This is a genomic window from Haloglomus halophilum (assembly GCF_024298885.1).
Lineage (GTDB): Archaea > Halobacteriota > Halobacteria > Halobacteriales > Haloarculaceae > Haloglomus > Haloglomus halophilum.
Genome location: NZ_CP101166.1, coordinates 113644 through 171314, shown reverse-complemented (window position 1 = coordinate 171314; position 57671 = coordinate 113644). Strand labels below are relative to the sequence as shown.

Sequence of the window (57671 nt, the reverse complement as noted above, 5' to 3'; positions counted from 1 at the left end):
ACGCGGGCGATCTCCATCGTCGAAATCGCCGAGACGATTGCAGAGGTTGCGCAGGAGCATGGACTTGATACGGAGGTCACGCACGTCGAGAACCCCCGCGACGAGGACGAGACCCACGAGATGGAGATCGAGAACGAGCGGTACATGGACCTGATCGGGAACCAGCGGGTGGACTTCGAGGGCGGCGTTCGAGACGCGATTTCGTCGCTCGTTGAGTATCAGGATGTCGTGAAGGCCCACGAGGACCGGTTCCTGCCGGACGCGCTGCAGGAGGACATGGAGTAGCGGCGCACCAACGACGCGTTCCTGGCAGTACGTCCACGCCAGGCGTTACCAACGTTTTTGTTCCGGGACGGAATGGGACTGAACAGAGACTGCAATGAATGATTCGGGGGGCGGTAGCGGGGGGTGGAACAGGCAGGCCGAGGTTTCCGACCGGGCATCGACAGGTGTCGACTGGCAGAATCCAGCATCGATCGATGTCTGTGTCATCGGGGCGGGCGCGATGGGAGGACTCCTCGGCGGTCGACTGGCGGCGGCAGGGACGGACGTGACCCTGGTCGATGTCGGCGCACACCGCCGGACGATATCGGACCGAGGCCTCACGCTGGTCGATCCCGATGGAACGCGCCGTCGCATCGAGGATGTCGATGTCACCTCGAGCGTGTCGGCACGCGAGGCCCGGGACATCGTCGTGCTGGGCGTGAAGGCCTACGACCTGCCCACAGTCGCACCGATGGTTCCGCGCGTCGTGGGCCCGGAGACGGTCGTCCTCCCGATACTGAACGGCATCCCGTGGTGGTACTTCCACGGGTTCGGTGGCGACCTGGACGGCCGCCGCATCGAGGCTGTGGATCCGGAGGGTGTCATCGAGCGCCACGTCGATACCGAGCAGGTCGTGGGCTGTGTCCCCTTCGCCGCGGGGACCATCGCCGAACCGGGTGTCGTCCGGCACACGGAGGGTCGGTGGTTCCCCGTCGGCGAGCTCGACGGTGCGACGACTCCTCGGGTCAGAGGCGTCACCGACCTGCTCGGGCAGATCGGTTTTCGTTCCCGGGTCCTCGACGATGTCCGGTCGGAGCTATGGCTCAAAGCACTGGGTAACCTCTCGTTCAATCCGGTCAGCGCGCTGACGCGGGCGACGCTCGCGGAGATCTGTCGCAACCCGGAGACACGGGCGCTGGTGCGGGCGATGATGGAGGAGGCGAAGACGGTCGCCGAAGCGCTCGGCGTCTCGTTTCGCCGCTCTATCGACGACCGTATCGAGGGGGCCGAGGCGGTCGGTGACCACCGAACATCGATGCTACAGGATGTGGAGCGCGGAAACCGCCTCGAACTCGAGGCTCTGGTGGGGGCTGTCATCGAGCTGGCCGAACTCACTGATCGGTCCGTCCCCACCATCCGGACCGTATACCGTCTGACGCGACTGCTCGACGAGACCAGGAGATCACCATGACCGACACCGATGAGACCGACGACACCGACACCGCCGTCCGCATCCGGAAGATGCGCGAGGAGGAGGTCCCGGCCGCGATGGAGATCCTCGACGAGTACGACATGGCACCGGAGACGGATCGGGACGGCGCCGAGCGGAGCGAGATCCGCGTCGAGAACTCGTTCGTCGCCGCGGACGGGGACGACATCGTCGGCACCGCCAGCTACATCGTCCACAGCGACACGCTGGCCGAGACGGCCAGCATGGCCGTCAGTTCCGAGTATCGGGGCGAGGGGCTCGGCTATCGGCTCCAGACGGCTCGTCTCGAGGAGATGTACTCCCGCGGCATCGAGACCGTTCGCACGGAGACCGACCGCCCCGAGACCATCGAGTGGTACATCGAGCACTTCGGCTACGAGCGGGTCGGGACGAACCCGAAGAAGCACGACTTCAGCCTCCCGGATGTCGACGAGTGGACGGTCCTCGAGCTCGATCTGGAGGCGTGGGCCGAACGGGTCGACCGGTGATGACGACCGGACTGCTCCGGAAGGCGCTCGACTACTGGTCCGGCCGTGGCTTCATCCGGACGGTCGGAGCCACGGCGCGGTACTGCGGGGAACGATTCGAGGAGCGCTGCGAGACGGTTGCGCGGATGCTCGAAAGGGACCGCGGACGGGGGTATCCCCTCGAGACGCGATTGCAGGCGGCCCGCCTGGGCCTCAGCGCCCACTCGTTCCTCTGGCTGGGGCTCGACGACTCGGGGGCGAATCCGGACCGGTATCTGAAATCGGTCGACCCTATCCGGCGACTCAACCACCGCCACATCGTCCCCCTCCACAACAAGTACACCTTCCAGTTGCTGACCGAGCCGCACCTCCCGGCCCTGCCGGCGCTGTACGGCATCGTGGACGAGGGGGTGTTCAGACCGCAGACGACGACCGAGGACGACCTCCTGGCGGTGCTGGAGCAGGTCGGGCAGCTGGTTCTGAAGCCAGCCCGGGGTGGGAAGGGGACCGGCGTCGATTTCCTCGAGTGGGCCGAGGGGGAGATCGTGCTGAACGGCGACCGCGTGGCACCGTCGGCGCTCCGGGACCGGCTCGTCGGCCTGGACGAGTACCTCGTCACCGAATTCATCCAGCAGCACGACTACGCGGCGGCCATCTTCCCCGACGCGACCAACACGCTCCGCGTCTACAGCGTGTTCGACCGGCGAACCGACGAGGCCGAAGTGTTCCGTGCGGTCCACCGGTTCGGGTCCACGTCGTCGGCCCCGACCGACAACTGGTCCCGGGGCGGCTACTGCGTCCCGGTCGACGTGGAGACGGGTCGACTGAAACGGCTACTGCTGGTGGACGGCCCGACCCGGTCGGCGCTGGAACGACATCCCGCGACGGGAGCCACCGTCGAGGGAGTCACCGTTCCCCACTGGGATGCGGTCCGCGAGCTTGTCCACGAGGCGGCGACCCTCCACCGATACGCCCCGCTCGTCGCCTGGGACATCGTCGTCACGGCCGACGGCCCGGTCCTCATCGAGGCGAACGCGCGGCCGGGGAAAGAACTTCTCCAGCTGGAGCAGGGGGTGCTGGACGACCCGACCTTCCAGGCCCTCTTCGACCGCGAGTGGCCGTCGACGGCCGGTGGTCCCACCGCCGGGGTCGAGGCGGCGTCCGATACTGATTACTGACCTCCCGTTCAGACCCGCTCAATGGCCGGACTCTGCGGGGTGGTCGGGGAGGGGACCCAGCATCTGCACCGTGTCGCATCCGACCTGGAGTGGACTGGCGAGGAGACGACGGCGACGTACGAGGACGGCGATGTGGGTGTCTTCGGAGCCTTCACGGCCGAGTCGGAGGCCGACCAGCCCGTACGAGTCGGGGGCGATACGCACCTCTGGGTGTGGGGGTCCGTCTTCGGGGTCGAGCGCGAGAACGGCTACCACCCGAGGGACCGGACAGCCGAGTCCACCGCGGCCTACTGTGCCCGACTCTACCGCGAACTCGGGGAGGGATTCGTCACCGGGCTGAACGGGGATTTCGTCGTCGTCCTCCACGACCGCGACGGTGGGACACTCTCGGTCTTCACCGACCGACTCGGCCTGCGGGACACCTACTACTGTCAGCCCGACGACGAGACGTTCGTCTTCTCGACGGCGGCCCAGTCGCTCTCGCGGCATCCGGCCGTCGAACCGGCCTTCGACCCCGAGCTCGCCGCCGAGTTCCTCGCCTGCGGCTGCCGGACCTTCGGCACCCGGACGCCGCTGGCGGACACGCACCGCTTCCATCCCGGCGCGGTCACGACGGTCGACACCGGGATGCTCGACCTGGCGATGGAGCCGTACTGGGTCCCCCGCTACCACCCGGAGGACCGGTCGTTCTCGTACTTCGTCGACGAGTTCACGGAGCGGTTCCGTGCCGCCGTCTCCGAGCGCCTGCATCCGGACCGGGAGTACGGACTGCTGCTGAGCGGTGGGGCCGACTCCCGACTGGTCCTGGCGGCGATGGACGAGACGGAGCGCCAGCATGTCGCGGCGTACACGCTCGGCGACTGGCGGAACCGGGAGGTCCGCACCGCCGAAGCGGTCGCTGGGACGGCCGGCGTCGACTTCACGTTGCTCGAACGGGACCGCGAGTACCACGAGCGGTCGCTGCAGCGCACTCCCCGACTGTCGAACTTCGTCGGCCGCTTCGACCAAGCCCACGCCGAGGGGATGATGGACCGCATCCGGCCCGAGGTCGACGAGATGATCACTGCGAGTTTCGCGGACACGAACTGCAACGGCTACAGCTTCCCCCGTCGCTCCGTCCGTCTCGGGCCCGTCGGCACGGTCTTCTTCCCGTGGTTCGAGCCGATGGACAGCATCGACGCCTACATCGACTACTGGCTGGACGACCCTCCCGAGTTCCTGGCCGATTCCGTCGATGTGGAGGCAACGCTCCACGAGGAGATTCAATCCACCCACGGCGGCATCAACCATCACGGCGTCCGGTACGGCTCGCCCGAGGAGCTGTTCGTCTGTGGCGCACTCATGCCGCGGACGAACGGGAGCGTGCTGTTCCTGCTGCAGAGCCTCCGCCAGCACTGCCCCGCGTGGAGTCCGTTCGTCGACAACCGGCTGGTCGACCTCTACCTCTCGATGCCGACCCGGTACTTCGCACGGCGGAACGTCATCCATCGAGCGATGGAACGGCTCGACCCGGGCCTGGCGGCCATCCGGTACGCGGACACTGGTGTTCCAATCGACTGGCCGTTCGCAGCACACTTCCTCGGCGACCTCGCCGTCCGCTTCCACGATGCGTACCTCCCGGTGAACGAACCTCCCGAACCGTACCTCTCGCACGGCTCCTGGCCGGACATCCCGGAACTGGTCCGTGAGACATCGTTCGTCTGGGAGGCGCTTCAGCGTCACGAGGAGACGATTCGGACGCTGCCGTTCCTCGACTGGGAAGGGGCACTGGCGTGCTATCGGGACCACATGGACGGTGGGGACCGGTACAAGGAGCTGTACGGGCTGTTGACGCTGCTGGAGCTACCGGTCACCGGTCGGATTGTCGAACATGCCGGGTGAGTAGGATACTCACAGACGTGGACGCGCTGGATACGCTACCCCAATCGAGCGGGTCCCAGCCCATCCGTGGCCTGACCGCACCCGTTTTATGTACGAACGAGGAAACCCCCGTTAAGCTTTGATGCAAGTCACTCGCAATATCCATGACTGAAGGAATCACCACACGCGAGAAGCTCTCCGCTCTCCGTCAGGTCGCGGGCTATCGTCCTGCCCTGACCGCCGGGATAATCTGCCTGAGCTTCTTCGCGGCGGTTCTGGAGGGAATCGGTCTGAGTTTCCTCCTCCCAATCATCGAAACGGCACAGTCCAGCGGCCAGCCTCCACAGGGGGGTATCGTTGGTGTCTTTGTGACAGTCTACGACTTCCTTGGAATCCCGTTCACGCTAGAATTCATCATTTTCGGGGTCGCAGGAGTGATGACCGCCCGATATACATCGAGTTTTCTGGTCGACTGGCTTAGGGCGAAGCTCCAGACTGAGTACATTCGTCACCTCCAGACGGAGTCGTTCGACCGGGCGCTTGATGCGCAGATTGCGTACTTCGACGTTCAGGGGTCGGACGCCATCCTGAATACCATCGTGACACAGTCACGGTACGCGGGCCGGGTCATCGAACGCGTTGTGAAGGTCGTTGAACAGGGCCTGCTGAGTGGGATATATCTCGGAATCGCGCTTCTTCTGGCGCCGGTGTTCACAATCGTCTCGGGAGCAATCCTCGGCAGCGTCTTATACGGACTCAGATGGCTGGTCGAATCGGGATACGATGTCGGAGATCGGGTGGCGACCGCGAACGAGCAGGTCCAGAACGCGGTCCAGGCCGGAATGCAGGGAATCCGCGACGTGAAGCTCTTCGGGTTGCGAGAGGAACTGTTTGGGGACTTCAAGCAGTCCGTCGACCAGTTCGAAAATTCCTCGATCAAGCTGCGGCGGAATCAGGCCGCGCTCGATAATTTTTATCAGCTCGCAACCGCAATCACCGTATTCGGCCTCATTTACGGTGCGTTCCGATTCTCGTCGCTCTCGCTCGCCGGGCTCGGGGTGTTCCTGTTCGCGATGTTCCGGCTATCACCACGGATCAGCACATTGAATAACACGATCTATCAACTGGAGGGTGAACTCCCGCATCTGGTTCGGACCCAGAAGTTCATCTGCGAACTCGAGAGCGCCCAGGAGCCCAACAAGGGGGACCGACCGGTACCGGAACCGATCGAAGAGACCCGGTTTGAGGACGTGCAATTCGCGTACGACTCCACCGAGCAGGTGCTGGACGGGGTTTCGTTTGCGGTCGAACGGGGCGAGTTCGTGGCGTTCGTCGGCCCTTCGGGTGCGGGAAAGTCGACAATCGTCTCCCTGTTGACCCGGATGTACGACCCCGACGAGGGTACTATCACTGCAAACGGGACCGACATCTCCGAATTCCCTATCGAAGCGTGGCGAGATCGCATTTCCGTCGTTCGGCAGAACCCCTACGTGTTCAACGACACCCTCCGCTACAACATCACAATCGGTGCCCGGGATGTCTCCGCCTCGGAGTTGGAGCGAGTCTGCGAAATTGCGCAGGTGACGGAGTTCCTCGACGAGTTGCCCGAGGGATATAATACCGTACTTGGAGACGAAGGGGTGAAGCTCTCGGGCGGGCAGCGACAGCGGGTCTCTGTCGCGCGGGCGCTATTGAAAGATGCTGATTTCCTTGTGCTGGACGAGGCGACGAGTGATCTGGACTCGAACATCGAGGAGAGCATGCATCAGGCGATCGAATCGATGGACAGAGATTACGCGATGCTGGTCATCGCACACCGACTGTCGACAATCGTGAGCGCCGACAGGATCTACACGATGGAGGGCGGGGTTATCGTCGAGAGTGGCCAGCACGGAGAACTCATCGAGCAGGACGGTACTTACGCGAACCTCTACGCAACCCAGACGGGCTGAGGGCCCAGTCCCGAGCACCAGTTCAACTTCACTCCAACCCGGACGCCCCATTCCCGAGTATCCAAATTCGGTGGTCCCCGTACCACTCGACATTCCGTTCCAGTCCCTATCGGAGTGGGGCAGACGCTTCCCATCCGAAGCACTCTTTCGTACGGGTGCTGTCAAGCTTATGTCGGGGCTGACCGCCCGTTGATGCTGTCCAACCGTATTCCTAAATCGAAACCGGCGATATCAGTAATAAGTCTAACCGGTTCCTGAATTGAGACTTCCCTTCTACGGCAAGATCTACGTGGTCGTGACCGGTGTATCACTCGGACCAGCGATTATAGAAGCTTATATTTATGATTTGTCTAAACAAAACCTCTGTCTGAGCATGGACGATACTATTGCAACCGCTTCGAAAGACTATTTTTCGATTAAATATAGAAAATTCAAAAATGAATTTATAAGTAGATTGCAATACGTATTTGAAGAGGACAATCAGCCGGTTGAGTCGGTATTGTGTTGGCCACAAATCGAAAATCAGGAACAGTTATACGACCTTGCTAACCGTTTGGGGTGGTATCTCCCAAGAGATTCTTTCAAAAACTGTGAAATTCATATAGTGGCTTCTCCGGAAACACCCAAACAAATTAGTCCACCCCAACCACAAGCTCAGTTTGATACGGACCACCTGTCCTTCGTTTTCCATCCACCTAGTGAGGATATTCAATTCGATGGTGTGTCTGACCGAATTTTGCTCTGGGACTCCTCACGGCTCTGGCGTCCCCCTATTCTCAGAAATATTGGTAAAACGAAAATAGTGGACCAAGAGTATTTTTCAACCGTGGAATCCACCTCCTGGGCAAACGTCACCAACGAAATTCGGAACCCAGTGGATGATGCTTCTGAACAGAACTATCGGGGCTTAAGTTCCTCGGAAGAATATCCCGCATCCTACGTATTTGCCACTGGACCAAGTTTGGACAAGGTTTTTGATATTGAGATCCCGGAGGATGCACTCTCAATAATTTGTAATAGCATTGTTCGTAACGACGAACTCCTCCAACATCTCCAGCCTGATGTATTGGTATTCGCCGATCCCGTTTTTCATTTTGGCCCTAGTAGATACGCACACAAGTTCAGGCAGGATGCCATTAAAGTATTGAGACAATATGATTGCAAAGCTGTCATACCAAGCCACTATCACAGTCTTCTTGCCGGCCACTTTCCTGAACTAAGCAACCAATTCATCGGCTTCAACAGCGTTCCTGCAGAGGAACCCATCTATCCAACCCCGGATCAACTTGAGGTAATGAGCACAGCCAACATAATGACGTTGTTCATGCTACCTATTGCGATGTCCCTAACGGACGATGTTCGAATCGTCGGTGCAGATGGGAGAGAAAAGAACGAGTCGTACTTCTGGGAACACAGCGGCACAGCTCAGTACGACGATGAACTCATGGAAACGGTGGCCAAGACCCACCCTTCGTTTTTTCGTGACCGGATATATGAAGACTACTATGACCAGCACGTCGAGACTCTCACCGAGATGATTGAGTATGGGGAACGAGATGGTATTCAGTTTCGCAACCTCACTCACTCGTACATTCCCTGTCTCTCCGAACGGAGAGTTGATCCAACCGCCCTCAAGACGTAATTAAACCGTCTGTTATCAGTAACGGAACTCTCTGGCTAACTGGACTCGACGTGTCTGCTGGGCGCAATCACCCAAAACGGTGACAACTTATTCTCCCAATTCACCAAGTCCATCATAGCCGACCACGCTGAACATTTTATTTCCTCGTCAAGCGAAGAGTTCGAAGACGACTTCCTGGTGGTGCTGGATGGAACGCCTTATTTCAATTCATCGGCCATCAAGGACCTAGCGGCCCGTTACGACATTGCCTTCGTAACATTTCCGGCGTATTTGCCGGAGCCTAATGCTGTAGATGAATGCTGAAGACAACTTAAAACAGCTCTTAGCAAACGCTTTTTTGACTCACTGCACAAGCTGACAGCAGCTATCAACACCCCACTCAGGCAATCTTCTTTTCACAATAAAATGGTGGATTTTATTGAGTTCTATGGTCGGCGAGCACGGTCTTTATACTTACATAGTAACACTGATACTCATCAGATGACAGGACCGACGGTCTCAGTTGTCACACCGACCTATAACAGTTCACGGTTTCTTGAAGACACCCTTCAGAGTCTTCGGAATCAACGGTATAAAGACTTTGAGCATATCGTAATCGACGGGGAATCTGATGACGGCACGCATGACATTCTCCGGGAATACGAAGACACGTACCCCATGCGCTGGATCTCGGAACCGGACGAGGGTATGTACAGTGCTATCGAGAAGGGATTCAAACGAGCTCAAGGGGAAATCCTGTGTTGGCTGAACTCCGACGACTTGTATATGCCGTGGACGCTGGAAATTGTGGCGGAGCGTCTCAACCGGAAAGAAAAAGACTGGATTACCGGACATCCAGCACACCTCGACGAAAGTGGTCGCGTCACGAACGTCTCACCAATCAGGCCGTATTATAACAGAAAGTGGCTCGTACGAGGATGGTATCACCGGAGAGGTCTAGGGTTCGTTCAGCAGGAGTCAACGTTCTGGACATCTGATCTATGGAACAGAGCAGGCGGATTCCCTGATGATGTACGCCTTGCCGGTGACTACTACCTCTGGAGGCAGTTCGCCGAAGAGACCCAACTCCGAACAGTCGATACAGTACTCGCTGCTCACAGACAGCACAAAAATCAGATGAGTCATGATATCTCACAATATTATGAAGAAATTGAGGATGCTGTTAGTCCCAGCCACAGATTACTGAACCTGATGAGAGTTAATAGACTCTACAATATTTATAATATATTCAGGAATTAAGAATGGTAAAATGAAAATGTATTAATATACTATAAAATTTAACAATTATTGATTTAGAATTTGAGACTAACTGAGATTATAGTGGTATGTGATAGTAATTTGGCCGGCGGATATCCGGATAAGATGAGGGAAGATGGAGGGATTCAGCACTATCAATGGTGATCGACTTCCTCTACTATGCTGAGCATTACTGTTAACTGATCAAACTAGCGTTTAGATGAGTACCCCGACGGGCCCGCTAGCAATGGGTTCGCCCGCAGGAATCCTGCCAGTCTCCACTATCTTCGGGTCAAAGATGTCCGGAGCTGACGTGGAACGCAGAAATGATAAGTATATTATTAAAATAGATTACTCGGTAGGCTCAAATCGGAACGGCCCCTGGTACTATAGCACCGTCTACAAGTCGTTCGACCAGCTGTAAATGTAGGTGTGGTAGGCGTTGCTACGCGTTTCAGCGCTGTAACAGCCACAGCCTGCCCAAGCTACATTCGAATTATGTGGGTAGCATTAGATGACGCCAAGACTTCCCCTTCGGCCAACAAGCGTCAATTCGACCCAGGTGGAAAGCCGAAGTTTATCTCTGAGAGTTAATTAATGGTACCATCGAAATACGGCGCAGCTACCACAATTGATAGAAATTACAGCAAATTTAGTTATATTTCACCCATAGTTTCCATTCATAAATTTTCAATTGACTGACCATTTTATCTGGTAGTTACTGACTTCGAAGGGAATGTTGCGTACTACCAAGAGCGAGGGCGAGCTTGATAATAACGGCTCCAAGAGAGCGAAGGCAATGATACAAGAACACGAGATATCCGACTGCACGTGGTGGCCCGGTGAATCGGAGATCTCGATAGTAGTTCATTCGAAGGGTATAGGACGAATGGGCCCCAGGATTGAACGTATTGAGAAAGACCGTCTCGAAACTTACCTCAGATGAAAGGCGAGGAGTTGCTGGTTCAAACGCTATATCCTCCGCTGATGCCGGTGAATATACCCCCACCTCAAATCCATTTTCAGCGGCACGAAGAGTGTATTCATAATCGCATATATGGTGTGGGAAGGCATCTGTATCCGGTAAACCGATTTTCTCAATCACCTCTCGCGGTATTGCAACGAATTTTCCCGGAGTCAAGTCACAACTTTGGATCTCCTCATCACGTTTGTACTCCATTGATTCAACTCCCCAACGGGTCCGCGCGAGTCGTGTCGTATAGTCTGAATCAACTCCGTTTGAAACTACGCCAGCGAGGACAGCGGTATTCTCAAAAGCGCACTGCGCCAAGGCAGTTACAGCACCCTCGTCGGGTCGAACATCATCATTTAGCCAAACGATGGTCTTGGCGCCCTTCTGAAAGGCATACTTCATGCCTGCCCGGATTGCCCCACCCCACCAAAGCGAACCGTCACCCCTGAGGAGACTCACCTCTGGGTATCCTTTTTGAACTGCTTTTGCGGTTCCATCGGTTGACCCATCGTCGATTACAACGACGTTTAATCGCTTAAAATCCTCAAACTCAGAGAGATGGTCGAGACAGGTTAATGTTATTTCCTTCCGGTTATGAACGGGAACCAAGACCCATACGTCGTCATTCGTTAAGGTCGCATCTTCCTGACTCAAGGCAAATTTCAAATTAGCGTGATTGATTAAGACTCTTGTGCAGTGAGCGTGGGCGCTGTTCAAATCTGGATTGAAAGGTGAGGCCGGACGGTTTTCTCGTGTCCTATGCCAGAAAACGCCCGCCTCAACGGTTGTTTGGACGAGATTCAGTTAGATTTCTTGTAGCGTTAAGCAACACCGCAACCGTTGATGAAGCTCGGTATTCAGATCCATCTTGCTGGACTATCACTTTCGAATACCGTTTCGATACTTGAGGTATTGGATGTTTAACTGGCACGCTCCACCGTCCACAACTGGGTTCAGAAGGCCGAGTTACAGCCCGAGTCTGGTCGCTCGCCAGATCACGCCGCGGTCGACGAGACGGTGATCTGGCTAGATGGCGAAAAATGCTGGCTGTACGCCGCTGTCGATCCTGAGACAAACGATTTTCTCCTTGCGAAGCTGAGATCCGTCACCAACGGCGGTCTCGCGTGGTTGTTCCTCCGCGAGTTACGTGGAAAACAAGACGTAAAAACCGCCACCTTCCTCGTCGACAACAGCGATTCACTCCAACTCGGCTGCCGACGCCACCAGCTCGATTTCAGATACGAGCCCGATGGAAATCGGATCAGCATCGAACGTGTCTACAGAGAAGTAAAACGACGAACTGTTTTGTTTTCGAATAGTTTCAGCCACGCTCACGCAACAAGGTCGACGAGTGGTTGCGCTCGTTCGCCTTCGCATGGAATTAGCTTATCTGAACACCGTCGACATCCAACCCCAACTATTTATCAAGTTCTTGTGGAAGACAGTGGTGTGACTGGAACTTCGTTAATCGTCGGTGGGGCTGGATTCCTCGGTTCTCACCTCTCGGAAAAACTCCTCGATAACGGCCACGAGGTGATCTGCGTCGATAACCTGGGAAGTGGTCGGCTGGAGAATATCGACGCCCTCCAGTCCCATCCCCAGTACCGGCTCATCGAGGCGGACATCCGCGAGGAACCGGAACTCCCACCGGCGGACGAGGTGTATCATCTCGCCTCCCGTGCCTCGCCCAAAGATTTCACCGAGTTCCCCGTTCGAATCGCCCTCACGAACACCCAGGGCACTCGCTACCTCCTCGAATACGCCGTCGAACATGACGCCAGGCTTCTTTACGCGAGTACCAGCGAGGTGTACGGCGACCCCGAGGTCCATCCCCAGCCGGAGAGCTACAACGGGAACGTCAACATCAGGGGCCCTCGCGGGTGCTACGACGAGGCCAAGCGGTTCGGTGAGACGCTCACCGTCGCCTACCGTGACCGATACGAGGTCGACGTGCGGACCGCTCGCATCTTCAACACCTACGGTCCCCGGATGCGGATGGATGACGGGCGGGTCGTTCCGAACTTCGTCACGCAGGCGCTCCAGGGCCAGGACCTGACAGTGTACGGTGACGGGTCCCAGACCCGCTCGTTCTGCTACGTGGCCGACCTGGTGGACGGGCTCCAGGAGCTGATGGAGACCGATGGCCTCGGCGGCGAGGTGGTCAATCTCGGCCGCCCCGAGGAAGCGACGATTCTCCAGCTGGCCGAGCTGACACAGGAGATCTGCGACACGGACAGCGAGATCACACACGAACCGCTCCCGCAGGACGACCCCAGTCGACGGAAACCAGATATCTCCAGGGCGATCGATCTCCTTGATTGGGAACCGGAGATCACGCTCCGCGATGGGCTCCGACGAACCATCGACAGCTTCGACGAGCGGCTGGGCGACGCCTGAATCGACCGCCCCCGGGAGCGTGTTGGGCCTGTCGGAGTTCCGGCGACGGTTCCTCGAGTCGCCCCGGGTGAGCATCGGCGTCCACCAACGCTATCACGCCCCCCATCCTCCATCCGCCGATGGATCCGGCGTGGTGGCGTCGAAACGTTCGGGACGTGTGGATCAAACTCCGGAACGATGGCGTGAGAGGACTCCTGTCCCGGGTCCCCGCTGCTCTGGCCGGGACGGGCTACAACCTGCTTCTCGACCGGATTACGGAGGACGGTGACTTCCTCGGTCCGGAGGCGGTCCGAGAACGGGGGTCCGAGGTAATCGATGTCTTCGAGGAGCGGACGGTGACCGTCGACCCCCCGGTGAACACGACCTCGAACCCGTTCTCCGGGGCGAGCGGCGAGCGGCGGTTCGACCCCGCGTTCGTCTGCACGCTCCCGGACGTTCGGCTGGTCGGCCCCGATGCCATCAAGCTCAATCACGAGGGGCTCGTCCTCTGTGAGGACCGTCCCGACGTGATGGGGAAGGAACGGTTCCACACGGCCATCTACCGGTACGTTCGTGACCAGGGGCCGACGGCGCCACTCCCGGTCGTCGCGGAACTCGGGTCGGAGCGGTTCGGACTCGGGACCTGCGAGCGACACGAGCGGGCATTCCCGATGGTCGGATTCCCGACCTCGTTCCACCACTGGGTCGTCGAGTTCCTCCCTCGAATCCGGCAGCTGGAACGGCACGAGTCCCGGACGGGCGACAGTCCCACGGTTCTGATTCCATCCGACCCGCCGGCGTACATCACCGAATCGCTCTCCCTCCTCGGGTATCCGGACTCCGAGTACCGCGAATGGGCTGGTGGGCGAGCCCACGTCGACCAGTACGTGTATCCCTCGCCGCTCCGGGACGGAGCCGTTCCGAATCCGGCGGCCTGCGAATGGCTTCGCGACCGGATGACCAGTGCGGTCTCCGGTCGGGAGACGGACAGCATGCCGGACCGCCTGTTCGTCTCCCGGGAGGACGCCAGGATGCGTCGAATCGAGAACCGTCCGGAAATCGAACCCCTACTCCAGCAGCGGGGGTTCGAACCCGTCAGGCTCTCGCATTATCCCGTCGCGGATCAGGTAGCACTGTTCGCCCAGGCAGACTGCGTCGTTGGGGCCCACGGTGCCGGGCTGACGAATATCCTCTACGGAACGGATCTGGATGTCGTGGAGATATTCCCGTCGGGCGATCTCCGGGGACACTACCACGCACTCGCCAACGTGATGGACCACGACTACTACTGCCTCACCGGGTGCTCCGATGGCAATGACATCCGGATAGATCCGGTCGCTCTCGAATCCGTGCTCGACGAATGGTGTCACCGATGAACGGACCGTACGTCACCTATCCCGGAGCCACGGTGACGACGGTCGAGATGCCGAATCCGGACCGATGACACCGACAGCCCCCACCGACGACACCGTCTGCTTCGTCTCACTCCCGGCCTACGGCTACTTCGTTCCGGAGTCGGATATCGCGCCGGGGGGTGCGGAACGGCAGCTCTACCTCCTGAGTCAGGAGCTGCGGTCGGTGTTCGACGTCCACTTCGTCGTCGGTGATTACGGGCAGCCTCGGACGATGTACCGCGACGGCGTCACCCTCCATCGTGCGTACACCCCGTCGGAGGATCCGGTCTGGCAGCAGACGGCGGCCCTCTTCCGGGCGATGCGCCGCGCCGACGCCGACCTGTACGTCTATCGTGGGTTCCCGAGGAAGGCGGCCGTGACGTACGGCATGGCCCGGCTACTCGGAACGCGATGGGTGTACAATCTGGCCGCGGACCGGAACGTCGATTCGCATCCGGACCAGCTCTCGTTGCCGCTGTCGGTACTGTTCCGGCGGTCACTCGCGGACGCGGACGGAATCATCGCACAGACCCCGTATCAGCGGACCCGACTCCGGGAACGGTTCGGGGTCGACGCCACGGTCGTCCCGAACGGGTACCCTCCCGCAGAGGAGCATACGCCATACGGGGAGCGGGAGCACTTCCTCTGGGTCGGCCGGCTGGAGCGGGCACAGAAGCGCCCGCACCTCTTCTTGCAGCTGGCCGAAGCGCTTCCCGACTGTGAGTTCGTCCTCGCCGGCCCGGACGGGTCGTCGGAGGAGTACAACGAACGGATCGCCCGTCGGGCATCACAACTCGACAACGTCACGAACCTCGGCCGGGTCGACCCGGACCGAATCCATGAGCGGTATCGGCGCGCCACGGCGCTCGTCAGTACCTCCGCCCACGAGGGGTTCCCGAACACGTTCCTCGAGGCGTGGCGATACGGGACGCCAGTCCTGAGTCTGGATATCGACCCCGCCCGCTTCCTCCGGGGTCAGGAGGCCGGCTTCGCCGACGGCGAGTTCGACACACTAGAAGGGCTCGTCCGGATGCTCGATGACTCCGTCGCCTGTCGCCGTGAGTTCGGCCGACACGTTCGGGAAGAGTTCGAGGCGACGCTGACCATCTCCGAGACGGCCGCCCAGTACGCCGATGCCCTGCGAGCTGCGCTCCGGTAGCCGGTGCGGTGGCGGCTGTATCGCGAGGACCGAAGCTTGGATATCCCTGCTCGCGCTCCGGTGGACCAATGTGCGGCATCGGCGGCAAACTCTCGTTCACCGTCCGTCCGGATCCGGACCTCGGCGATGCGATGACGGCCTGCATGGACCACCGCGGCCCGGACGCGGAGGGCGTCTACGCGGACGGGCCGGCCCTCCTCGCACACACCCGACTCTCCATCCTCGACCTCTCCGAGGCGGGCCACCAGCCGATGGCAAACGCCGACGGAAGTGTCCACATCGTCTTCAACGGGGAGATCTACAACTACCGCGAACTCCGCGACCGGGTCGACCACTACCCCTTCCGGTCAGAGACAGACACGGAGGTCCTGCTCCACCTGTACGAGGAGCACGGTATCGACTGCCTGCAGTACCTCCGCGGGATGTTCGCCTTCGCCATCTGGGACGAGGACGAGGAGCGGCTGTTCCTCGCCCGGGACCGCCTGGGGCAGAAACCGCTCTTCGTCCGGAACACGGACGAGGCGTTCTGGTTCGGCTCGACCATCAAGACGCTCCTCGCCGATCCCGAAGTCCCGGCCGCCCCCGACCTCTCGGCCATCCGGGAGTACCTCACCTACCAGTACACGCCGCATCCGAAGACGGGCTTCGAGGGCATCGAGCAGCTCGGCCCTGCCGAGTACGCTGTCGTCGACGAGGACGGGATGGACCGCGAGCAGTACTGGTCACTCTCCTTCGCCGACCAGTTCGACGCCGGGCCACACGCCCTCGCGGCACGACTGCGCGAGGAACTCCGGGAGGCCACCCGGCTGCGGATGCGCAGCGACGTGCCTGTGGGTGTCTTCCTCTCGGGCGGCATCGACTCCTCGATCGTCACCGCCCTGATGAGCGACCTGGCCGACGAGCCGGTCAACACCTACTCCATCGGCTTCGACAGGGCGGCCTACGACGAACTCGGGTTCGCCCGCGAAGTCGCCAGCGAGTACGACACGAACCACACGGAGTACACCGTCCAGCCCGATGCGATGGAAGTGTTCCCCGACCTGATCGAGCAGTACGAGATGCCCTTCGGCGACCCGTCGGCGCTCCCGACCTACTACGTCTCCCGGGCTGCCGCTCGGGACACGACGGTCGCGCTGGGTGGCGATGCGGGAGACGAGACGTTCGCGGGCTACGACCGGTACACGTACGACTGGTTGACGCGCCGGGCGGGGCGGTTCCCCGGCTGGCTCCGGACTGCCGCGGAGACGGGTGGGCCACGGGTCGCTTCTGCGGTCGGTCGAGGGGAGCTGGCGCGGGACATGGAGCGGTTCCTCGACGCCGCTGCCGGTGACGACATCGAGCAGTATGCTGCGTACATCTGCCACGCGCTGGGCGACCAGGCCGAGGAGGTCTGGAACGGGCCGGCCCCGGACGACGAACTCCAGAACCTCCGGGAGGCGTTCGCCCGCGCGGACGGTCCAACCCGGATGGACGAGATCACCCATGTCGACATCCAGACCTACCTCCCGGACGACCTGCTCGTCAAGGTCGACCGTGCGAGCATGGCCCACTCGCTGGAGGTCCGCTCGCCGTTCCTCGACCACCAGTTCATGGAATTCGCGGCCCGCATCCCCGCCGAGTACAAGTGGCGCCGGGGGAAGAAGAAGTGGCTCCTCAAGCGGGCGTTCGAGGACCTCCTCCCCGACCCCGTCCTGACCCGGGAGAAGCAGGGCTTCGGCGTCCCAATCGACGAGTGGTTCCGTGGCGACCTCCGCGCGTTCGGTCGCGAGAAACTGAATCGGCTCGGCGCACGCGAGCCGTTCGACGCGGCGGGGGTCACCGGGATGTTCACGGAACACCTCGACGGCGAGGTGGACCACGGCTACCGTATCTGGGACCTCGTCATGCTCGAGGGGTGGTACGAGCGGTTCATCGATGACGAATGATATTTCTCCCCCGTGTCGCTGAGTACGGCCAGTGACAGCGCGTTTCGCGTTCGGCGAGAACTGGGAATCGTTCCTCCGGGAGCTAGACGACGACAGGATCGAGGAGGCCAAACGGGAACTCCGGGACGTGTTCGGCGAGAACGGATTGCGCGACCGGACGTTCCTCGATGCGGGATGCGGGAGTGGCCTGTTCTCGCTCGCTGCCCACCGGCTGGGCGCTTCGCGGGTGGTCAGCTTCGACTACGACGAGGACTCCGTGGCCTGCTGTCGACGGCTGCGTGACGAGGACGACGCCAGCCCCAGGGAGTGGGCGGTGGTACAGGGTGACCTCCTCGATACGGACTTCATCGGCTCGCTGGGTCGGTTCGACTGTGTCTACTGCTGGGGTGTGGCTCACCACACCGGGTCGATGTGGGACGCCATCGACAACGCGGCCGCCGCCGTCGCCCCGCGTGGGCGGCTGTGTCTCGGCATCTACAACGAGGTCGCCCCCGACGAGGCGCTGTACGACTCGGTTCTGTCGACCCGCATCAAGCGGGTGTACAATCGCCTGCCTGGGCCCGCACAGGCACTCGCCGTTCGCGGCTACGGCCTGACCCACCTCTCGATCCGGACGTTGCTGAGCCGCGAGGACCCCCGAACGTATCTCGAGCGCTACCGACGGGAGCGGGGGATGGAGTACTGGCACGATATCCGGGACTGGCTGGGTGGGCTGCCGTTCGAGTACGCGACGCCTGCCGCGGTCGAGAACCACATCACCGATGCCGAGACGTTCGAGCATGTCCGCACGGAGGTTCCAGCAGACCTTCCGACGGCCGTCAATACCTACGTCTTCGACAGGAACCCGGAATAGCTCCGGGCGGACGGCTCATCGAACCTCCTCGTACAGGGCCGCCATCCGCCCAACCATCGAGTCGACACCGAACTCGTCGCGGGCGCGTTGCACGGCCGCTCGACCGAGTGCCGCGGCCCGCTCGGGGTCCGCCAACAGGTCCGCAATCGCACCCCCGAGAGGCGCCGGGGCCCGGGGACGGACGTGAACCCCGTGTTCCCCGTCGGTAACCAACTCCGCACACCCGTCCACGGGCGTCGTCACGATGGGCAGCCCGGCACACATCGCCTCCAGCAGCGCCCCGGGGAGCCCCTCGTAGTGCGACGGGAATGTGAACAGGTCGAACAGCGCGAGCAGTTCGGGCACGTCATCGCGCCGCCCGAGCAGGTGGACCGACTCACGAATACCGAGCCGGGAAGCGTGCGCTCGGAGCGCGTCCCGTTCGGGGCCGTCGCCGACGAGCACCAGCTCGGCATCGGGATGTGCCTCGAGCACGGCGGGCCACGCGTCAAGCAGGTCGTGGTGCCCCTTCCGCTCGACCAGCCGCCCGACCGTCCCGACGATGGGTCCATCGCCGAGCCCCAGCTCCGCTCGCAGCCCCTCCGGTTCGGGCACGTCGTAGGCGTCCACATCCCGTCCGTTCCGGACGACGGACACCCGGTCGGAATCGACGCCCCGGTCGATGATCCACTCGGCGCCCGCCTCCGAGTTCGAGACGACGTGGTCCGAGAGTCCGAGCGTCGCGCGGTCGACGAGGTCGCGGTGGGGTGGCAGCGACTCGGGCACCTCCCGGACACCGGTGACGACCGTCGTCCCGGGACTCACCTGTCCGACGAGTCGCGCGAGGACGTTGTCGAAGTAGAGGAACGACTGCAGGATGGCCGGACGCTCACGGCGGAGTTCCCGTGCGAGTCGAAGCGCCGGCCGCGGGTCGACCTTGCTCGCGGCGCCGAGCGACCGGACGGGCACCGTGTCGTCGATTTCGTCGGCGAGCGGTCCCGGCTCGGCGATGGTCCAGACGGTCGGCGCGAACCGGTCGCGGTCCAGGCCGTTCACCAGATCGACCAGCGTCCGCTCGGTCCCGCCGACGGCCAGCGTCCCGATGAGGTACCAGACCTGCGTCCGGTCGTCGCCGGTTCCCGCCATCGATGGACCAGTGTCGAGCCCCGGGCAAAGGCCTTCGGAGTCGCTGCCATGCCGTCGACGGCGAGACAGAAACCTTCTCCCGCACCCCCGACTTCCGAGGACCCATGTGCGGTATCGCTGGCGTCCTCGACCCGTCCACGCTCCCCGACGAGGACACCCTCCAGCGGATGAACGACTGCCTGGCCCACCGGGGCCCGGACGACGCCGGCATCCACGTCGACGAGCCGGTCGCCCTCGCCCATCGTCGCCTCTCCATCATCGACCTCGAATCCGGCCAGCAGCCGATGTTCAACGAGGACCGCTCCGTCTGCGTCGTCTTCAATGGCGAGATCTACAACCATCGCGACCTCCGCGATGAACTCTCGACCAGCCACACCTTCCGCACGGACGCCGACACGGAGGTCCTGGTCCATCTGTACGAGGAGCACGGGCCGGGATTCGTCGAGCGACTCGACGGAATGTTCGCGTTCGCGCTCTGGGACGCCGACCGCGACCGGCTCGTCCTCGCTCGCGACCGGATGGGCATCAAGCCGCTCGTGCTCGCCCGCGACGGCGAGCGGGTCGCGTTCGCCTCCGAACTCCCGGCCCTCTTCGAGCCCGACATCGACCTCGGCGGCCTCGACCACGCGGCGCTCGGGACCTACTTCTGTCTCGGCTTCGCCCCGGCGCCACGGACGGCGTTCCAGAACGTCAGCAAGCTCCGTCCCGGTGAACTCGCCCTCATCGAGTACGAGGACGGCAGGCGCGACGGGGGCTCGCTCTCGGTCGACCGCAGACGCTACTACCAGCCGACCATCGAGTCCCAGGACCCCTCGCTGGGCACGGCGGCAACCGAACTCCGAGCGCGCGTCGAGCGCGCCGTGGAACGGCGACTGATGAGCGACGTGCCGCTCGGCGCCTTCCTCTCGGGGGGGCTCGACTCCAGCATCGTCGTGGCGACGATGGCCGACCTCATGGACGAGCCGGTCCGGACGTTCACGGTGGGCTTCGACGAGGCCCGCTTCGACGAGTCCTGGGCGGCTCGCGAGGTCGCCGACTACCACGGCACCGACCACCACGAGTACACGGTCACGCCCGACGATGTTCGGGAGACGATTCCCGACGTGCTCGACCGCCTCGGCGAGCCATTCGCGGACCCATCGCTCATCCCGACGAGCGTGGTCGCCCGCGAGACCGCACGCGACGTGACCGTCGCGCTCTCGGGCGACGGTGCGGACGAACTGTTCGCCGGCTACAGCAAGTACCGCGGCGAGCACCTTTCGACGTACTACCGCGCGTTGCCCGGACCAGTCCGGGGCGCGGTCGACCGGCTGCTCGGCGCGGCTCCGGTCGACCGGACGACCAGGGTCGGCGAACTCGGCCGGCAGGCCCGGAAGTTCCGGCGCGGCTCAGAGCCGGACCCGGTCGCCCGCCACCTGGCGTGGCTCCGGCTCCCCGACGAAGACGCGGCCCGCGCAGTTGCACCGCTCGACCCGGAACGCCGTGCTGGGGACGCCCTCGAGGACGCCCATCGTGACGCCCATCGGATGCTGCCCGAGGGCGACGAGTTCAACCGGATGCTCGCGGTCGACACCCGCTTCGGCCTCCCGAACCAGATGCTCCACAAGGTCGACCTCGCGGGGATGTACTCCTCGCTGGAGGTCCGGGTGCCGTTCCTGGACAGGGAGGTCGTCGAGTACGCACTCTCGCTCCCGACGAGTCACAAGATCGATGCCCGCGAGCAGAAGCGCGTGCTCCGGCGCGCGTTCGACGACGTGCTCCCGAAACGTATCCAGCAGCGCGGGAAACAGGGCTTCGACATGCCCATCGGCGAGTGGTTGACGGGCCCGCTCGCAGACGATTTCCACGAGGCTCTCGAGTCCATCCAGGCGCCGTTCCTCGACCGACAGACGGTACGCGAGGTCTTCGATGCCCACCGTTCGGGCCGGGCCGACCACGCGAAGTTCCTCTGGAGCGTCTACGTCTACGGTCGCTGGGAGCGCCGGCTCCGCAACCGGGGGGTCCCGCTCTGCCTCGATGGCTGACGATTCGTCCGGCGACCGTCGGATATATCGCCCTGTGGTGACGCCGGTCGGATAGATGCTGCCCCAGGAGACGCTCTCGGTCCTCGCGGCGACGGCCGCGATCCTCGCAGTCTTCCTCGCCACCGCCCGGCGGGTCGGGAACCGCTGGTATGCGGGCGCCGGGACCGTCGCACTCCTCGGACACGTCGCGTTCGGTGCCCTCGTCCTTCCGCGGCTCCCGTACGCCTGGGACATCGCTCGGTTCCACCACCGGGCGGTGCTCATCCTGAACGGGGAGCTTCCCTCGACGAACCCGACCATCAACTCCTTCTCCGGGGCGCAGGCGGTTCTCTACAGCGTCTTCGGCACCGACCCGACCGTCGTTGCGGTGTTCAACGGCCTCTGTGCCGTACTGGTCGCGCTCCCGGCGGCAGACCTCGCACGGCGGCTCTACCCCAACCTGTCGACAGCCCGTGGCCTCGTCGTGACCGTCCTGTTCCTCCCGCTCCCGTTCGTCTTCCTGACGGTTCCGATGCGGGACGCGCTCGGTGTACTCCTGTTCTTCAGCCTGCTCGCTGCGGTCGCACGGGCCTACGACGGAGAGACGTGGCCGGCAGTCCTCGGGGTTCCGCTGTGGGGTGCGCTGAGTCTCCTCCGGCCAGAGCTGGCAGCGGTTCTCCTGCTCGGTGGGGCGGCCGGTGGCTTGGTGAGGGCCATCGATGCGACGGCCGAGCGTCCGGTGACGCTCCGCGGACTCGTGGCCCTCGCGGCGCTTCCGGCAGTCGCCGCCCTTCCGCTCCTCATCCGGAGGCTTCCCGTCGCGCCGTTCACGGAGCGCCTGCAACGACGGTCCGTCGGCGGCGCGACCTACCTCGACGGCTTCAGCTACGAGACGGGCCTCGATGTCGTCCTCGCCGCACCCGCCCGGGCGCTCTACTTCCAGTACGCCCCGTTCCCGCTCCACGTCACGTCGGCGTTCGACCTGGTCTCGGTCCTGCTGCTCCCCGTCCTCGTGACGCTCACGGTCACGGCCTACCGGTCGGTCCGTGAATGTGAACGCGACCTCGCCGTCCTCGTTCTGATGCTCACGACGTACGTCCTCGGCGTGGTCGGCTACGGGCTGGTCGACGCCAACTTCGGGACGACAGCCCGCCACCGTATCCCGTTCACCTTCCTGCTGTGTGTCCTCGGGGCTCCGACGCTCGAGCGGTGGGCGACGATACTACTGGGGCTGGACTCCGGTTCCAGCGGGTCGGTTTCGAAACAGACAATCCGCCGATAGCGACCCGCCGTTCGGCCTGCGGATAGGTAAATTAATCACCCTCCCTCGAACGCATCAGCACTGTGAGACGGCATCTTCGCTACCTTTCGCTTCTCCTTATCTCTGCAGCTCTTAGGACAGCTTGGGTCGTATACGATGGTATTACTATCGGCCCTGACACGGCGAACTTCCTCTCGTCGTGTCAGTATTGGCTCGGAAATCCTGCTGGCATCTTCGGCATCGAAGCGATAGCTGGCATCGAGTACGCCGGCGCGACGCTGCCGATGTGTCTTATCGTCGAAGGTGCTGGCCTCGGCTACTCCGGATTCGTCGCGTATCAGGTGCTTCTTTCATCGGCTTCGACAGTGCTCCTCTACGACACCTGTAGACGGGAGTGGGACTCCGAACTCGCTGGGCTCGTAGCTGGCATCGTATTTGCCGGATTTTGGCCGACATTCCAGTGGGTCAACTGGATACTGACCGACGTATCCTTCATCTTCGTGTTGACTGTCGGTCTGTGGAGCCTCACCCGATACCGGACAGCCGAGAACCCGACGCTCTACGATCGGATACTGGTCGTGGGGGCCGCTATCGCCATCGGTTTCACTCGCCCCGTGGGGTTGCTGGTGGCGGTCGGCTGGCTACTGTGGGTCTCTCTCGGTGAAGAGTCCGTCAGAGTGTTCGGGTATCCACTCACGGGTATCGGATCCGCCGTCGTTGTAGTGGTAACGTATATCACTCTTAGCTCACGTGACGAGTTCTCCGCCCAGTTACTCGGCGTTTGGCGGAACGGCGTACTGGTGCTGGACGACCCTACCTTCTCCTATGAGTATGTACACACGCCCGCCTCAACCGTCTTCCAATTCATCCTGCGGAATCCCCTCGAACTGATCATAATGGGGGTTCTCAAGACAGGCCTCTTGTTCCTTCCATTCGTTGGGCGCTTCTCGGGGCTGCATAAGGTAATCAATCTCACCGTCCTTGTTCCACCCATGCTCCTCTCGATAATGGCACTCGTGAGACTAATCAAGGGCAAAGACACGGAACGACTCATGACGTGGGGCTGGCCGGCAGTAGCGATGACTGCGCTCATCGCAGCGACTTTCTGGGACTTCGACTGGCGATACCGTGCACCGTACGGACCGATATTCATCGGCCTCTCAGCGATGTTCGTTCCCAGGTTTCGGAAGTGGGCGGCAGACAAATACCCGGGTGCTCGGGAGTATCTCCAGAAGGCAAATCTCTGATGCTCTTTGACTACTCGTCATAGCTGATTACTCACCAGCTTCTGGCCGAGTCGTAGACGGAGGCCAGCGCTATTCCCTAGGATAATCAGGTCCCGTTTCCCGACTCACTACACTCCTACGCCCGAACGGGTCGGCGACCGACCACACCAGTGCCGCGGTCACGGCGAACAGCGCGACGAAACTGAGGAACTTCACGGCCGCGTTCATGTTCGACCGCAGCACCGAGACGACGCTCACGAGCAGGACGGCTCCGACGACGGCCTGCTGGACGCGTTCGTCGGTGGCGAGCGAGACCGCGACGCTGTGCTCGCTCCACCGGCGGAGCGTCACGACTGCCCGATAGAGTGTCGACCCCCGAACCGCCTCCCGCAGGTCCATACCCAGCCGACGGGTGCCGATGCCGTTAGCCGTTGCGGTCGGCGATGTGTTCGAGTGCGGCGGTCGTCCGCTCGACCGTACTCGCCCAGTCGTGGTCGTCGACGACCGCTGTCCGTGGCTCGCGGTCGGTGCCGGCGAGCACGGCACGCAACGCGGCCGCGAACCCCTCGATGTCGCCCACCGGAACCGCCCGCCCGACCCCCTCGACGACGGGCGCGACCTGTTCGAGATCGCTGACGACCGCCGGAACGCCGGAGGCGAGTGCCTCCAGTACGGTCCGGGGGAGCCCCTCCGCCCGCGACGGGAGCACGAGCGCGTCCACAGCCCGGTACACCGCAGGCATCTCGTCGTACGAGACGTGTCCGAGGAAGGTGACTGCGTCCTCCAGATCACGCTCGGCGACAGCCGCGTCGAGTTCCTCCCGCAGCGGTCCCTCGCCGCAGACGACCAGCCGCGCGTCGGGATGGGTCTCCCGGAGCCGGTCCAGCGCCGCGACCGCGCCCCCTGGGCGCTTTCCCTCGACCAGTCGCCCCACGAACAGGACCACCGGCCCGCCGCCCGGGACGCGTTCGCTCGGGTCGCCCTCGGGGGTGAACCGCGACGTGTCGATGCCGTTCGAGATGACTTCGATTGGCGTCGAGACCCCGAACCCACGGAGGCGCTCGCGGTCCTCCTCGGTGTAGCAGAACACCACGTCCCCCCGGTCGAACGTCCATCGCCCGGCCGTCCGGAGGTACGCGTCGAACACCCTCTCGGGGGCGGTCTGGGAGTAGAGGCCGTGGTTCGTGATCGCCAGTGGCGGTCCACCGAGCAGCCGTGCGACGGCCGCGAGGTTGGTCGAGAAGTACAGATGCGAGTGCGCGTGGAGCACGTCGTACTCGTCGGCGTATCGGTGGAGGTAGCGCGCTACGCCCACAGAGATGTCGTTCCCCAGTGCCGAGACCGTCGCCGGGCGCCGAACCACCCGATACCCGTCCCGTTCCTCCTCGCCACCACCGCCGCCGACGGTCAGGACGGTCACGTCGTGGCCCATCGCCGCCTGGTCGCGCGACATCGCGTGGACGTGGTACGGCCCCCCACCCGTCACGTCCGGGTAGACCTTCTGTGCGACGCGGAGGATACGCATCACTCCAGGGTCGCCAGGGCGGCCACATCAACGGTCCGATGTCGTCACAGGGGGCGCTACTCGTCCTCCAGGGGACGCCCGGCCACCGTCCGAACGAGGTCGATGAGCACCATCCACACCTGCCGGACGACGATCTTCAGGTCGAACCAGAAGCTCTGTCGGCGGATGTACTCCACGTCGTACCGGAGCTTCGCCTCCGGGTCCAGACTGGTCGCGCCGTTGATCTGCGCCAGCCCGGTCAGTCCGGGCTTGACGAACCAGCGCTTGCGCCAGTCCTCGGTCTCGGCTTCGAGGTGGGTCTCCTCGCCCGTCCACGCGGCGCGCGGCCCGACGACGCTCATGTCGCCGACGAGGATGGACCAGAGCTGTGGCGTCTCGTCTAGATGGGTCCGCCGGATGAACCGCCCCACGCGCGTGATGCGGTCGTTGCCGTCGTCGGAGACGGGCTCGGTGTCGTCGGCGTCGGTCTCGTGCATCGAGCGGAACTTGTACACGTCGAACGTATCCCCGAATGCCGCCGTCCGCTCCTGCTCGTAGAGGACGCTGCCGCCGTCCTCCAGCTTGATCGCCGCCGCGATACCGAGCATCACCGGTGACAGCACCAGCAGCCCCACGCCCGCGAACACGATGTCGAACGCCCGCTTCAGCAGGTGGTCCTGTGGGTCCCAGGGTTCCAGCTCCACGTCGACCAGCTCATCCTGACCGAAGCCGCTCGTCAGCACGCTATCGGCGTGCTTGCGGTGGACCTTCGCGGCGACGCCGTGGTCGAAGCAGGTGTCGAGCGCACCGAAGAACTCGGCGCGGTCGGGCTCCGAGAACGCCAGCGCGACCGTGTCCACGTCGTGCTCGACGAGCACCTCGCCGAGCCGTGAGAGACCGCCCAGCGAGGGGAGCTCGGCTATCCGGCCGCCGCCGTCGGTCAGGCCGAGTGCGGTCTGTGCCCCCGGGTCCGTGGCCACGTCCAGTTCGCGCGTGGTTCCGGGTGGCGAGACGTATCCGACGACGGTCCCCTCGATCACGTCCAGGATGTCGGCCATCGCGACGGGGTCGTCGCCCACGAGGATGGTCCGGCCACCCTTCTCGCGTGGGCGGCGTCGGATGGTGACGAACAGGACCGGGAGCGTGGCCAGCAGGAACGCCGTCGTGAACAGCAGGGTCGCGCGCGGGAGCCGGTAGGTGTAGTCGAAGTACCCCACCGCCGCCAGCGTCACGGTCGCGAGGAGCGTCCGCTCGGCAGCCAGCGACGCCGTGTCGAGTATCCGCCGTGGGCGTGGCTTGAACAGCGGGGTGAGCACGGCGAGCGCGACGAGAACGGTCGTCGCGGCCTCGAACGCCAGCTCCATCCCGCCGGCCGGGTCCAGTGGGAGGCCGCCGATGACCGGGACCGAACGGAGTAGCGACTGCACGGCCGGGTGATTCGCGGCGACCACGGCGGTGACCACCAGTCCGATGGTACCACCGACGCTGGCGATCCGGTATCGCCACCCGGATGTCATCACCCGAGACTCCGACACGACGGCCGATAAGTGCAACGGGAGTGTCAGACGCGTTCGTCCGGGGCTGAAACGGTCAGGACGCCCGGACCAGCGGCTCGTACCAGTCCCGATTCGTCCGGTACCAGTCGACGAACTTCCGGACGCCCTCGCGGATGTCGTGGGTCGGCTCGTAGCCCAGCAACTCGCCGGCCTTGCTCACGTCGGCGTGCGTGTGCTCGGCGTCGGCCGAGTGGCGGTCGTCGAACTCGAACTCCAGCGAGGGGTCGATCTCGTCGCGGATGACCGCCGCCAGTTCGCGGATCTCGATGTTGTCCGTCGACCCGATGTTGACCGCTTCACCGTCGGCGGCGTCCGTCTCCAGCAGCGACAGGTTCGCCGCGACCACGTCGTCGATGTAGGTGAAATCGCGCGTCTGCGTGCCGTCGCCGTAGATGACCGGCGGCTCGCCGTTCGTACAGCGCGAGACGAAGTTCGTGATGGCCATGTTCGGGCGCATCCGCGGGCCGTAGACGGTGAAGTACCGCAGCGCGACGGCCGGGAGGTCGTACACCTCGCTGTAGGCACACAGGTAGCGCTCGGCCGCGAGCTTGGAGGCGCCGTACGGCGATACCGGTGTCGTCGGGTGGACCTCGTCGTACGGGAGGTACTCGGGAACGCCGTACACGGACGACGAGGAGGCCATGACGATACGCTCCACGTCGCTCGCGCGGGCCGCGTCGAGGATGTTGAGCGTCCCGTCGACGTTCACCTCGTCGTAGACACGCGGCTCGGCCACGCTGTCGCGAACGCCCGCACGACCGGCCTGGTGGAAGACGTAGTCGGCGTCGCCGACGAGGTCCGCGACGAGGTCCGCGTCGCGCACGTCGCCCTTCACGAACTCGTAGTCGGTGCCGGCGTCGGCCGCGGTCTCGCGGTGGACCTCCAGCGTCCGCTCCTTGATGCCCAGGTCGTAGTAGGGATGCATCTCGTCGATGACCGTCACGTCGTGGCCCTCGGCGAGGAACCGCTCGGCGAGGTGGCCACCGATGAAGCCCGCGCCGCCCGTCACGAGAATCTGCATGGCGCCGTGTCGTCGGGGATGGGCTACAAAGGTGTCGGGACGGACTCATTCGTCCGCGAAGTCGTCGATGCGGTTCCGAATCCGGGCATACAGCAACGATCCGCCAGATGGCGTATATTATTCCTCGAGTAAAGAATTATACCCATTCAGGCGATAGCGGAGGATATGACCGAACCGGAGACGGACGGCCCACCTCCGTTCGAGGACCCGTTCGAGGGTGAGGATGTCGAGCAGCGGATTTACGGGACGTTGCTGCAGACGCGGAACCCGACCAGCGTCTCGGAGATCGCCGAGCAATCCGATTGCGACCCGAAGACTGCCCGCAAGTACCTGAGCTGGTTCACCGATCTCGGCGTCGCTACGCGCCACGACGGGCGGCCAGTGACCTACGAGCGCAACGACGCGTACTTCGAGTGGCGGCGGGTGAACGACCTCGCAGCTAGTCACACTCCGGAAGGACTCCGAGATCGTGTCGCGGACCTGACCGAGCAGATCGAGACGTACCAGCGACGGTACGACGCTACCCACCCGAGCGAGGTCGACGCGCTCGAGACGGACGGTGATATCGACGAGGTGTACGCCGACTTGAACGACTGGGCCACGGCGATCCACGAGCGGCGACTCCACGAGCGCGCCCGACAGCAGGTTGCGGACGCCAGTGGGCGGGCATCACCCTGACCGATGGCGGACGACGAAGCGGGGGCGGGTGTCCCCATCGACCGGTCCGTTCTGGAACTCCTCCGGGACCGACTGCGCACGACGCGACAGGTCGCGGACGCCCACCTTTCCGACGAAGCGGGTCACATCGAGTTACTGATAACCCTCTCGGAGGCGTACTATCCGGGTAGCGAGACGAACGCCACACTAACGATTCGCTGGTACACGAACGACGATTTCAGCATCCACTACCGCGAGGCCGGCGGGAACGAGAGCTGGGAGTGTCGATGGGATCGGCACCCGAACCCGCACAACGATCGGGAGCACTTCCACCCACCGCCGGATGCAGCGACTCCGGGAGAGGACGGATCCTGGCCGAACGACTACCGTGAGGTGGTCCGACTGGTACTGGACGATATCGAGAACCGGATCGAGGAACGGTGGCGTGGGTAGGGATACTCACCACTCGAGTCGTTACTCCGTCGCTTCCGCTTCCTCGGCCTCGCTCGCTACCTCCGCCTCGTAGCCCTCCTCCAGCCGCCGTTCGGCCTCGTCGCGGTCCTCCGGGTAGCCCACGTCGATGCGCCACCCCTCCATCCGGATGGCGTCGATGGTCCGTCCGGACTTGATGAGCAGGTCGATAGCGTCTGATATCTCGTACTCGTCGCGGCCCGAGGGCTGGACGAGGTGGCAGGCGTGGAAGATGGCCGGCGTGAACGTGTAGAAGCCCGTCATCACCAGGTTCGAGGGCGGGTCGTCGGGCTTCTCGACCACGTCGACGATCTCGCCGTAGTCGTTGGTGTCACAGACCCCGTAGCGCGAGGCCTCGTCCCACGGCACCTCCTCGACGAGGAAGGCGGCGTCCGCGCGGTCCTCCTGCTGGCGGTTGACGACGTCCTGAAGGTTCGCGTCGAAGATGTTGTCCCCCAGCATCATCATGAAATCGTCGTCGATGTGCTCCTCGGTGGTCAGGAGCGCGTGCGCGATGCCGAGCGGCTCGCGCTGGTGGCAGTACGTGATGGGCACGCCCTCGTACGTGTCGCCGTAGTGACTGATGATCTTCTCCTTCTTGTACCCGACGACGACCAGCAGCTCGTCGGCGTCCAGCTCGACCAGCCGGTCGAAGCAGTGCGTGAGAATCGGCTTCCCGGCGACCTCGACCAGTCCCTTCGGTTTGTCCTCGGTGAGCGGGCGGAGCCGCGTCCCCTCGCCCGCCGCGATGACGACTGCTTTCATACTTCGTGGCTGTGTCCTGTGGGCTAAATACCTTCCCGCTCGGGATGACAGGGTGCGATTATTGGCATATGCTGGATTTTAGGAGGATGTTGGTGCACCTCTCTGGAAAATTTCGAGAGTATGAGTGATATCGGATGTCTCAGTCTGTCAGGTGTTCGTACGCCTCGGTGACCTCCTTGAACGCCTCTTCGTCGCCGTCGTCGGTGTCGGGGTGGGTCTCCTTGACGAGGCGGCGGTAGGCCCGTTTCACGTCGGCCTCGTCCGCGCCGGGTTCCAGTCCGAGGGTGGCGTACGCCTCGCCGTCCGTCGGGCCGTCGCGCGCTGCCATCTGGGCGCCGGCCCGGCCGCGACTGCCGCCCGGGCCCCGCTGGCGTTGCTGGTACCGGTACTCCCAGCGTTCGCGGCCACCCGGCGGCGTCCACTCCTCGCGGGGGCCGGCGCCGAACCCGCCACCACCCTGGCCCCGGCCGCCGCGCCGGCCACGACCACCGTCGGCGCGACCGCGGCGCTTCCGGCCGCTGTTCGCCCGGGCGCGCCGTTCGACCCGTTCGTACAGCGAGGTGCGGAGCTTCCCGCTCCCCTGGTACCAGAACAGGTAGCTGGCGCCGCCGAAGGCTGCCGCGACGAACAGCGGCACCGGGTCCTGGAACACGGCCGCCAGCACGACCATCAGGGCCGCCAGCCCCGCGAACACGGCGGTCATCCCCAGCAGGAGCCGCGAGTTGTTCACACGTCATCACACGGGGCCGACCCCCGTAAGCGTCTCGCCCGCGGATGGGCGTCGGTGTCCCCGTCCGGACGGCAGGTATGGTCCCCCGGAAGCTTTCACCGGTCCGGTGGAGACGCCGGTATGGAGTGGCACGTCGTCGCCGGCGACCCCGGGGATGAGGGGTCGAGCCGTGTCGAGTGGGAACGGGCCGACCGCTACGCGCGGGTGGTCGTCCGCGAGACGGCCACGGGTGCCTGGGCGGTCACGCTCGACCGGCTGACGCAGGCCCCCGACGGTCAGTACTACCACCGCGAGACGGTGGCGGCCCGCGACGGCGCGCTCGACCTGGCCGCCACGTGGCGCGAGGAGAACGACGGGACCGCGAGCGGGGCGACCGAGGACGTGGACGGCGCGTGACAGCTGGCGCGGGACAGCCCGACCGCGTGTGACGACCTGCCCGCGCGTGTCGGTCTGACCGGCTCCCACACTCCCCGAACGCCTATGCCGGCCGGGATGCCAACGTGCGGCCATGCCCTCGCCGGCCGATGTCATCGTTCCGCCGCCCGTCGAGTCGGGGGACCGTGTCGCCGTCGTCGCCCCCGCATCCGGTGCCGCGGCGCGCTACCCGCACGTCCTCGACCGTGGGCTCCGGACCCTCCGCGAGCGGTTCGACCTCGACCCCGTCGAGTACCCGACCGCCCGGAAGGACGACGACTGGCTCGCCGACAATCCCGCGGCACGCGCCGAGGACATCGAGACGGCGTTCCGCGACCCCGACATCGGCGCCGTCATCGCGACCATCGGCGGGAACGACCAGGTCCGTATCCTGGAACACCTCGACGGCGATGTGCTCCGCGAGCATCCGACCCGGTTCCTCGGGACGAGCGACAACACGCACCTCCACAGCCTGCTGTGGCAGGCCGGCGTGGTCTCGTTCTACGGCGGCACGCTGATGACCGACCTCGCGGCCGCTGGCGGCGTCTTCGACTACACCGCCGAGCACGTGCGGCGGGCGCTGTTCGACGACCACCTCGGCGCCGTCCGTCCGGCTGACGAGTTCTCCGACCACGACCGCGACTGGAACGAGCCGGACGCGCTGGACGAGCCGCTCGAACGGGAACCCAATCCCGGCTGGGAGTGGCGCGGTGGCGACGAACCCGCCGACGGTCGCGTCTGGGGTGGCTGCCTCGAAGTGGTCGACACCGTCCTCGCGGCCGACCGCACGATGCCCCCGGTGGCGGCGCTGGAGGGCTGCGTGCTGCTGCTCGAGACCGCCGAGGGGCTCCCCGAACCGCCGGATGTCCAGCGCGTGCTTCTCGGGCTGGGAGAGCGCGGCGTCCTCGACGCCGTCGACGCCGTGCTCCACGGCCGCGCGAAGGCTCGCAACCCGTTCGAGGACCCCGGGCCGGAGGCACGCGCCGACTACCGCGAGACGCAGACCGAGCTCGTGGCGGACCTCGTCGCGGAGTACAACCCCGACGTGCCGGTGGTCGGCAACTTCGATGTCGGCCACACGCACCCCGTCGTTCCCGTGCCCGTCGGCGGGCGGTGCGTGGTCGACACTGCGGCGGAGCGGGTCGCGTTCCCGGCGTTCGAGGGCTGACGGCGACTACGCCTCGTCCAGCGCCGGCTCGAACGCCACCAGCGCCTCGCGCCACGCGTCGGGGATGGGACGGGTGCCGCCCTCGCCATCGACGACCACGAGCGTGCTGGACCCCTCGGCCGCCAGGTCGCCGTCGGGCGTGTACATCTCACAGACCGTCGGGAAACTCCGCGTGCCCAGCGACGGGGTCCGGACCGCGACGGTCACGTACTCGTCGTCGGTCGTGACCGAGCGCCGGTAGTCCATCTCGAGGTTCGCCAGCACCATCTCGCGCTCCTCCAGCGGGATGTCCAGCACGGCGTCGAAGTAGTCGATGCGCGCCTGCTCGAAGTAGGTCACGTACACCGCGTTGTTGACGTGCCCCATCGTGTCCGTGTCGCGGTAGCGGACCGGAAGCGTCGTCGTGTAGGCGAACTCGTCGGGGACCGCGGGCGTCCCGTCGAGGGTCGAATCGAGGCTCATACCGACGCTGGACCGCGGGCGGTCACGTCGGTTTCGATGTCCGAGCGGTCCAGGTCAGGGCCGGGCAGGGTCCAGCGCCAGCAGGGCATCCGCGAGCGACCGCAACGCCTCGGCTTCGTCGATGTGGTCGAGCCATCGCTCGGGAAGCGCCGTCGCGCCGAAGCGCGCGCCGGCGACGGCTCCCGTCACGGCACCCACGGTGTCGGCGTCGTCACCCATGTTGACGGCCCGGACGATGGCTTCCTCGGCGCTCGGCGCGGTCAGACCGTGGTGGAGGCCCGTCTCCAGCGTGTGGACGACGTACCCCGAGGCCGAGAGCAGCGAGGGGTCGCGGTCGGTCGCACCCGCAACGGCGTCGCGGAGCGCCGCGGGCGCGTCCCCGATTCCGTCGAGCGCCCGTTCGACGGCCGTCTCGGGCGCGGCCGCGTCGAGCAGCGCCGACAGCACGCGGTTCAGCGCCGCACAGCCCCACATGCAGCGCGGGTCGGCGTGCGTGATGGCCGAGGACTCGCGACTCACCCGGAAGAGCCGGTCGTCCGCGTGATACGCCAGCGCGTGGGGTGCACAGCGCATCACGCTCCCGTTGCCCGCGTTGCTCCCCTCCGACCGGCGCTCCCACACGCGCTGGCCGGCCTCGTCCGGTGGGGTCCCGTTCCGGAGGCTCCCGATAGCTTCCCGGGTCGTCACCCCGATGTCGAACGGGCCGCCGTCGAGCCACGCGACGAACCGCTCGGCCACGTCCGCCGGGTCGAACCCCTCGCGGTCGCGGAGGCTCCGGGCGATACAGAGGGCCAGGTCGGTGTCGTCGGTCACCGTTCCCGCGGGTTGCCCGTGGGTGCCGTGTCCCAGCATCTCGGTCACGCGGCCGTGCTCGCGCTCGATGCTCGCGGGTGTCTCGAACCTCGCGGGTGTCTCGAACTCGACCGGACGACCGAGCGCGTCCCCACACGCCAGTCCCAGCAGGACACCCCTCGCACGGTCGCTCGTGCCGCCGTCACTCATGGTCGAGCCGAGGGGTGCCCGCCGCAAAAACCATCTGACGAATCTCACGGCCCGCCGGTCGGTTCAGGCCTCGAAGCCGTCCGTCTCCGACCCGACCCGGTCCTCGATACCGTCCTCCAGGCCGTCCTCGAGATAGGCGGCGGCACACGCCCCACAGCAGAACGCGCTTCCGAAGGTCATGTGGGCGTGGTGGTGGTTCACTTCGATCCACTCTCCACCCGGGGCAACCGACCCGCCGCACCGGTCACACTGGTCCATCACCATCTCCTACGAGGGGAGGATGCCTGTATCTTGCCCTGGCCCTCCGGTGTTCTGGATGGTGCGTTGATTTATCCAGGTCATCCGGATGGTCGATATCTCCCACGCGAGCGACGATGAGATTCCCGCGGACCAGGTGACGATTAGCGATGGTGGCAGCTCCGAGACATGGACCGCCTGTACCAGCGGCAACCCGACCGATATCTCGGCAGGCAGCACGACGAGCGTCGCTATCGACTCCAACGACGAAATCCGCGTCCTCTGGGCCAACGACGACGACTCGGCCACCCTGACCATCTGGGAGGCCCCCGATACCTGAACTCGGCCCCTCGAAGCGCCCGTTTCGACCCTCGATACGTGCCGAATCACAAATACGGACCAGTGTCATGGGTGGGTATGCACCTCGGACACGTGCGGACAGACGACGGGGTCTCCCCGGTCATCGGGGTCATCCTGATGGTCGCCATCACGGTCGTCCTGGCCACTATCGTAGCTGGATTCGCACTTGGCCTCGAGGAACGGAAGATGGACACCGCACCCAACGCGGAGTTCGAGTTCGACTACGACTCCGGCGCGAGCACGCTGGAGATCACGCACGCGAACGGCGACGAGGTTCGCGAGGACCGGGTCACCATCAAGGGCCACAGTAACGGGCCGAAGACGCCCGACTGGACGGGGGATACCGACACGGATGACTACTTCAGCGCCGGAGCCACGTACACCGCGACCGGCGTCGGGAGCGACGACACGGTCAAGGTCGTCTGGGAGGGCCCCAACGGGGACTCGACCACGCTCGCCACCTGGGAGCAGTAGGGCGACGCCCTGACGCGGCCCGACCGCACGCCGGAACGATTGTAACCGACGGGGTGCAAGCGACGGTCGTGACCTGCGCCGAGCCGGACTGTGACCGCGAGGCGGCGGTTCGCCTGCGCATCCCCTGGGACGCCGACCGGGAGGTCTGCACGGCGCACGCACGCGGGATGGCGACACGGGACGGCGTGGTCGCCGAACCCATCGAGGGGCGGGAGGAGGAGTGGCCCTGACCCGCACACGGTGGGCCCTTCGGGTACAAGTTTAAGTCCCTTCCCGGTATGCTACCAACCGACAATGGCCATCGACCCCCAGTTCGAGGATACGCGCGAAGTCGTCGACGAACACAACGGACACGACGTGTGGGGCCCCGTCGAGGAACCCGAGACGCTGGGTATCCACGGGACACACGTCGCCGTCGACTTCGACATCTGTCTCGCCGACGGCGCCTGTCTCGAGGACTGCCCGGTCGACGTGTTCGAGTGGGTCGACACGCCGGGCCACCCCGAGAGCGAGATCAAGGCCGACCCCGCGGAGGAGGCCTCCTGTATCGACTGCATGATCTGTGTCGACGTCTGCCCCGTCGACGCCATCGACGTGGACCCCAGCCGCGAAGGCCGGAGCTAGCCGCGGCCGGGTAGCCGTTCTCTCCCCGACGACCACGTCGCGGACACCCGCTCGGTGCGAATTCTGTCCGACAGCCGAGAGGCCCCGTTCCGGAAGCGGACGACCGTCCCCCGGCCGACGCCGGAACGATTCCTGCCGTTCTCGTGACGCTTTCCGGCAATAACTGCACGAAGCGCCCGGGCCACGAAATGAATGATTGCTTACTGTATCGCTTCGAGCGAGGGTAAATCGCGTGAGGGCGAGGTTCTGGACCGTGAATACGGCCGCCCCGCACTGTCGGCAACGGGCTGGTAGTTACAGTCCAGAGACATAATAAAGAGCTATTAGGATGCCGGGGGAGTCACTGCCCGAAGGTGATTTGATACCGATGCACACGGTAGTTCTGACCAAGGGGGTCCCCGACTTCAGGGAGGGCCAGGTCTCGTTCGACGAGGACGGCCACCTGGAGCGCGGCAAGACCCCGACGGTGATGAATCCGAACGACAAGCACGCCCTCCGGGGGGCGCTCCAGACGAAGGTCCGCCACGGCGGGACCGTGAGCGTGATGAGCATGGGCCCTCCGGGGTACAAGGAGGTGCTCCAGGAGGCGATGGAGTCGGTGTACGCCGACGACCTCTACCTGCTGAGCGACCGCGAGATGGCCGCGGCCGACACGTGGGCGACGGCCATCACCCTGACGACGGGGATCGAGAAGCTCGAGGAGATGCCGGACCTGCTGTTCGCGGGCTTCAAGACGGCCGACGGGGAGACGGGCCACACCGGGCCGCAGACGGCGTGGGGCCTGGACATCCCGATGGTCACCCACGTCGTCGCGCTGGACGTCGACGAGGAGAGCGAGACCGTCCGCGTGAAGCGGCTCGTCGAGGGTGATATCGAGGAGATCGAGACCGTCGAGGCGCCGATGCCGGCCCTCATCGTGATGGACCCCGAGTTCGAGCCCTCCTATCGAACGGCGGGCGAGCGACTCACGCACAAGGACCTCCGCGCGGACACCCAGGAGCGGGCGCCCGACTTCGAGGACGACCTCACCGTCTGGAACCACGAGGCGCTCAACCTCGACCCGGACTTCATCGGGCTGGACGGCTCACCGACCATCGTCGAGTCCGTCGACCCGATTCCGAAGCCGCCCGCGGAACGCGAGGCCACGATGGTCGATGCCGACGACGCCGAGGGGATGGAATCGGTGCTCGAGGAACTGCAACCCCACGCCGCCGGGGCCAGCGAGGCGGCGGGTGATTGACCATGCCTGAATTCGACCCCTCAGAGCACGACATCTCCGAGATCGGTCCGAAGGTCCAGGCCATCGACGACGCCGACGAACTGCGCGCCATCCTCGAGGCCGAGGAAGCGGGCGAGGACCGGGCGCCGGTCAAGCAGGTCATCGAGAGCCGCATCGAGAAGCTGGAGGAAGAGGACGAGGAACCGGACGGCCTGCCCGACCTCACCGACATGTCGACGGCGGAGGCGGCCAACGCCATCCGTGACATCGACGACCCCGACGAACTCCGCGAGCTGCTCGAGACGGAGGAGGCCGGCGAGGACCGCGGTGGCGTCAAGACACAGATACAGAACCGCCTCGATTCCGTCACGGAGGACGAAGACGCCGACGAGGAGGCGGCCGAGGAAGAACCCAAGACACCCGAGGAGCGCCACCCCGACCTCGACCATCCGACCGCGGACAAGCGCCACGTCCGCGCCGTCGAGGACGGCGAGTACCGCGACATGTGGGTCTACTGTGAGACCCAGCAGGGCGAACTCATCGACGTCTCGAAGGAGATGCTGGGGAAGGCCCGGCAGCTCATGGACGACTACAACGACGACTACGATGCCGACGAGAAGGTCATCGCGCTCGTCGTGGGCGAGGACATCCAGGAACAGGCCGAGCTCGCCATCGAGTACGGCGCCGACGTCGCGCTGTACCAGGAGGACCCGCGGCTCGACCGGTTCCTCCACAAGCCGTACACCGAGATATTCGTCGACGCCGCGCGGGGCACCGGTCACCCGCACGGCCGCGAGGACCGGCCGGACGTGGAGTGGCACGGCTACGACGAGCCACGCTACGTCCTGTTCCCGGCGACGAACAACGGCCGCGACCTCTCCGCGACCGTGCAGGCCGAACTCGACTCCGGGCTCGCCTCGGACTGTTCGGACCTTCATATCACGGATGTGCTCATCTCGAACCCGGCGAAGACGGGCGAGCCGGGCACGAAGAAGGAGTTCGAGCGCGTCCTGCACATGAAGCGGCCGGACTTCTCGGGCTTCGAGTACTCGACCATCCTCTGTCTGGACAAGCCCGACCGCGAGTTCCACCCACAGGGTGGCTCGGTCATCCCGGGCGCGTTCGACGTGCCGGAGCCCGACCCCGAGCGCGAGGGCGAGGTGGTCGAGTGGGACGCGCCCCTCGACGACGGCTGGTTCTCCGTCGACGTGACCGACCACGACCAGCTCGACGAGGGCGTCGACCTCACCGGCCGCGAGGTCGTCGTCGCCCTCGGTCGGGGTATCGGGGACGACCCGAGCAAGGGCATCGAGCTCGGGGTCGACCTCGTCGACGCCTTCGAGGATGCCGACCTCGGGCTCTCGCGAGGGGTCATCACGGCCTCCTACCAGTTCGAGGGCCACGTCGAGCAGTACATCACCGAGGAGCGACAGATCGGCGAGTCCGGGCAGGTGGTCGAGCCGCCCGTCTACATCGCCGCCGGCATCTCCGGCGCCGTCCAGCACAAGGTCGGCATGGACGAATCGGACACCATCATCAGCATCAACACCGACACGGACGCAGACATCGTGGATTTCTCTGATTACTTCATCGAGGGCGACCTCTTCGAGGTCCTGCCCGCCATGACCGAGGCGCTGGAATCGGGCGAATCGATCGGTGCCGTCGCGGAGGCCGGAGGTGCGACCGATGACTGAGAGTGCCATCGACACCGACGAGTACGAGCATTACGAGGCGCTCGTCGTCGGCTGTGGCCCGGGCGGAGCCGCCGCCGCGGCCAAGCTGGCCGAGGAGGGCGTGGAGACGCTCGTCCTCGAGCGCGGCGTCGAGGCCGGCTCGAAGAACGTCTCCGGCGGCCTCATCTACGCCGAGGAGTCGGCCCCGTACACCATCGACGACCTGTTCCCGGACTTCCGCGAGCAGGCCGCCGAGCGACCCATCACGGAGTACCACATCCACAACATGGCCGGGTCGCAGGTGAAGTCGCTGGACATCACCGAGCTCCACGAGCACGATACCGAGTGGTCCGACGCGGTCCTGCGCCGGACGATGGACTCCTGGCTCGAACAGCGGGTCCACGAGAAGACCCGCGAGGCCGGCGGCGGTGTCCTCACGGACGTCCGCGTCAACGGCCTGCTGCGCGACGGCGGCGAGATCGTCGGCGTCACCTGCGACGAGATCGAGCCCATCACGGCCGACCTCATCGTCGCCGCCGACGGCGTCAACTCCGAACTCGCGCGCGACGCCGGCCTGATGGACTGGGACGAGCCCGACGAGTGGTTCCAGGGCGTCAAGGCCATCGTCGACATGCCCGAGGACGCCATCACCGACCGGTTCGGCGTCGGCGAGGGCGAGGGTGTCGCGCACCTGTTCTCGGGGAACATCTTCGAGGACGTGCGCGGCGGCGGCTTCCTCTACACCAACCAGGACACCCTCTCCATCGGGACGGTGTTCCACCTCGACAGCCTGGTCGCCGAGGAGGCCGAACCCCACGAGCTGCTGGATGCCCTCCTCACGCACCCGTTGCTGGCGGACTGGCTTGGCGACGACTACGACGAGGTGGAGTACTCCGCGAAGCTCGTCCCCGACTCGAAGAAGGTGGCCCACCGGTCGCCCCACCGCGACCGGCTCGTCCTCGTCGGCGACGCCGGCGGGCAGATGCAGGCCCAGGGGCCCGTCATCAAGGGGATGAACCACGCCGTGACAGCGGGCGCGCTCGCCGCCGAGGCGTTCGCCGAGGCCAAACGCGCGGGCCGCCCCCATTCGGCTGGCGAGCGCTACACCGAGAAGCTCGAGGACTCGGGGACGATGCAGAAGCTCCGCCCCGAGGCCTACGAGACTATCGCGCCCCTCGCGGAGAACGAGACGGCCACCCGGCTCGCCGAGTCGCTCGTCGAGTCACCGGTCGGCCGCCTCGGCATCCGCGCGCTCGGGACGAAGGGGCTGGAGAAGCTGTTCGCGAACCCCACCATCCTCTCGCTGATGCCGGACACGAAGGTACCGTACGTGACGGTGCCGACGGTCATCGCGGAGGAGCTGGGTGGCGAGGTCCACGCCACCAGCCACGTCGAGCCCCCTGAACTCGACGACCGCATCGGCGACCTGACCTACGACGTCGGGGACCCGCACATCGAGGTGAAGGACAACTCCTGGGACGCCAGCGGTGCCGCGGTGTCGGCCTGTCCGGTGAGCGCCCGCGACTTCGGCGGCGGCTGCTACCGCGAGGAGACGGTCCAGACGAACGGCCACGAGGAACGCGTCGTCAGCCTCGACACCCAGCCCTGCGTCGAGTGTGGCACCTGTGCCATCGTCGCGGACACCGACTGGGAGCATCCTGCCGGCGGGAAGGGCGTCGAGTTCAAGCAGGGCTAACACGGACCGCTCCCACCACATGACCGACCCCTACCACGACCGCATCGCCGACCTCGCCCGCCGCGCCGAGCGCGACCGGGCGGCGTTCGACCCACCGGCCGACCCGCCGGACGAGGAGCGCGCGCTGGAGTATCTCCGCGAGGGAGCCGGCCCCGCTATCGCGCTGTATCTCGAGGCCCGGACCGGCGGCGGCGAGCAGGTCCGGTTCGAACGCGACGCGTTCGCGGCGCTGGAGTCGGCCATGAACGACTGGCTGGAGCTGTACGCCGCCTGCCACGGGGCTGACATCGACGCCGAGTTCACCGTCCGTGAGGCTGCCGAGATCCTCGTCCGCACGGAGAACGTCCGACACACGGCCGAGGTGCTGACGAAGGTCCCCGAGCGGGACGCCCGGCCGGACGCGACGCCCGCGGAGTAGGCCTGCTCGTCCGGGTCGGGGGGGATTTATGCCGCTGGGCGGGCCATCCCCACCCGATGCCCTCCCCCAGCCAGCCCGCCACGGACAGCCTGCAGTCCCACCGGCCGCCGTCAGATTCGAGCGGCGAGCCGACGATCGCCGTCGCCCACTACCCCGAGGGAGCCGGCCACGCGACCCGGATGCTGGCCATCGCGGACGAACTGGAGACCCGGGGCGCGACGGTCCGGATGGCCGGCGGCGGAGCGGGCTCCCGGTTCGTCGCGCTCAACGGCTACGACGCGTTCGAACCCACCAACGTCGATTTCATCGACACCGTGCAGGACGGCGCGGTCCGGCAGGTACTGACCGGCAGTCTCCCGGCCTCGGCGAACCGCATCGCCGACTACGTGGACTGGCTCCGCGAGACGGCGCCCGACGCACTCGTCACCGACGACATGTTCGCGGCGATGGCCGCGCTCCGTATCGACGTGCCGCTGTACGTCCTGAAACACGACATGCCGGGGCTCTACCGGAACCGGCTGGAGCGGGCGGGCGCCGCGTTCCACACCTCCTTCCAGGTCTCCGCCGCCGAGGCGTTCTTCTACCCGGCCGTGTGGCCGGCCGCCGGACTGGCACCCGAGGGCGCGACCCGGGTCCCCCCGGTCGCGCTGGAGGGAGAGAGCCGCGACCGCGACGGTGCCGACGTGGTGGTCGTGCCGAGCCACTACTCCGAGCTGGGCCGCATCGCGACCGCGCTCGAACGCGAGGGATACGACGTCATCGACGTCGGAAGCGACGACTGGGAGCCGGTCCCGTCGCTGCTCCCGTATCTCCGGGACGCCGAGGTCGTCGTCTGCTCGGGCTACTCGACGGTGATGGACGCCGCCGTCGCGGGGACGCCGTGTGTCGTCCACCCGGCGACGGACGAGCAGGAAGCCGTCGCCGACCGGCTTCGCGACGACGAGACTGCCGGATTCACCGTGGCCGAGGAGCCGCTCGATGTCCTCGAGGCCGTGGCCGACCCACCGGACCCGACCGGACACGAGAACGGCGCGCCATACGTCGCGGAGACCATCCTGGCGGACCTCCGGACGACCACGGCACCCCGGACCGACGGCCGAATCGAGGAGCGCGCGGCTGCCGACGACCGGCGGCCCGTGGCTGCTGGCAGAGGGGTGGGTCGGCGGGCGGCCACCGGTCGGGACCGTCTGCTGCGGGTCGGAGACCGGGTCCGCGGGGGTGCCCGGAGCGCCGGCCGTGCAGGTGTCCGTGGGGCCACGCGTACAGCGGTGGCGACTCGCCGGACGGCGGTAGCGGTAGCGGCCGGTGCCCGCTCGACTGCCGGGAGCGTCCGCCGCTACGGCCTCGCGACGAGCGTCCTGCTGGCGTCGGTCGCCGTCTTCGCGGACTGCCGGCTCCGGCGGACCGGCGACGCGACGGCGCGTCGCCTCGCGGCCCTGGCTGCCGGGCTCCGGACCGTGGCGGCCCGGACACGCGACGCACTGGCCCGGGGCGAACGAGCCCTGGCGCGGGCTGGCACCACGGTCGCCGGCGGCATCGCCCGGCTCGGCGGCTCGTTGCGCGATGCCCTCGCCACTGGGACGCGCGAGTGAGTCGCTCCGGGCCGGTCAAGGACGTGGCAGGGCCGGTCCACGATGGACCCCTCCGGAAGCCGGCTGCTGGAGCCACGAGCGAGCCGTCAGCGATTTTCCGGCAAAAAACGTTAAGTACTGGGTGATGGTAGCAGTCCACATGCAGTTCAGTGACGACCTGGAGTTCGACCACCGGGACCGCAAGGACATCTACGACTACATCGAGCGCAACGGGCGGGTCGACTATGACGAGGCCCGGGCGGCGCTGAACATGGACGAGACGGCCTTCGGCCACCACGTCGCCATCCTGCGGCGTGAGGGCGTGATCGAGCGCGACGAGGCGGAGGACGAACTCCGCCTGGCGTTCGAGGATGCCGAGGTTGAGATCCACTCCGGGGGCGACGTGGAGTTCACCATCCGGCAGGCCCACGAGGACGACCTCGACGGGCTGGTCGAGGCCATCCGGACCGCGCTCGCCGACCGGACGTACATCGTCGGCGAGACCGTCGCGGACACGGTCGACCACGAGGATGTCCTCCTCCGGCACAACGAGGTCCGGTCGCGCGTCTTCTTCGTCGCGACCGTCGAGGGGGAGGTCGCCGGCTGGGTCAATCTCGACCACCCGGAGGTCGACAGCCTCGACCACACCGCGGAGCTGACGGTCGGTGTCGTTCCCGAGTACCGCGGCAACACCATCGGGAGCGAACTCATGGAGCGAGCCTACGGCTGGGCCCGCGACAACGGCTACGAGAAGCTCTACAACTCCGTGCCTGCCACCAACGAGCGCGGTATGGAGTGGCTCGAGGACCACGGCTGGGAGACGGAGGCCGTCCGCGAACGCCACTACCGCATCGACGACGAGTACGTCGACGAGGTGATGATGGCGGTCTGGCCGTAGCGGGGCTAGTCTACTCCCTCCGGTGGTCGGACCGGGAGCCGTCTCCTCAAGTGATTGTATCACCGAGTCATCCGTTAGCCTCCTCACCTCCTGCTCCGCACGACCAGCTGAACGCCCCCACTCGAGGCCCAACGTTATATGCCGCCCGCAGATATTGCCGGATATGGCCAACGATAGCTCCTCCGGCCATTACATCGACGGCGAGTGGGTCGCCGGCGAAGGCGAGGAGACGTTCGAGAGCATCGACCCGGCGACCGGTGAGTCCCTGGGCGAGTACCCGGTGGCCACCCCGTCGGATGTCGACCGCGCGCTCGCGGCCGCCGACGAGGCGTCCGAGGCGTGGCGCGGGATGTCCTACATCGACCGGGCGGAGGTCCTGTGGGATGTCTACCACGAACTCCGTGACCGCACGGACGAACTCGGCGAGGTCGTCACGCGCGAGTGCGGCAAGGAGATATCCGAGGGCCGCGCGGACGTGGTCGAGGCCGCGCACATGGTCGAGTGGGCTGCCGGCAACGCCCGGCACCCGCACGGCGACGTGGTCCCGAGCGAGATCGCCAGCAAGGACGCCTCGATGCGGCGCAAGCCCCGCGGCGTCGTCGGCTGTATCACGCCCTGGAACTTCCCGGTCGCCATCCCCTTCTGGCACATGGCGGTCACGCTGGTCGAGGGCAACACCGTCGTCTGGAAACCCGCCGAGCAGACGCCGTGGTGTGGAGAGATTGTCGCGGAGATGCTGGCCGACGCGGGCGTCCCGGACGGCGTGTTCAACATGGTCCAGGGGTTCGGTGAGGCCGGCGGCGAGATCGTCGACGACCCCCGCGTCGACACGGTGCTGTTCACCGGGAGTGCGGAGGTCGGCCACGAGATCGCCTCCCGCGTCGGCGGCGAACCCGGGAAGCTCGCGGCCTGCGAGATGGGCGGGAAGAACGCCATCGTCGTCACCGCCGAGGCCGACCTGGACATCGCGGTCCACTCCGCGGTGATGAGTTCGTTCAAGACGACCGGGCAGCGCTGTGTCTCCAGCGAGCGCCTTATCGTCCACACGGACGTGTACGACGATTTCAAGCGCCGGTTCGTCGACCTCGCCGAGTCCGTGGCCGTCGGCGACCCGCTCGAGGAGGACACCTTCATGGGACCGCTCGTCGACGAGAGTCAGGTCGAGAAGTTCGGCCGCTACAACGACCTCGCCCGCGAGGAGGGCGCGACCGTCCTCGTCGACCGCGAGGCCCTCGACAGCGAGGAGATTCCGGACGGCGCCGAGGACGGGTACTGGGTCGGGCCGTTCGTCTACGAGATCGACTACGACCCCCAGAACCCCAAACGGGTGCTGCAGGAGGAGGTGTTCGGCCCGCACGTCGCGCTGGTCGAGTACGACGGCGATATCGAGGAGGCGGTGGCCATCCAGAACGACTCGGATTACGGTCTGGCCGGCGCCGTCATCTCCGAGGACTACCGCGAGATCAACCACTACCGCGACCACGCGGAACTCGGCCTGGCGTACGCGAACCTGCCGTGTATCGGCGCGGAGGTCCAGCTCCCGTTCGGCGGCGTCAAGAAGTCCGGCAACGGCTACCCCTCCGCCAGGGAGGTCATCGAGGCCGTCACCGAGCGCACGGCGTTCACGGTGAACAACTCGAAGGACATCCAGATGGCGCAGGGGCTCTCGGCGGATATCAAGACCGAGGACGACTAGACGGGGTCGGGCGCCGGCTCCCAGCGACCAGAAGCCACTTGCCCCGACACCGCCACGCCCCCGGTAATGGACCTCCAGAACGCGCGGGTCTGCATCACCGGCGGCGCGGGCTTCGTCGGCTCGCACCTCGCCGAACACCTCATCGCCGAGTACGACGCCGATGTCCGTATCGCGGACCGCTTCTCGAACTCCTCGCCCGACTGGGTGCCCGAGGGCGCCGAACTGGTCGAGGGCGACCTCACGGACCCCGAGGTCGTGGCCGAGGCCATCACCCCGGACGTGGACATCGTCTTCCACTTCGCGGCCGACAAGGACGCCTCCCGGGACGACACCGAGCAGTTCACCGTCAACACGGAGCTGACGCGCCGGGTCATCGAGCGGATGGACGAGGTCGACGTCCGGCAGGTCGCCTTCACCTCCTCGTCGACGGTGTACGGCGAGGCCCCGCGGCCGACGCCCGAGGACTACGCGCCGCTGGAACCCATCAGTGTCTACGGCGCCGCCAAACTCGCCGAGGAGTCGCTCCTCTCGGTGTACGCCCACAGCCACGACTTCCAGGTCTGGTCGTTCCGCTTTGCTAACATCGTCGGCCCGCGGCTCCAGCTCGGCGCCGTCGTCCCGGACTTCATCGGCAAACTCCGCGATGACCCGAGCACGCTGGAGATACTCGGTGACGGCCGGCAGGAGAAGTCCTACCTCCACGTCGCCGACTGCGTGGACGCGATGTGTCACGTCGTCCAGCACGCCGACCAGCCCGTCAACACGTACAACCTCGGGACACGCACGACCACCTCGGTCAAGACCATCGCGGACATCGTGGCCGACGAGATGGGGCTCGACCCCGACTACGAGTTCACGGGCGGCGACCGCGGCTGGACCGGCGACGTGCCCCGGATGCGACTCTCGGTCGAGAAACTCGCAGGGCTGGGCTGGGAGGCGCCCGGCTCCAGCGACGACGCCGTCCGGCGGGCGACCCGGGAACTGCTCGACGAGGGCGTCTACGGCCTCGACGAATCGGTCTGAGGGCACACCCTCGGACAGGGACGCGACCGCTCGGCCCGCACGCGCGGTGGAACAGTCTTATGGGGGGTCGTCTCCTCGCCTCGTACGATGAGTACGGCCGACGAAGAGGCGGACCTCTCCGAGGACGAGCAGGCCGGACTGGAGCTGATCCGGCAGATCGGCAGCATCCACCAGAGCGACTTCTGGAAGGAACTCGATGTCGACTCCCGCAAGGGGAGTCGCATCCTGGAGTCGCTCGAGGAGAAGGGCCTCATCGAGCGCGAGAAGACCGTCTACGAGGGGCACAACACCTACCACATCGAGCCGGTCCACGACCCCCGGGACCTGGACTTCTCGCTGCTGATGGCCGGCGACATGCTGAGCCCCTTCATCGGCGACGAGGAGATCGACGCCACCAGCGACCAGTTCTCGCAGTACATCATGACGCTGGCGTACGAGGAGTACTAACTCGAGCTTTTTTGCGCTGCGGGTTTCCTCGGCGGGCCGGCGGAGCCGGCCCGCCTGCGGAACCACTTGCGCAAAAAACGTTCAGAAAAAAGGCCGGCACTCGGCCGCGAAGCGGCCTCGTGCCGGTGAAACGCGCGCCTTCGGCGCGCGTATGCAGTGGCCCGTGTCTGTGTCACTGGCGCGGTTCTGTTGCTGGTGTCACTGGCGCGGTTCTGTTGCTGGTGTCACTGGCGCGGTTCTGTTGCTGGTGTCACTGGCGCGGTTCTGTTGCTGGTGTCACTGGCGCGGTTCTGTTGCTGGTGTCACTGGCGCGGTTCTGTTGCTGGTGTCACTGGCGCGGTTCTGTTGCTGGTGTCACTGGCGCGGTTCTGTTGCTGGTGTCACTGGCGCGGTTCTGTTGCTGGTGTCACTGGCGCGGTTCTGTTGCTGGTGTCACTGGCGCGGTTCTGTTGCTGGTGTCACTGGCGCGGTCCCGAACAGCCCCCGACGACGGCCTCAGTACGGGTCGATGTCCGGCCGGGTGTCGGCGTCGCGGTCCAGCGGGAGGCCGTAGCGCTCGCGGAGTTCGTCGCCGAGCGCCTCGCCCGCCTCGGTGAGGAAGACGAACACGCCAAAGGGGAGGTCGTAGGAGGTGTCGCTCGGCGTCGCGGTGTCGAGGACCAGCACCTCCGCCGGGAGTGCCTCGATTTTGGGGAGCCCGTCGAGGTGTGACTCCATCGGGACCTGCCCGACGAGGACGTTCAGCAGGAAGGCGTCGTGGGGCAGCGGGTCGCGTGGCTGACACCACACCTCTCCCACGGGCTGGCCCTCGTGCTCCAGCACGCGACCGACTGGTTCCACCGCGGCTCGCTCGCGCAGGTCCGGGGCCTCGGTGACCGGCGCCGGCAGGCGCTCGGGGTCGACGCCCGGTGCGAACGCCACCGACGTGCTGAGCGTGTCGTCGCGTATCGCCCGGACGACGCGCCACGCCTCGTCGGGGTCGTCCGGGTCACCAAGCACCGTCGCGACGACGCAATCGCCCGTGCTGAGGCCGTCGACGGTGGCCTGCAACTCGTCATCGTACCCGTCCCGGTAGACACTGAACAGCCGCCCGTTCGTCGTCCCGTAGAGGTTCACGTGCGGAATCGCCGCGAGGTTCCGGTAGACGCGGAACCTGTCGGTCCGGCCCTCCTCGCCCGGCGGGACGTGGACGTCTGCCGGGACGTACTCCTGCATATCTCCCAGTAGGGCCACCGGAGGCAAGGCCGTTCCGCCGAACGAGCGGAGGTCGGCGCAGTCGGCTACAATGCCTTCGTCATCTCGCGGTGCGGGATGCCCGCGTCCTCGAACTCCTCGCCGTGGGCCTCGTAGCCGAGGTGCTCGTAGAAGGCGACGACGGGGACCTGCGCGTGGAGGTAGACCCGGTCGTAGCCCTGCTCGCGGGCGTGGTCCTCGACGGCGGCCATGATGCGGGCACCCCAGCCCTCGCCGCGCCGGGAGTCGCGCACGGCGACCCGCTCGACCTTCGCGGTCCGTGGCTCGTCCCCCTCGCCGTCGTGGTACTCGCGCAGGCGGGCCGTCCCGACCACGGCGTCCCCGTCGCGGGCGAGGACGTGGGTGGCCTCGTCGTCACGCCCGTCGAGTTCGCGGTCCTCGGGGACGCCCTGCCCCTCGACGAACACCTCGCGTCGGACCGCGATGGCGGCGTCGAGGCCGTCCTCGTCGGTGACCAGTTCGACGCGTGGGTCGCTCATGCCCCCACGCAGGACGGCGCCGGACAAAACCCTCTCGCCCCGGCGTGATTGTCGGTAAGCGGCACGCCTTTTGCCCGGCCGCTCCCAGTTACCCGTATGACTGCCGACCGCGCGCGCCTGCTCGTCGCCCTCGACGGCCTCGACGTGCAGGGGCTGGCCAGCATCGACCTCGCGGACGTCCCGGAGGTCGAGGTTACGGACCCGGTCTACGCGCTCGCGCTCGACGCCGCGGTCGACACGAACATGGCGACGCTGGAACTCGGCATCGAGGCCACGACCTACCAGCCCGACACCTTCCCCGGCGTCGTCTATCAGGGCGACCCCGCGACGGTGTTCGTTTTCGGCACCGGACAGCTGGTCGTCGCGGACGCTGACTCGCGCGCGGACGCCGAGGCCGCCGTCGCGACAGTCGCCGCGCGGCTGGTGGAGACGGACCTCGTCGACCCCGACGCGGTGCCGGAGGCGGGCGCCGAGGCGGTCGCGCTGCCGCCCGCCGAGGACCTGCCCGAGGGCGTCCGCGAGGCGGCCGAACCTGCCGCCGAGCCCGACTGTCCGGACTGCGGGAACGGCCTCGACGGGACCGAGAACTTCTGTCCGGCGTGCGGGGCCGACCTCGCCTGAGCGCCCCCGCCGTCGGTCGGTGACGGCGCCTCCCTGAACCGTTAAGACGGAGCCGCGAGTAACCGCTCGTGTCATGGAACTCACCTGGCACGGACACTCCTGCTGGCACGTACAGGTCGGTGACACGAGCCTCCTCATCGACCCGTTCTTCGGGAACCCGCAGACCTCGCTCGACCCGAGCGACGTGGACGACCCGGACTACCTCCTCCTCACGCACGCGCACGAGGACCACATCGCCCACGCCGGGGAGTTCGCCGACAGCACGCTCGTCGCGGTGCCCGAACTCGCGGCGTACGCCGAGGCCGAACTCGGCATCGACGAGGCTGTCGGCGGGATGGGGATGAACATCGGCGGCACCGTCGAGTGCGGCGACGCCTTCGTCACGATGCATCGGGCCGACCACACCAACGGCGCGATGACCGGCTACGAGTACGACCTCGGCATGCCGACGGGCTTCGTCATCAGCGACACGAAGCCGACCCAGGAGGCCGACCCCGACTCCACGGCGTTCTACCACGCCGGCGACACGGGCCTGATGAGCGAGATGAAAGACGTCATCGGCCCGTACCTGGAGCCGGATGCCGCCGCCGTCCCGGTCGGCGACCACTTCACCATGGGCCCGACGCAGGCCGCCATCGCCGTCGACTGGCTCGATGTCGACCACGCGTTCCCGATGCACTACGACACCTTCCCGCCCATCGAGATCGACACGGACGACTTCGTGAAGGAGGTCAAGGCGACGGGGTCGGATGCTGACGTGCACGTCCTCGAGGGCGACGAGAGCTTCACGCTTGAGTAACGGCTAGAAGCGTACGCTTCCTGATTTTCTACTTCTGCCTCCAACTGCCGCGACGAAGACGGCTACGAAGCCCTCGCGCTCTCGACCATCCGGGGCTCGCTGCGGTCCTCGGCCTCACTCCGTTCGGCCTGCGGTCCTTGCGTCGCCCGGGATGGGTCGAGACCGCTTGCCCTTCGAGTCCGCCAGGGGATCGAACGTGGCACGGGCGTGGCGCCCCTGCCCTTCCCCAGGTCGCGCGGCACTCGCGGGCAAGCCGCTCGGCACGCGCTCCCGGCCCGTGGAATGTCGGGGGTCGCGCATCCCCGTCAGTCCAACCGGCGTGCGCTGGCAGCAGCCCCGGAACCCGCGAGCGAGTTCAACTCGCTCGCACAGGTGGCGGGGCTGCCGGCTCTAAGCGCGCGAGGGCCGAAGCGCGCAGCGCCAGCGAGCACTGCAGGCGGCTGGGGAGGTGTGAGGCTCACGAGTCCGACTGACCAACACGGCTACGTCGGCAGCGCCGGCACGGCGCTGCCGTGGTCACATCAGGTCGGTTTCCGGGGAGTGGTGTCCGTGGGTCGTCGTTCGTAGGCCTGCGTCCCCGTTCGCTGCGGCCGCGAGAGGTCAACGGTTCCCCCAGAGATATTGTAGATATGACAGGAATAATCGGGTAATAATCGATAAAAAGTTCTAAGCGCCTCTATCTGCGACTTACTCGGCCATCTCGTGGATCCGCTCGGCCACCCGCTCGGCGTACTCGCTGCAGGCGAGCTTCTCGCCGCCGTCGATCTGCCGGTGGATGTCGTAGGTGACCTCGCCGGCCGAGATGGTCGCCTCGACCGCATCCCGAACCAGGTCCGCGGCGTCGAGCCAGCCCATCTGCTCGAGCATGATGCGGCCCGAGAGGATAAGCGCGGAGGGGTTGACCTTGTCCTGCCCGGCGTACTTCGGGGCGGAGCCGTGGACCGGCTCGGCGAGCATCCGGCCGTCACCGAGGTTGGCGCCGGGCGCGATGCCGAGGCCGCCGATCTGGGCGCCACAGGCGTCGCTCAGGTAGTCGCCGTTCAGGTTCGGCATCGCGAGCACGTCGTACTGGTCCGTGCGCGTGAGGATCTGCTGGAGCATGTTGTCCGCGATGCGGTCGTTGACCACGACGGCGTTCTCGGGCGGCTCGCCGTCGCGCTCGTTCCAGAGGGTGTCTTCCGTGATGACCTCCTCGCCGTACTCCTCCTCTGCGACCTCGTAGCCCCAGTCGCGGAACGCGCCCTCGGTGAACTTCATGATGTTCCCCTTGTGGACCAGCGTGACCGAGTCGCGGTCGCGCTCGAGGGCGTAGTCGATGGCGTTGCGGACGAGCCGCTTCGTCCCGAACTCCGTGATGGGCTTGATGCCGATACCGACCGGGCCGTCGTGGATGGTCGCGTCGTAGCCCATCTCCTCCTCGATGAACTCGCGGACCTTCTCGACCTCGTCGGTCCCGGCCTCCCACTCGATGCCGGCGTAGACGTCCTCCGTGTTCTCGCGGAAGGTGACCATGTCCATCTGCTCGGGCGCCTTCACGGGCGAGGGGACGCCGTCGAGGTGGTAGGTCGGGCGGACGTTGGTGTAGAGGTCGAGCTTCTTCCGGAGCGCGACGTTCAGCGAGCGAAAGCCCGCGCCGACCGGCGTCGTGAGCGGCCCCTTGATGGAGACCTTGTACTCGCGCATCGCCTCCAGCGTGTCCTCGGGCAGGTTCTCGTCGTACTTCTCGCGGGCGGATTCGCCCGCGTAGACGCGCATCCAGTTGATCTCGCGGCCGGTCGCGTTCGCGGCGGCCTGCAGTACCTTCTGGGCTGCCGGGCCGACGTCTACTCCGATACCGTCCCCGTAGATGATGGGGATGACCGGGTCGTCGGGGACGACGAACTCGTCGTTGTCGTCCACCTCGATCCGCGACCCGTCGGCAGGAACGTCCACCTTGTCGTATGACATAGCCGGCGCAACGAAGGGTCGGGACAAATTAGTACCGCTCTCGCCGTCTCAACGCCACGAACGACCATGAACGACCCGGACAGCCACGGGTTTCGAGGGGTATTCTCCCGTTCCCTGGTGTGGCGCGGGCCCTCGTAGCCGTGTGGTTCAACCGGTGGCCTGTCACGTCTCGGGGCCGTGGGCGGAGCCGTACAGGTCCGTCCACCGTCCACCGTCCGCCGTCCACCGTCCGCCGTCCACCGTCCGCTGTCCGTCCACACGCGTCCGCCGCTGCCGGTGCCAGTGCCCATCCGGTCGTCCAACCGTCCAGGGGTCCAATCCAACCGTCCAAACGAAACCCAGACCATAGTGTGACGGTATTAAATGCGCTCTAACCTTCTATAATGCCGGTTTCAGCCGGATACCCGATTTCGGCAGAATCACACGACGGCGTGATTATTGGATGGATTTGTCAGAATCCCTTTTTACATACTGTAGAAAGGTCGGGGTGAAGCATGAGTGGGGACGACTCAAGCAGCGAAAACGGAATCGAACTGTCACGCAGAACGTTCACCAAAGCGGCGGGCGCCGCGGCCGGCGCCGGCCTGCTCGGCGCCTCGGCGAACAGCGCGAGTGCCGGTCACTCGGAGCTCGCGCTGTCCGACCTCGCCAACTCGCGTGTCCAGGAACTCGTCAAGGTCTGGGACCGTGGCTACCGCGGGAACCCCAACCGGTCCATCGGCCTGACCGACTCCGGACTCGACGCCCGGCACCCCGACCTCGGCCCGTGGAACGGCGTCCGGGGTATCGTCGGCGACGACGGACTCCAGCTGGTCGACGAGTCCGTTCGGGATATCAACACGCCGGACGAGCCGCTCTCGGACGCCGTCAGCACCCCCGGTGCCTTCCCGGCCACCGCACAGGCGACGCCGGGGACGTTCGCGACCGGCCAGGAGGTCGAGGTCGTCCGGTTCACGATGAACACGGGCCCGATGCGGTACGTCAACGCCGAACTCGACTGGACCCCGAGCCAGCAGAACGCCAACGACCTGGAGTTCCGGCTGGACAAGAACACCGGGACGCCGGACAACCCGACGTGGAAGCCGGTCACGACGACCGCGACGGGGAGCGTTCCGGAGCGCATCCTCGGCGCGAAGGTCGAGGAAGAGACGGAGTACCGGTTCGTCGCGGAACTGTACGTCAACACGGTGTCGGAGGCGACCGTCTACGTGCGCTCCTCGGAGTCGCCGAACAGCAACCCCGGAGAGAACGCCGAGGCGGACGAGACTCTCGGCTTCTACACGAAGGAAGGGCCGAGGGGCGCCCTCGGGGACTCGGAGAACGTGATGGAGGACTACCGGGATGGGGACACCAAGACGGTCGGCTGGGTCGACCCCACCGGCCGCTTCGGGAAGCTGAGCAAGCCCCGCGACCCCGACGGCCACGGGAGTCACGTCAGCTCCATCATGGGTGGCTCCGGCCGCGCGAGTACGGTCAAGGATGTCACCAAGCACGTCGAGAACGAGAGCGCCGAGGCGCTCCTCTCGGGGATGGCGAAGGTCGAGTACGTCGATGTCCAGAGCGGTGAGGGCGTCTTCGCCTCCGCCTACGGTGACAACCTGGAGATCAAGATCAAGGACCCGCGGGGCGAGGTCGTCGCGGAGTCGGCGGTCGGCTCCGACACCAGCGAGTTCGACAACAACGTCGTCACGTATCCGGCCGAGAAGGCCGGGACGTACACGGTTCGCATCCAGCCCGGCTCCCCGAGCGCCTCCGCCAGCGTCGGTGGGCAGAGCGTCGGGAACCAGACGCTCCCCGAGGAGTCGGTGGAGGTCGACCCCGACGACCAGCTCGGCGGCGCCTCCCCCACGATCGGCCGCGTGAAGGAGTTCGCGGTCGGCTCCCTCGAATCCGTCGCCAACGCCGGCGACGGCGACCGCACGGAGGACGGACGGGTCGCCATCCACTCCGGCGTCGCGCCGGACGCGTCACTGGTCGGCCTGCAGGGCTTCGGTGCGCCGGTCGAGGTGCTGGCGAACCACGGCGACACGTTCACCAGCCAGTTCAACCTCCGCTCGGTCAACATGTCCTGGGGCTACGTCGGCGGACTGCCGCTCGGTGGCTTCGGGCAGGGCCTGGACGGGGGCGTCGTCGAGAACGTCAAGGAGATGGCCGAGCAGGGTATCATGACGGTCGCCGCGGCGGGTAACGCCGCGACGCCGGCCAACGGGAACGGTGCGCCCGCGGTCGCCGACGAGGCGGTCAGCGTGGTCGCGACCGGCCCGCGAGACGGCATCGTCGCGTACTCCTCCGGCGGTCTCGGTGGCAACGACGAGGACGGCGAGGGGGCGTACATGAAGCCGGACGTCACCGCACCCGGTGGCTCGCTGACCGACCTCGCCCAGGCCGCGAAGGCCAACACCTCCGACTTCAGCGACGACGAGACGCCGCGTGACTACACGGGCAAGGCCGGGACCTCGATGGCCTCCCCGTTCGTCAACGGCGTGGCGGGCCTCGTCGCGGACGCGATGGAGGACGGCGACGCCTTCGACGAGGGGGACGACGGCCTCCTCCCGGCCCCCGAGGACACCACGTTCGATGACGTGATGCGGTGGAAGCAGGTCATCCTGGCGACGGCCTCGGAGACGGCCTTCACCGCGGCTCCGTACCACCGCGCCAAGGCGCCCTCGTACCAGTACGGCGACCGCGACCCCTTCGAGGGGTACGGTCGCGTCAACCCGGATGCCGCCATCGACGCCGTCACGCAGAACATGTACGGCGGCGGTGCGTCACTCACTGACGACAAGTTCGAACCCGGCGAGGAGGTCTCCACGAACTACAGCGGCGAGGTCGGCCTCGACGTCCCGAAGGACTCCCGAGCGGTCGCGGGCTTCATCGAGGCGCCGCGCGGGTCGCTCGACCTCCGTGTCGGTGCCGGCGAGCTGGAGGGTCCCGACGCCGGAATGGCGGCCGGCGGCCCCCACGTCGACGTGTTCGTCTACGACGCGGAGAACCCCGCCGCCAACGGCGAGCCGAACGTCGTCGCGAAGACCCAGATCCGGAACGGGAGTGCCAGCCAGCTCACGGTCTACACGGACGGCCGCAGCCAGAGCCCGCAGGAGCAGGCTGACTCGGCCGTCGGAACGCTCGACGCCGCGTCGGGTGACGGCGAGACGCGCAAGCTGCTGGTCGTCGCGAAGCTCGTCAACGTCCCCGGGCTGGTCAACGGGTTCGACGCCCGGACGACGGTCTCGTTCGCGCCGAACTTCACGCTGGAGAAGCTGCCCACCTTCGGCGCGGTGGGCTCCCGGGCCGACGAGACCCAGACCTACATCGGCGGCTCCACCGTCGACATGCGGGTCACGCTCGACGATGTCACGGAGCTGTCCGACGGTGACACGATCAAGGTCCGTGACAGCCTGCCCGAGGGCTGGACGCCGATCGTCGAGGGTCCCGGCGACGCCGAGGACTTCACGACCGAGAACGGCCGCGTCATCGTCGACCTCGGCGAGTACGACGCGGACCTGGTCAACGACGACGGCGAGAGCCGCGAGTTCTACTACCAGGTCGAGGTCCAGGAAAGCGGCGGTCAGGCCACGCTGGGGCCCGCTGCCGTCGAGATCGACGCTCCCGAGTCGAAGGGCGTCCGGAACGACCGGGCCACCTTCGGTGGGACGAACGAGAACGCCGTCACGCCGAGCGCGAGTTCGGCGACCTCGACGACCACCGAGACGGCCAGCGACCCCACCTCCGCGACCGACCCGATTTCGGACGCGACCGGTGGCTCGGGCGGTGGCTCCTCGGGTGGCAGCGACGGCGGCTCCATCACCGACACCGTGAGTGGCACGACCGACACGGTCTCGGACACGCTCTGACCCACATCCCCGCCCGTTCCCCACTCGCCCTCCACTCGTTCTCACACTCTCCAGCGGCGGCCACGCCGTCAGGGACACACCTTTTAACCGTCCGCCTGCGTAGCCGGCGGTATGATATCACTCGACGAGGCCGTGACGGCCCGGCTCGAATCCCACGGCGAGCGGTTCGAGGTGCTGGTCGACCCGGACGCGGCACTGGCCATCAAGCGCGACGAGTTCGAGGGCGACCTCGAGGACGTCATCGCCGCCGAAGACGTGTTCGAGGACGCCTCGCGCGGCGACCGGCCGCCCGAGAACGCGCTGGAGGAGGTGTTCGGGACGACCGATCCGATGGAGATCATCCCGGAGGTCATCAAGCGCGGGGAGATCCAGATCACGGCCGACCAGCGCCGGGAGATGCAGGAGCAAAAGCACAAGCAGCTCGTCAACACCATCGTCCGGAACGCGGTCAACCCCCAGCAGGACGACACACCCCACCCGCCCGAGCGCATCGAGCGCGCGCTCGAACAGGCCGGGTTCAAGGTCGACCCGATGGAGCCCGTCGAGAACCAGGTCGACGACGCGCTGGAGGCGCTCCGGCCGGTCATCCCCATCCGCTTCGACGAGGTCGTGATGGCGGTCCAGCTGCCCGCGGACCACGCCGGCTCCGGCCAGGCGCAGGTCCGGGAGTTCGGCGACCTGCAGCGCGAGGAGTGGCAGTCCGACGGGAGCTGGGTCGGCGTGCTGAAGTTCCCGGCCGGCCTGCAGAACGAGTTCTACGAGCTCTGCAACGAGGTCTCCAGCGGTGAGGCCGACGTCCGTGTCATCAAGGACGAGGACGACATCGGGACGCGGTAATCGACTGCCGCTCGCGGCCGGAACGCGACGGAACGCAACCGTTTCCGGGCATGAGGCCCTTCCATGCCACGTGCCCAGTCGTTCGCGTCTGCTCACCGCGGCCGTCGGCCTGCTGGCGAGCCTGCTCGTGAGCGTCGCCGCGTACGTCTACTTCGACACGTTGCTCCTGTTCCTCTTCCTGCCGTTCGTCCCGTTCCTGTTCCGGGGTGGTGACGAGCACGACGAACCGCCGGTCCGGACCTGTCCGGCGTGTGGTTACCGGACCCGGGCGACCGATCACGAGTACTGTCCCCGGGACGGAACGCGGCTCGAGTGAGTCGCCGGGCTACTCGCCCGGGGGGCCGCCGTCCGGGTGGTCACCATCCGTGCTCGGGGCCGGGTCACCGTCGGGTCGGTCGCGTGGTTCCGTCGAGTCGGGAGCGTCGTCCGGTCCGTCCTTGGCCGCCGCGTCGTCTGCCGACTCGTCCGTGGTGGGGGCTGTATCGGCCATCGCGTCCGGGTAATCCTCGTCAGGAGGGGTCGTTCCCGGGTCGACCGCGGCCGGCCGGATGGCGTTCCCGGCGACCAGTTCCGGGAGGACGAGGTCGGCGAAGTGGTACGTCAGGACCAGCAGGAGCGGGCCGAGGAAGATGCCGTACCAGCCAAAGAGGAGCGGGCCGAAGATGTAGGCGAACATCACGAGGCCGACGTGGAGGTTACGCCCGGAGACGTACGGCCGGAGCAGCAGGTCCGGGATGGTGTCGACGATGACGAAGGAGAGGAGGGTGAACGCGGTGGGGAACCAGACCGACGCGTCGTTGGCTCCGGCGACGACGAACAGGTAGATCGCCACCGGGACGTAGACCAGTTTCATGCCGACGACGGGGACGAGGCTGGCAGCACCGGCCAGCAGGCCGATGAGTGCCGGGTAGGGGATGAAGATGCCGGGCGGGGCGACGAAGTTGAGCAGCGAGTAGACGACGGCACCGATGCCGGCCGTGAAGACGGCGTTCAGCAGGTTCCCGGTGTAGACGCTGTGGAGGTCCGTGTCGACGCGGTCGACGAACGTGCCGAGGACGCCCGTCTCGGTCCCGAACCGTCGGAGCGCCCAGCGGGTGAGCCGGGGACCGTCACGGAGCATGTAGAAGGCGGCCGCGAAGACGACGAACAGGTGGAGCAGGCCGTTGCCGACGAAGCCGAGCGAGTCGAGCGCGGGCCCGAGTGCGCTCTCGATGGCGGCGCGGGCGTTCGGATCCGACAGCAACGTGGCCGGGTCGCCGACGGCGTCCGAGAGCTCCAGGTAGGGTGCGACGGCCTCCTCCAGCGGGCCGAGGTCGGCAGTGTTGCGGAAGCGCTGGAACTCCTGCAGGCCGATGGCGAGCGCGTAGGTCACGAGCACGAGGACCGGCAGGGCAAGCGCCAGGAGCGCCAGGGCCGCGGCGAGGGATTTCGACCGCAACCGCCGGCGCAACCGGGTGTAGAACGGCCGCGTCCCGTAGTAGACGAAGAGGGCCAGCACGAACGTCCCGACGAACGAGTACGCGACGAAGGAGAGCAGGAACGCCACGGCGGCCCCAAGGGCCCACCACGCGGCGCGGGACTTCGATACGGGGACCTGCATACTGGGCGGTTCGCAGGCGCGACCATAAACCTCCGTCACCGTAGCTCTGTCCCGCTGCCCCCCCACAGCCTTTTGCTTGGGGTTCGCGTA

The 57671-nt window shown here is 65.9% G+C and carries 52 protein-coding genes and 2 pseudogenes (1 of these 54 running past the window's edge); 40 read left to right on the top strand and 14 right to left on the bottom strand.

All coding sequences use genetic code 11. From position 1 onward, the window contains the following. From NL114_RS00795 to NL114_RS00755, 9 genes and pseudogenes are all read left to right on the top strand, one after another. Window positions 1-285 carry the final stretch of an NAD-dependent epimerase/dehydratase family protein gene (locus tag NL114_RS00795; RefSeq protein ID WP_254822908.1) on the top strand. 891 nt of this gene lie to the left of the window's left edge, so 285 of the gene's 1176 nt are visible here — the last part of the coding sequence; the start codon falls outside the window, past its left edge; its stop codon occupies window positions 283-285. A 94-nt stretch (window positions 286-379) separates the two neighbouring features. Then, on the top strand, window positions 380-1456 hold the full coding sequence (locus NL114_RS00790; RefSeq protein ID WP_286671090.1) for a ketopantoate reductase family protein: 1077 nt from the start codon (window positions 380-382) through the stop codon (window positions 1454-1456). After that, window positions 1453-1962 (top strand): GNAT family N-acetyltransferase, encoded by a 510-nt coding sequence (locus NL114_RS00785; RefSeq protein ID WP_254822906.1) that lies wholly within the window; start codon window positions 1453-1455, stop codon window positions 1960-1962. The genes NL114_RS00790 and NL114_RS00785 overlap by 4 nt, the downstream gene beginning before the upstream one ends. Beyond that, a complete protein-coding gene (locus NL114_RS00780) occupies window positions 1962-3119 on the top strand; it encodes a sugar-transfer associated ATP-grasp domain-containing protein (RefSeq protein ID WP_254822905.1) in 1158 nt (385 codons plus the stop codon). The genes NL114_RS00785 and NL114_RS00780 overlap by 1 nt, the downstream gene beginning before the upstream one ends. A 21-nt stretch (window positions 3120-3140) precedes the next feature. Next, entirely contained in the window at window positions 3141-5000 is a 1860-nt protein-coding gene (locus tag NL114_RS00775; protein WP_254822904.1) for an asparagine synthase-related protein, read from the top strand. Window positions 5001-5143: 143 nt separating this feature from the next. Then, a complete protein-coding gene (locus NL114_RS00770; RefSeq protein WP_254822903.1) occupies window positions 5144-6931 on the top strand; it encodes an ABC transporter ATP-binding protein in 1788 nt (595 codons plus the stop codon). A 373-nt stretch (window positions 6932-7304) separates the two neighbouring features. Then, entirely contained in the window at window positions 7305-8573 is a 1269-nt protein-coding gene (locus NL114_RS00765; protein ID WP_254822902.1) for a hypothetical protein, read from the top strand. Between the two features lie 42 nt (window positions 8574-8615). Beyond that, window positions 8616-8966, top strand: a pseudogene (locus tag NL114_RS00760) (transposase); the annotation flags it as partial. An 87-nt stretch (window positions 8967-9053) separates the two neighbouring features. Continuing rightward, entirely contained in the window at window positions 9054-9812 is a 759-nt protein-coding gene (locus NL114_RS00755; protein ID WP_254822901.1) for a glycosyltransferase family 2 protein, read from the top strand. A 715-nt stretch (window positions 9813-10527) separates the two neighbouring features. Here the strand turns inward: NL114_RS00755 and NL114_RS00750 are convergent. After that, window positions 10528-11436 carry a glycosyltransferase family 2 protein gene (locus NL114_RS00750; protein ID WP_254822900.1) on the bottom strand — a complete coding sequence of 303 codons (909 nt, stop codon included), beginning with the start codon at window positions 11434-11436 and terminating at the stop codon, window positions 10528-10530. Window positions 11437-11541: 105 nt separating this feature from the next. Here NL114_RS00750 and NL114_RS00745 point away from each other — a divergent pair. From NL114_RS00745 to NL114_RS00720, 6 genes and pseudogenes are all read left to right on the top strand, one after another. Further along, a pseudogene (locus NL114_RS00745) lies at window positions 11542-12167 on the top strand (IS6 family transposase). Between the two features lie 64 nt (window positions 12168-12231). Next, window positions 12232-13179 (top strand): UDP-glucuronic acid decarboxylase family protein, encoded by a 948-nt coding sequence (locus NL114_RS00740; RefSeq protein ID WP_254822899.1) that lies wholly within the window; start codon window positions 12232-12234, stop codon window positions 13177-13179. A 182-nt stretch (window positions 13180-13361) separates the two neighbouring features. Next, window positions 13362-14534, top strand: a complete 1173-nt coding sequence (locus NL114_RS00735; RefSeq protein ID WP_254822898.1) for a glycosyltransferase family 61 protein — start codon at window positions 13362-13364, stop codon at window positions 14532-14534. A gap of 64 nt (window positions 14535-14598) precedes the next feature. Further along, on the top strand, window positions 14599-15711 hold the full coding sequence (locus NL114_RS00730) for a glycosyltransferase family 4 protein (protein ID WP_254822897.1): 1113 nt from the start codon (window positions 14599-14601) through the stop codon (window positions 15709-15711). A 68-nt stretch (window positions 15712-15779) separates the two neighbouring features. Then, window positions 15780-17636 (top strand): asparagine synthase (glutamine-hydrolyzing), encoded by a 1857-nt coding sequence (gene asnB, locus NL114_RS00725; protein ID WP_254822896.1) that lies wholly within the window; start codon window positions 15780-15782, stop codon window positions 17634-17636. Window positions 17637-17667: 31 nt separating this feature from the next. Further along, window positions 17668-18489 carry a class I SAM-dependent methyltransferase gene (locus tag NL114_RS00720; RefSeq protein ID WP_254822895.1) on the top strand — a complete coding sequence of 274 codons (822 nt, stop codon included), beginning with the start codon at window positions 17668-17670 and terminating at the stop codon, window positions 18487-18489. A 15-nt stretch (window positions 18490-18504) separates the two neighbouring features. On the opposite strand, the gene NL114_RS00715 is transcribed toward NL114_RS00720, so the two are convergent. Beyond that, complete coding sequence (locus NL114_RS00715) at window positions 18505-19614, bottom strand: glycosyltransferase (protein WP_254822894.1); 1110 nt, start codon at window positions 19612-19614, stop codon at window positions 18505-18507. A 104-nt stretch (window positions 19615-19718) separates the two neighbouring features. Here NL114_RS00715 and asnB (NL114_RS00710) point away from each other — a divergent pair, with 104 nt between their 5' ends. The 3 genes from asnB (NL114_RS00710) (at window position 19719) to NL114_RS00700 (ending at window position 24125) form a co-directional block, all read left to right on the top strand. Next, a complete protein-coding gene (asnB, locus tag NL114_RS00710; RefSeq protein ID WP_254822893.1) occupies window positions 19719-21638 on the top strand; it encodes an asparagine synthase (glutamine-hydrolyzing) in 1920 nt (639 codons plus the stop codon). Window positions 21639-21693: 55 nt separating this feature from the next. Then, window positions 21694-22899, top strand: coding sequence for a hypothetical protein (locus NL114_RS00705; RefSeq protein WP_254822892.1), 1206 nt, complete (start codon window positions 21694-21696; stop codon window positions 22897-22899). A gap of 62 nt (window positions 22900-22961) precedes the next feature. Continuing rightward, the gene (locus tag NL114_RS00700; RefSeq protein ID WP_254822891.1) at window positions 22962-24125 is read left to right on the top strand and encodes a hypothetical protein; all 1164 of its coding nucleotides are present in this window, start codon (window positions 22962-22964) and stop codon (window positions 24123-24125) included. Window positions 24126-24194: 69 nt separating this feature from the next. Here NL114_RS00700 and NL114_RS00695 read toward each other — a convergent pair whose 3' ends face one another. From NL114_RS00695 to NL114_RS00680, 4 genes are all read right to left on the bottom strand, one after another. Then, complete coding sequence (locus NL114_RS00695) at window positions 24195-24503, bottom strand: hypothetical protein (protein WP_254822890.1); 309 nt, start codon at window positions 24501-24503, stop codon at window positions 24195-24197. A gap of 25 nt (window positions 24504-24528) precedes the next feature. After that, entirely contained in the window at window positions 24529-25629 is a 1101-nt protein-coding gene (locus tag NL114_RS00690) for a glycosyltransferase family 4 protein (RefSeq protein ID WP_254822889.1), read from the bottom strand. Window positions 25630-25685: 56 nt separating this feature from the next. After that, window positions 25686-27125, bottom strand: coding sequence for a sugar transferase (locus NL114_RS00685; RefSeq protein WP_254822888.1), 1440 nt, complete (start codon window positions 27123-27125; stop codon window positions 25686-25688). A 73-nt stretch (window positions 27126-27198) separates the two neighbouring features. After that, window positions 27199-28185, bottom strand: coding sequence for an NAD-dependent epimerase/dehydratase family protein (locus NL114_RS00680; protein ID WP_254822887.1), 987 nt, complete (start codon window positions 28183-28185; stop codon window positions 27199-27201). A gap of 165 nt (window positions 28186-28350) precedes the next feature. Between NL114_RS00680 and NL114_RS00675 the strand changes: the two genes are divergently transcribed. Next, on the top strand, window positions 28351-28863 hold the full coding sequence (locus NL114_RS00675; RefSeq protein ID WP_254822886.1) for a DUF7342 family protein: 513 nt from the start codon (window positions 28351-28353) through the stop codon (window positions 28861-28863). Between the two features lie 3 nt (window positions 28864-28866). Then, window positions 28867-29295, top strand: coding sequence for a toxin-antitoxin system TumE family protein (locus NL114_RS00670; RefSeq protein WP_254822885.1), 429 nt, complete (start codon window positions 28867-28869; stop codon window positions 29293-29295). A 21-nt stretch (window positions 29296-29316) separates the two neighbouring features. On the opposite strand, the gene aglF is transcribed toward NL114_RS00670, so the two are convergent. Next, complete coding sequence (gene aglF, locus NL114_RS00665; RefSeq protein WP_254822884.1) at window positions 29317-30078, bottom strand: UTP--glucose-1-phosphate uridylyltransferase AglF; 762 nt, start codon at window positions 30076-30078, stop codon at window positions 29317-29319. Window positions 30079-30217: 139 nt separating this feature from the next. After that, a complete protein-coding gene (locus NL114_RS00660; RefSeq protein WP_254822883.1) occupies window positions 30218-30808 on the bottom strand; it encodes a J domain-containing protein in 591 nt (196 codons plus the stop codon). A gap of 120 nt (window positions 30809-30928) precedes the next feature. Between NL114_RS00660 and NL114_RS00655 the strand changes: the two genes are divergently transcribed. Then, window positions 30929-31204, top strand: a complete 276-nt coding sequence (locus NL114_RS00655; protein WP_254822882.1) for a DUF7543 family protein — start codon at window positions 30929-30931, stop codon at window positions 31202-31204. Window positions 31205-31316: 112 nt separating this feature from the next. Next, window positions 31317-32390 carry a S66 family peptidase gene (locus tag NL114_RS00650; protein ID WP_254822881.1) on the top strand — a complete coding sequence of 358 codons (1074 nt, stop codon included), beginning with the start codon at window positions 31317-31319 and terminating at the stop codon, window positions 32388-32390. A gap of 6 nt (window positions 32391-32396) precedes the next feature. Here the strand turns inward: NL114_RS00650 and NL114_RS00645 are convergent, their stop codons facing one another. Both NL114_RS00645 and NL114_RS00640 read right to left on the bottom strand, forming a co-directional pair. Continuing rightward, a complete protein-coding gene (locus tag NL114_RS00645) occupies window positions 32397-32852 on the bottom strand; it encodes an acyl-CoA thioesterase (RefSeq protein ID WP_254822880.1) in 456 nt (151 codons plus the stop codon). A 54-nt stretch (window positions 32853-32906) separates the two neighbouring features. Further along, window positions 32907-33854: an ADP-ribosylglycohydrolase family protein gene (locus NL114_RS00640; RefSeq protein ID WP_254822879.1), complete on the bottom strand. Its 948-nt coding sequence runs from the start codon at window positions 33852-33854 to the stop codon at window positions 32907-32909. Between the two features lie 346 nt (window positions 33855-34200). Here NL114_RS00640 and NL114_RS00635 point away from each other — a divergent pair, with 346 nt between their 5' ends. The 13 genes from NL114_RS00635 to NL114_RS00575 all read left to right on the top strand — a co-directional run bounded on the left by NL114_RS00635 (window position 34201) and on the right by NL114_RS00575 (window position 46190). Next, complete coding sequence (locus tag NL114_RS00635; RefSeq protein ID WP_254822878.1) at window positions 34201-34431, top strand: hypothetical protein; 231 nt, start codon at window positions 34201-34203, stop codon at window positions 34429-34431. A 77-nt stretch (window positions 34432-34508) separates the two neighbouring features. After that, entirely contained in the window at window positions 34509-34925 is a 417-nt protein-coding gene (locus tag NL114_RS00630) for a type IV pilin domain-containing protein (RefSeq protein WP_254822877.1), read from the top strand. Between the two features lie 68 nt (window positions 34926-34993). Continuing rightward, window positions 34994-35155 (top strand): DUF8014 family protein, encoded by a 162-nt coding sequence (locus tag NL114_RS00625; RefSeq protein WP_254822876.1) that lies wholly within the window; start codon window positions 34994-34996, stop codon window positions 35153-35155. A gap of 64 nt (window positions 35156-35219) precedes the next feature. Continuing rightward, a complete protein-coding gene (locus tag NL114_RS00620) occupies window positions 35220-35549 on the top strand; it encodes a 4Fe-4S dicluster domain-containing protein (RefSeq protein WP_254822875.1) in 330 nt (109 codons plus the stop codon). A gap of 367 nt (window positions 35550-35916) precedes the next feature. Beyond that, window positions 35917-36789, top strand: coding sequence for an electron transfer flavoprotein subunit beta/FixA family protein (locus tag NL114_RS00615; RefSeq protein WP_254822874.1), 873 nt, complete (start codon window positions 35917-35919; stop codon window positions 36787-36789). A gap of 2 nt (window positions 36790-36791) precedes the next feature. Further along, a complete protein-coding gene (locus NL114_RS00610) occupies window positions 36792-38462 on the top strand; it encodes an electron transfer flavoprotein subunit alpha/FixB family protein (protein WP_254822873.1) in 1671 nt (556 codons plus the stop codon). Next, window positions 38455-40137, top strand: coding sequence for an FAD-dependent monooxygenase (locus NL114_RS00605; protein WP_254822872.1), 1683 nt, complete (start codon window positions 38455-38457; stop codon window positions 40135-40137). The genes NL114_RS00610 and NL114_RS00605 overlap by 8 nt, the downstream gene beginning before the upstream one ends. 19 nt (window positions 40138-40156) lie before the next feature. Beyond that, a complete protein-coding gene (locus NL114_RS00600) occupies window positions 40157-40555 on the top strand; it encodes a DUF8055 family protein (RefSeq protein WP_254822871.1) in 399 nt (132 codons plus the stop codon). 56 nt (window positions 40556-40611) lie between these two features. Continuing rightward, a complete protein-coding gene (locus NL114_RS00595; protein WP_254822870.1) occupies window positions 40612-42147 on the top strand; it encodes a hypothetical protein in 1536 nt (511 codons plus the stop codon). 139 nt (window positions 42148-42286) lie between these two features. Further along, window positions 42287-43024: a GNAT family N-acetyltransferase gene (locus tag NL114_RS00590; RefSeq protein WP_254822869.1), complete on the top strand. Its 738-nt coding sequence runs from the start codon at window positions 42287-42289 to the stop codon at window positions 43022-43024. 163 nt (window positions 43025-43187) lie between these two features. Then, window positions 43188-44720: an aldehyde dehydrogenase family protein gene (locus tag NL114_RS00585; protein WP_254822868.1), complete on the top strand. Its 1533-nt coding sequence runs from the start codon at window positions 43188-43190 to the stop codon at window positions 44718-44720. 66 nt (window positions 44721-44786) lie between these two features. Next, complete coding sequence (locus NL114_RS00580) at window positions 44787-45743, top strand: NAD-dependent epimerase/dehydratase family protein (protein ID WP_254822867.1); 957 nt, start codon at window positions 44787-44789, stop codon at window positions 45741-45743. Window positions 45744-45830: 87 nt separating this feature from the next. After that, a complete protein-coding gene (locus NL114_RS00575) occupies window positions 45831-46190 on the top strand; it encodes a helix-turn-helix transcriptional regulator (protein ID WP_254822866.1) in 360 nt (119 codons plus the stop codon). A gap of 495 nt (window positions 46191-46685) precedes the next feature. Here NL114_RS00575 and NL114_RS00570 read toward each other — a convergent pair whose 3' ends face one another. Then, entirely contained in the window at window positions 46686-47405 is a 720-nt protein-coding gene (locus tag NL114_RS00570; RefSeq protein WP_254822865.1) for a hypothetical protein, read from the bottom strand. Between the two features lie 65 nt (window positions 47406-47470). Beyond that, window positions 47471-47923 carry a GNAT family N-acetyltransferase gene (locus tag NL114_RS00565; RefSeq protein WP_254822864.1) on the bottom strand — a complete coding sequence of 151 codons (453 nt, stop codon included), beginning with the start codon at window positions 47921-47923 and terminating at the stop codon, window positions 47471-47473. 96 nt (window positions 47924-48019) lie between these two features. Here NL114_RS00565 and NL114_RS00560 point away from each other — a divergent pair, with 96 nt between their 5' ends. Further along, window positions 48020-48544, top strand: coding sequence for a hypothetical protein (locus tag NL114_RS00560; protein WP_254822863.1), 525 nt, complete (start codon window positions 48020-48022; stop codon window positions 48542-48544). Between the two features lie 73 nt (window positions 48545-48617). Beyond that, window positions 48618-49343, top strand: coding sequence for a metal-dependent hydrolase (locus NL114_RS00555; protein ID WP_254822862.1), 726 nt, complete (start codon window positions 48618-48620; stop codon window positions 49341-49343). Window positions 49344-50030: 687 nt separating this feature from the next. On the opposite strand, the gene icd is transcribed toward NL114_RS00555, so the two are convergent. Then, a complete protein-coding gene (gene icd / locus NL114_RS00550; RefSeq protein ID WP_254822861.1) occupies window positions 50031-51290 on the bottom strand; it encodes an isocitrate dehydrogenase (NADP(+)) in 1260 nt (419 codons plus the stop codon). A 494-nt stretch (window positions 51291-51784) separates the two neighbouring features. Between icd and NL114_RS00545 the strand changes: the two genes are divergently transcribed. From NL114_RS00545 to NL114_RS00535, 3 genes are all read left to right on the top strand, one after another. Continuing rightward, a complete protein-coding gene (locus NL114_RS00545; RefSeq protein WP_254822860.1) occupies window positions 51785-55144 on the top strand; it encodes a S8/S53 family peptidase in 3360 nt (1119 codons plus the stop codon). A 111-nt stretch (window positions 55145-55255) separates the two neighbouring features. Then, window positions 55256-55981, top strand: a complete 726-nt coding sequence (locus tag NL114_RS00540) for a ribosome assembly factor SBDS (RefSeq protein WP_254822859.1) — start codon at window positions 55256-55258, stop codon at window positions 55979-55981. Between the two features lie 70 nt (window positions 55982-56051). Further along, window positions 56052-56297 carry a hypothetical protein gene (locus NL114_RS00535; RefSeq protein WP_254822858.1) on the top strand — a complete coding sequence of 82 codons (246 nt, stop codon included), beginning with the start codon at window positions 56052-56054 and terminating at the stop codon, window positions 56295-56297. Between the two features lie 9 nt (window positions 56298-56306). On the opposite strand, the gene NL114_RS00530 is transcribed toward NL114_RS00535, so the two are convergent. Continuing rightward, complete coding sequence (locus NL114_RS00530) at window positions 56307-57581, bottom strand: AI-2E family transporter (protein WP_254822857.1); 1275 nt, start codon at window positions 57579-57581, stop codon at window positions 56307-56309. Window positions 57582-57671: the final 90 nt, after the last annotated feature.

Coding starts and splice junctions, on each gene's coding strand:
- NL114_RS00790 (WP_286671090.1), top strand. CDS start 380: ATGAATGATTCGGGGGGCGGTAGCGGGGGGTGGAACAGGCAGGCCGAG.
- NL114_RS00785 (WP_254822906.1), top strand. CDS start 1,453: ATGACCGACACCGATGAGACCGACGACACCGACACCGCCGTCCGCATC.
- NL114_RS00780 (WP_254822905.1), top strand. CDS start 1,962: ATGACGACCGGACTGCTCCGGAAGGCGCTCGACTACTGGTCCGGCCGT.
- NL114_RS00775 (WP_254822904.1), top strand. CDS start 3,141: ATGGCCGGACTCTGCGGGGTGGTCGGGGAGGGGACCCAGCATCTGCAC.
- NL114_RS00770 (WP_254822903.1), top strand. CDS start 5,144: ATGACTGAAGGAATCACCACACGCGAGAAGCTCTCCGCTCTCCGTCAG.
- NL114_RS00765 (WP_254822902.1), top strand. CDS start 7,305: ATGGACGATACTATTGCAACCGCTTCGAAAGACTATTTTTCGATTAAA.
- NL114_RS00755 (WP_254822901.1), top strand. CDS start 9,054: ATGACAGGACCGACGGTCTCAGTTGTCACACCGACCTATAACAGTTCA.
- NL114_RS00730 (WP_254822897.1), top strand. CDS start 14,599: ATGACACCGACAGCCCCCACCGACGACACCGTCTGCTTCGTCTCACTC.
- asnB (WP_254822896.1), top strand. CDS start 15,780: ATGTGCGGCATCGGCGGCAAACTCTCGTTCACCGTCCGTCCGGATCCG.
- NL114_RS00715 (WP_254822894.1), bottom strand. CDS start 19,614: ATGGCGGGAACCGGCGACGACCGGACGCAGGTCTGGTACCTCATCGGG.
- asnB (WP_254822893.1), top strand. CDS start 19,719: ATGTGCGGTATCGCTGGCGTCCTCGACCCGTCCACGCTCCCCGACGAG.
- NL114_RS00705 (WP_254822892.1), top strand. CDS start 21,694: ATGCTGCCCCAGGAGACGCTCTCGGTCCTCGCGGCGACGGCCGCGATC.
- NL114_RS00695 (WP_254822890.1), bottom strand. CDS start 24,503: ATGGACCTGCGGGAGGCGGTTCGGGGGTCGACACTCTATCGGGCAGTC.
- NL114_RS00690 (WP_254822889.1), bottom strand. CDS start 25,629: ATGCGTATCCTCCGCGTCGCACAGAAGGTCTACCCGGACGTGACGGGT.
- NL114_RS00685 (WP_254822888.1), bottom strand. CDS start 27,125: ATGACATCCGGGTGGCGATACCGGATCGCCAGCGTCGGTGGTACCATC.
- NL114_RS00680 (WP_254822887.1), bottom strand. CDS start 28,185: ATGCAGATTCTCGTGACGGGCGGCGCGGGCTTCATCGGTGGCCACCTC.
- NL114_RS00675 (WP_254822886.1), top strand. CDS start 28,351: ATGACCGAACCGGAGACGGACGGCCCACCTCCGTTCGAGGACCCGTTC.
- NL114_RS00670 (WP_254822885.1), top strand. CDS start 28,867: ATGGCGGACGACGAAGCGGGGGCGGGTGTCCCCATCGACCGGTCCGTT.
- aglF (WP_254822884.1), bottom strand. CDS start 30,078: ATGAAAGCAGTCGTCATCGCGGCGGGCGAGGGGACGCGGCTCCGCCCG.
- NL114_RS00655 (WP_254822882.1), top strand. CDS start 30,929: ATGGAGTGGCACGTCGTCGCCGGCGACCCCGGGGATGAGGGGTCGAGC.
- NL114_RS00650 (WP_254822881.1), top strand. CDS start 31,317: ATGCCCTCGCCGGCCGATGTCATCGTTCCGCCGCCCGTCGAGTCGGGG.
- NL114_RS00645 (WP_254822880.1), bottom strand. CDS start 32,852: ATGAGCCTCGATTCGACCCTCGACGGGACGCCCGCGGTCCCCGACGAG.
- NL114_RS00640 (WP_254822879.1), bottom strand. CDS start 33,854: ATGAGTGACGGCGGCACGAGCGACCGTGCGAGGGGTGTCCTGCTGGGA.
- NL114_RS00635 (WP_254822878.1), top strand. CDS start 34,201: ATGGTCGATATCTCCCACGCGAGCGACGATGAGATTCCCGCGGACCAG.
- NL114_RS00630 (WP_254822877.1), top strand. CDS start 34,509: ATGCACCTCGGACACGTGCGGACAGACGACGGGGTCTCCCCGGTCATC.
- NL114_RS00620 (WP_254822875.1), top strand. CDS start 35,220: ATGGCCATCGACCCCCAGTTCGAGGATACGCGCGAAGTCGTCGACGAA.
- NL114_RS00615 (WP_254822874.1), top strand. CDS start 35,917: ATGCACACGGTAGTTCTGACCAAGGGGGTCCCCGACTTCAGGGAGGGC.
- NL114_RS00610 (WP_254822873.1), top strand. CDS start 36,792: ATGCCTGAATTCGACCCCTCAGAGCACGACATCTCCGAGATCGGTCCG.
- NL114_RS00605 (WP_254822872.1), top strand. CDS start 38,455: ATGACTGAGAGTGCCATCGACACCGACGAGTACGAGCATTACGAGGCG.
- NL114_RS00600 (WP_254822871.1), top strand. CDS start 40,157: ATGACCGACCCCTACCACGACCGCATCGCCGACCTCGCCCGCCGCGCC.
- NL114_RS00595 (WP_254822870.1), top strand. CDS start 40,612: ATGCCCTCCCCCAGCCAGCCCGCCACGGACAGCCTGCAGTCCCACCGG.
- NL114_RS00590 (WP_254822869.1), top strand. CDS start 42,287: ATGCAGTTCAGTGACGACCTGGAGTTCGACCACCGGGACCGCAAGGAC.
- NL114_RS00585 (WP_254822868.1), top strand. CDS start 43,188: ATGGCCAACGATAGCTCCTCCGGCCATTACATCGACGGCGAGTGGGTC.
- NL114_RS00580 (WP_254822867.1), top strand. CDS start 44,787: ATGGACCTCCAGAACGCGCGGGTCTGCATCACCGGCGGCGCGGGCTTC.
- NL114_RS00575 (WP_254822866.1), top strand. CDS start 45,831: ATGAGTACGGCCGACGAAGAGGCGGACCTCTCCGAGGACGAGCAGGCC.
- NL114_RS00570 (WP_254822865.1), bottom strand. CDS start 47,405: ATGCAGGAGTACGTCCCGGCAGACGTCCACGTCCCGCCGGGCGAGGAG.
- NL114_RS00565 (WP_254822864.1), bottom strand. CDS start 47,923: ATGAGCGACCCACGCGTCGAACTGGTCACCGACGAGGACGGCCTCGAC.
- NL114_RS00560 (WP_254822863.1), top strand. CDS start 48,020: ATGACTGCCGACCGCGCGCGCCTGCTCGTCGCCCTCGACGGCCTCGAC.
- NL114_RS00555 (WP_254822862.1), top strand. CDS start 48,618: ATGGAACTCACCTGGCACGGACACTCCTGCTGGCACGTACAGGTCGGT.
- icd (WP_254822861.1), bottom strand. CDS start 51,290: ATGTCATACGACAAGGTGGACGTTCCTGCCGACGGGTCGCGGATCGAG.
- NL114_RS00545 (WP_254822860.1), top strand. CDS start 51,785: ATGAGTGGGGACGACTCAAGCAGCGAAAACGGAATCGAACTGTCACGC.
- NL114_RS00540 (WP_254822859.1), top strand. CDS start 55,256: ATGATATCACTCGACGAGGCCGTGACGGCCCGGCTCGAATCCCACGGC.
- NL114_RS00530 (WP_254822857.1), bottom strand. CDS start 57,581: ATGCAGGTCCCCGTATCGAAGTCCCGCGCCGCGTGGTGGGCCCTTGGG.